General features: G+C 51.1%; 43 protein-coding genes and 1 tRNA gene (1 of these 44 running past the window's edge). 11 read left to right on the forward strand and 33 right to left on the reverse strand.

Features of this window, described 5'->3' with window-relative positions; all coding sequences use genetic code 11:
- Nucleotides 1-60: 60 nt before the first annotated feature.
- From ACYVBJ_RS18780 to ACYVBJ_RS18850, 15 genes are all read right to left on the reverse strand, one after another.
- The gene (locus ACYVBJ_RS18780; RefSeq protein WP_460983842.1) at nt 61-498 is read right to left on the reverse strand and encodes a hypothetical protein; all 438 of its coding nucleotides are present in this window, start codon (nt 496-498) and stop codon (nt 61-63) included.
- 165 nt (nt 499-663) lie between these two features.
- A complete protein-coding gene (locus ACYVBJ_RS18785) occupies nt 664-1767 on the reverse strand; it encodes a type I restriction endonuclease (RefSeq protein ID WP_460983843.1) in 1104 nt (367 codons plus the stop codon).
- A 31-nt stretch (nt 1768-1798) separates the two neighbouring features.
- Nucleotides 1799-2737, reverse strand: coding sequence for a hypothetical protein (locus ACYVBJ_RS18790; protein ID WP_460983844.1), 939 nt, complete (start codon nt 2735-2737; stop codon nt 1799-1801).
- Between the two features lie 13 nt (nt 2738-2750).
- A complete protein-coding gene (locus ACYVBJ_RS18795; RefSeq protein ID WP_460983845.1) occupies nt 2751-3611 on the reverse strand; it encodes a hypothetical protein in 861 nt (286 codons plus the stop codon).
- Between the two features lie 31 nt (nt 3612-3642).
- The gene (locus ACYVBJ_RS18800) at nt 3643-7806 is read right to left on the reverse strand and encodes an Ig-like domain-containing protein (RefSeq protein ID WP_460983846.1); all 4164 of its coding nucleotides are present in this window, start codon (nt 7804-7806) and stop codon (nt 3643-3645) included.
- Between the two features lie 103 nt (nt 7807-7909).
- Nucleotides 7910-9151 (reverse strand): hypothetical protein, encoded by a 1242-nt coding sequence (locus tag ACYVBJ_RS18805; protein WP_460983847.1) that lies wholly within the window; start codon nt 9149-9151, stop codon nt 7910-7912.
- A complete protein-coding gene (locus tag ACYVBJ_RS18810; RefSeq protein WP_460983848.1) occupies nt 9148-10080 on the reverse strand; it encodes a hypothetical protein in 933 nt (310 codons plus the stop codon). Before ACYVBJ_RS18810 ends, ACYVBJ_RS18805 begins: the two co-directional genes overlap by 4 nt.
- Complete coding sequence (locus ACYVBJ_RS18815; RefSeq protein ID WP_460983849.1) at nt 10077-11420, reverse strand: OmpA family protein; 1344 nt, start codon at nt 11418-11420, stop codon at nt 10077-10079. The genes ACYVBJ_RS18810 and ACYVBJ_RS18815 overlap by 4 nt, the downstream gene beginning before the upstream one ends.
- 5 nt (nt 11421-11425) lie before the next feature.
- Nucleotides 11426-12613: a hypothetical protein gene (locus tag ACYVBJ_RS18820; RefSeq protein WP_460983850.1), complete on the reverse strand. Its 1188-nt coding sequence runs from the start codon at nt 12611-12613 to the stop codon at nt 11426-11428.
- An 18-nt stretch (nt 12614-12631) separates the two neighbouring features.
- The gene (locus tag ACYVBJ_RS18825; RefSeq protein ID WP_460983851.1) at nt 12632-13447 is read right to left on the reverse strand and encodes a hypothetical protein; all 816 of its coding nucleotides are present in this window, start codon (nt 13445-13447) and stop codon (nt 12632-12634) included.
- A 579-nt stretch (nt 13448-14026) separates the two neighbouring features.
- On the reverse strand, nt 14027-14524 hold the full coding sequence (locus ACYVBJ_RS18830) for a hypothetical protein (protein WP_460983852.1): 498 nt from the start codon (nt 14522-14524) through the stop codon (nt 14027-14029).
- 160 nt (nt 14525-14684) lie between these two features.
- Nucleotides 14685-16085 (reverse strand): FGGY-family carbohydrate kinase, encoded by a 1401-nt coding sequence (locus ACYVBJ_RS18835; RefSeq protein WP_460983853.1) that lies wholly within the window; start codon nt 16083-16085, stop codon nt 14685-14687.
- Nucleotides 16082-17371, reverse strand: a complete 1290-nt coding sequence (locus ACYVBJ_RS18840; protein ID WP_460983854.1) for a sugar isomerase — start codon at nt 17369-17371, stop codon at nt 16082-16084. The genes ACYVBJ_RS18835 and ACYVBJ_RS18840 overlap by 4 nt, the downstream gene beginning before the upstream one ends.
- Before the next feature lie 11 nt (nt 17372-17382).
- A complete protein-coding gene (rhaM, locus tag ACYVBJ_RS18845) occupies nt 17383-17697 on the reverse strand; it encodes an L-rhamnose mutarotase (RefSeq protein ID WP_460983855.1) in 315 nt (104 codons plus the stop codon).
- A 2-nt stretch (nt 17698-17699) separates the two neighbouring features.
- Entirely contained in the window at nt 17700-19832 is a 2133-nt protein-coding gene (locus ACYVBJ_RS18850; RefSeq protein WP_460983856.1) for a bifunctional aldolase/short-chain dehydrogenase, read from the reverse strand.
- A 136-nt stretch (nt 19833-19968) separates the two neighbouring features.
- Here ACYVBJ_RS18850 and ACYVBJ_RS18855 point away from each other — a divergent pair, with 136 nt between their 5' ends.
- Nucleotides 19969-21027 (forward strand): GntR family transcriptional regulator, encoded by a 1059-nt coding sequence (locus tag ACYVBJ_RS18855; RefSeq protein ID WP_460983857.1) that lies wholly within the window; start codon nt 19969-19971, stop codon nt 21025-21027.
- A 50-nt stretch (nt 21028-21077) separates the two neighbouring features.
- Here ACYVBJ_RS18855 and ACYVBJ_RS18860 read toward each other — a convergent pair whose 3' ends face one another.
- On the reverse strand, nt 21078-22085 hold the full coding sequence (locus ACYVBJ_RS18860) for a YpdA family putative bacillithiol disulfide reductase (RefSeq protein WP_460983891.1): 1008 nt from the start codon (nt 22083-22085) through the stop codon (nt 21078-21080).
- Nucleotides 22086-22569: 484 nt separating this feature from the next.
- Between ACYVBJ_RS18860 and ACYVBJ_RS18865 the strand changes: the two genes are divergently transcribed.
- A complete protein-coding gene (locus ACYVBJ_RS18865) occupies nt 22570-23424 on the forward strand; it encodes a M12 family metallopeptidase (protein ID WP_460983858.1) in 855 nt (284 codons plus the stop codon).
- A gap of 93 nt (nt 23425-23517) precedes the next feature.
- On the opposite strand, the gene ACYVBJ_RS18870 is transcribed toward ACYVBJ_RS18865, so the two are convergent.
- A complete protein-coding gene (locus ACYVBJ_RS18870) occupies nt 23518-25356 on the reverse strand; it encodes a hypothetical protein (protein ID WP_460983859.1) in 1839 nt (612 codons plus the stop codon).
- A gap of 209 nt (nt 25357-25565) precedes the next feature.
- On the opposite strand from ACYVBJ_RS18870, the gene priA reads away from it, so the two are divergent.
- Nucleotides 25566-28094, forward strand: a complete 2529-nt coding sequence (priA, locus tag ACYVBJ_RS18875; protein WP_460983860.1) for a replication restart helicase PriA — start codon at nt 25566-25568, stop codon at nt 28092-28094.
- A gap of 95 nt (nt 28095-28189) precedes the next feature.
- Entirely contained in the window at nt 28190-29626 is a 1437-nt protein-coding gene (gene pyk, locus ACYVBJ_RS18880) for a pyruvate kinase (protein ID WP_460983861.1), read from the forward strand.
- A 121-nt stretch (nt 29627-29747) separates the two neighbouring features.
- Here pyk and ACYVBJ_RS18885 read toward each other — a convergent pair whose 3' ends face one another.
- The gene (locus ACYVBJ_RS18885) at nt 29748-30257 is read right to left on the reverse strand and encodes a DUF5606 family protein (RefSeq protein WP_460983862.1); all 510 of its coding nucleotides are present in this window, start codon (nt 30255-30257) and stop codon (nt 29748-29750) included.
- Nucleotides 30258-30354: 97 nt separating this feature from the next.
- On the reverse strand, nt 30355-30969 hold the full coding sequence (yihA, locus tag ACYVBJ_RS18890) for a ribosome biogenesis GTP-binding protein YihA/YsxC (RefSeq protein ID WP_460983863.1): 615 nt from the start codon (nt 30967-30969) through the stop codon (nt 30355-30357).
- A 190-nt stretch (nt 30970-31159) separates the two neighbouring features.
- On the opposite strand from yihA, the gene ACYVBJ_RS18895 reads away from it, so the two are divergent.
- On the forward strand, nt 31160-31636 hold the full coding sequence (locus ACYVBJ_RS18895; protein WP_460977460.1) for a thioredoxin family protein: 477 nt from the start codon (nt 31160-31162) through the stop codon (nt 31634-31636).
- A 53-nt stretch (nt 31637-31689) separates the two neighbouring features.
- Here the strand turns inward: ACYVBJ_RS18895 and ACYVBJ_RS18900 are convergent, their stop codons facing one another.
- From ACYVBJ_RS18900 to tgt, 14 genes are all read right to left on the reverse strand, one after another.
- Nucleotides 31690-32910 (reverse strand): glycosyltransferase family 4 protein, encoded by a 1221-nt coding sequence (locus tag ACYVBJ_RS18900; protein ID WP_460983864.1) that lies wholly within the window; start codon nt 32908-32910, stop codon nt 31690-31692.
- Nucleotides 32907-34499, reverse strand: coding sequence for a heparinase II/III domain-containing protein (locus ACYVBJ_RS18905; protein WP_460983865.1), 1593 nt, complete (start codon nt 34497-34499; stop codon nt 32907-32909). Before ACYVBJ_RS18905 ends, ACYVBJ_RS18900 begins: the two co-directional genes overlap by 4 nt.
- Entirely contained in the window at nt 34496-36688 is a 2193-nt protein-coding gene (locus tag ACYVBJ_RS18910; protein ID WP_460983866.1) for a bi-domain-containing oxidoreductase, read from the reverse strand. The genes ACYVBJ_RS18905 and ACYVBJ_RS18910 overlap by 4 nt, the downstream gene beginning before the upstream one ends.
- A gap of 52 nt (nt 36689-36740) precedes the next feature.
- Nucleotides 36741-37835: a non-hydrolyzing UDP-N-acetylglucosamine 2-epimerase gene (wecB, locus tag ACYVBJ_RS18915; RefSeq protein ID WP_460983867.1), complete on the reverse strand. Its 1095-nt coding sequence runs from the start codon at nt 37833-37835 to the stop codon at nt 36741-36743.
- A gap of 79 nt (nt 37836-37914) precedes the next feature.
- Nucleotides 37915-38592, reverse strand: a complete 678-nt coding sequence (locus ACYVBJ_RS18920; protein WP_460983868.1) for a class I SAM-dependent methyltransferase — start codon at nt 38590-38592, stop codon at nt 37915-37917.
- A complete protein-coding gene (locus ACYVBJ_RS18925) occupies nt 38589-39761 on the reverse strand; it encodes a glycosyltransferase (RefSeq protein ID WP_460983869.1) in 1173 nt (390 codons plus the stop codon). The genes ACYVBJ_RS18920 and ACYVBJ_RS18925 overlap by 4 nt, the downstream gene beginning before the upstream one ends.
- Nucleotides 39745-41100 carry an O-antigen polymerase gene (locus ACYVBJ_RS18930; protein ID WP_460983870.1) on the reverse strand — a complete coding sequence of 452 codons (1356 nt, stop codon included), beginning with the start codon at nt 41098-41100 and terminating at the stop codon, nt 39745-39747. Before ACYVBJ_RS18930 ends, ACYVBJ_RS18925 begins: the two co-directional genes overlap by 17 nt.
- Nucleotides 41097-42209 carry a glycosyltransferase family 4 protein gene (locus ACYVBJ_RS18935; RefSeq protein WP_460983871.1) on the reverse strand — a complete coding sequence of 371 codons (1113 nt, stop codon included), beginning with the start codon at nt 42207-42209 and terminating at the stop codon, nt 41097-41099. The genes ACYVBJ_RS18930 and ACYVBJ_RS18935 overlap by 4 nt, the downstream gene beginning before the upstream one ends.
- Nucleotides 42206-43447 (reverse strand): glycosyltransferase family 4 protein, encoded by a 1242-nt coding sequence (locus ACYVBJ_RS18940; RefSeq protein WP_460983872.1) that lies wholly within the window; start codon nt 43445-43447, stop codon nt 42206-42208. Before ACYVBJ_RS18940 ends, ACYVBJ_RS18935 begins: the two co-directional genes overlap by 4 nt.
- On the reverse strand, nt 43444-44832 hold the full coding sequence (locus ACYVBJ_RS18945) for a lipopolysaccharide biosynthesis protein (RefSeq protein WP_460983873.1): 1389 nt from the start codon (nt 44830-44832) through the stop codon (nt 43444-43446). Before ACYVBJ_RS18945 ends, ACYVBJ_RS18940 begins: the two co-directional genes overlap by 4 nt.
- 18 nt (nt 44833-44850) lie before the next feature.
- A complete protein-coding gene (locus ACYVBJ_RS18950) occupies nt 44851-46143 on the reverse strand; it encodes a nucleotide sugar dehydrogenase (protein WP_460983874.1) in 1293 nt (430 codons plus the stop codon).
- A gap of 56 nt (nt 46144-46199) precedes the next feature.
- Nucleotides 46200-47288 (reverse strand): lipopolysaccharide biosynthesis protein, encoded by a 1089-nt coding sequence (locus ACYVBJ_RS18955; protein WP_460983875.1) that lies wholly within the window; start codon nt 47286-47288, stop codon nt 46200-46202.
- Between the two features lie 16 nt (nt 47289-47304).
- On the reverse strand, nt 47305-49623 hold the full coding sequence (locus ACYVBJ_RS18960; protein WP_460983876.1) for an SLBB domain-containing protein: 2319 nt from the start codon (nt 49621-49623) through the stop codon (nt 47305-47307).
- 213 nt (nt 49624-49836) lie between these two features.
- On the reverse strand, nt 49837-50967 hold the full coding sequence (tgt, locus tag ACYVBJ_RS18965; protein WP_460983877.1) for a tRNA guanosine(34) transglycosylase Tgt: 1131 nt from the start codon (nt 50965-50967) through the stop codon (nt 49837-49839).
- Nucleotides 50968-51126: 159 nt separating this feature from the next.
- Here tgt and ACYVBJ_RS18970 point away from each other — a divergent pair, with 159 nt between their 5' ends.
- From ACYVBJ_RS18970 to ACYVBJ_RS18995, 6 genes are all read left to right on the forward strand, one after another.
- Nucleotides 51127-52296, forward strand: coding sequence for a glycosyltransferase (locus tag ACYVBJ_RS18970; protein ID WP_460983878.1), 1170 nt, complete (start codon nt 51127-51129; stop codon nt 52294-52296).
- A gap of 103 nt (nt 52297-52399) precedes the next feature.
- Nucleotides 52400-53029, forward strand: coding sequence for a 16S rRNA (guanine(527)-N(7))-methyltransferase RsmG (gene rsmG, locus ACYVBJ_RS18975; RefSeq protein WP_460983879.1), 630 nt, complete (start codon nt 52400-52402; stop codon nt 53027-53029).
- A 101-nt stretch (nt 53030-53130) separates the two neighbouring features.
- Entirely contained in the window at nt 53131-53463 is a 333-nt protein-coding gene (locus ACYVBJ_RS18980; protein WP_460983880.1) for a hypothetical protein, read from the forward strand.
- An 82-nt stretch (nt 53464-53545) separates the two neighbouring features.
- Nucleotides 53546-53619 (forward strand) — tRNA-Asn (locus ACYVBJ_RS18985).
- A 190-nt stretch (nt 53620-53809) separates the two neighbouring features.
- Entirely contained in the window at nt 53810-55156 is a 1347-nt protein-coding gene (locus ACYVBJ_RS18990; protein WP_460983881.1) for a Gfo/Idh/MocA family protein, read from the forward strand.
- Nucleotides 55157-55593: 437 nt separating this feature from the next.
- Nucleotides 55594-57671: the beginning of an ATP-binding protein gene (locus tag ACYVBJ_RS18995; RefSeq protein ID WP_460983882.1), read on the forward strand. It continues 2107 nt past the right edge of the window; only the first 2078 of its 4185 coding nucleotides appear in the window; the start codon lies at nt 55594-55596; its stop codon lies beyond the right edge, outside the window.

Genomic DNA, 57671 nt, shown 5'->3' on the forward strand with positions numbered 1-57671 from the left:
TTGGAAGCCCTGACAGAAGCTGTTTTAGAGCAAATCGACACTTTGGGAAAAGATCGGAGATTAGTACAAGCCTTCTTCTACAAAAAGGAGATTGGCTTCTTTACAGGTTAATTCACGCATCAATAAGTAGCCTATATGCCCAATGACCTCAGCCTGGTAGTAATATTCGTTATACTTTATCACCTTGACAATTGTCCCTTTCGGAATAGCATACTTCGAGTTTGCCATATAATTAGGCGCCACTCTTAACGCTGCATTAGGTTCGACCTCTGCATAAAGCTTACTCAAATTTGTACCAGTTTGACTAGATGTAGAAGCAGTGCTTTTGCGGTCTTTTTCCGTTACAGAACCAGTATTGGAGTATGTATCAATGTTGGTCGAGTACTCATTATATTGAATTGGTGTCGAAACAGGTGGATTATTATACACTGACCCACCTGTTGTACGCCCTGTATTTGGGTTATAATTGCCGGGATAACTATAATTATCGGTTACCATGTGGTTTGGCCGAGTACGTTCATGCGGCCGAACATAAGTACCGTCCCTCCGATAGTAGCCTCTCACATGAACTTGAGCAAACGAGTGCAATCCCGAAAAGCATAGCAACAAGAAAAGTAAAAGCCGAATCATCATTGAGCAATTTTAAAGGTTGAATAGACTGAATCAAACAACAGGTTTCTCGTAGGCCGACAAGGATTTTATCAATGCGTCACCGTAGAGAAATATGTCATTGATACTGCTTATTTCGTGTCGCTGTTCAGTACGATTTTCGTCAAAAACGGTAATAGATTTTTTACCTCCATTTAGGTGCAAACGGCAGATAGGTTTTCGATTATTGTTGTCCAACAGAATAGCGAAATAAGATTGAGCATCACGGTGTACGATGCGATTAGCGTCAATCGTGTTACGGAGGATAGCTCTGACGATATAAAAGCCTTCTAGCTCTTCCTGAGTAGTGATGATGTTTGGCTCTTTCTTTTCATCATTCATTGGAGTTGTTGGTAGATCAGTTGGAGTTTGCTGAGGGGCGACTATTTCCTCCTGACCCAGAGCCGTCTTCAACCGATCAGTAATCTGATCAGAGAAAGTATGCTGAAACGACTTACGTACCAGGGCTGTAAAATACTCCATCATCTTTGCCGTAAGCGTACCTCCATACACTTGACGAGCAAAATGACGTACGAGAGCGTCTGACGGATTTGCCATTTCCTGCTGAATGAGCGCCTTTAGTTCACCGGTGTATTTCAGTTCGCTGGCGGTTGAAATAATGGTTTCAACGTCGAAATACGACTTATGGAATTTCTTCAGTTCCTCAACCTGATTATCACGCAGGTCAAGCATGTTGATTTCCAGAAATGGCTTTTCATCCATTTTGTTAGGTTCCTGCAAATCTGTGTAAAACCGGTAAATAACGCCGTTCGTTAATACGCCAAAACGGGCTTTGGTTACGTGGAAATAGCGTAGAAGTTGATTATCGTGTAACGTAAGTGCCTGGTTCCAATGTTTGCACTCAATGAGCATGCAAGGCTCGGCAGGACCACCGTTAGGGTCTTCCTTCAAAACGGCGTAGTCGACCTTCTCGCCTTTCTTCGTACCAATGTCACTGATAAACTCAGGGACAACTTCAAACGGGTTGAACACGTCGTAACCGAGCATTTGCAGAAATGGCAAGATCAACGCTGTCTTAGTCGCTTCCTCGGTTTGAATAGAATCTTTCAAGCGAGCAACCCGATCGCCAAGTTGCTTAATTTGATCTTTGAAATCCATATTGGTAAAGGTTTAGGAATAATTTATGGTATTAATTAACGAGTTCGAGACGTGGGGTTCCATCGCAGTTCATCAAATACGTCCGCCCCCGCATTTCGATCGTTTTATTGCATGGGCAACACTCAGTAGAATTTCGCTGAGTTACCTGCCGAACGCGACCAAGATTATCTGTAGCACTGTAATATCGAGTACAAATATCACAGCCTTCACTGCCTTTAACGATTATGAGATCGCCTGTATCTAATTTAGGTTGTGTTTTCCTACCGGAATTAATAGTTTTCTCAACATTAGCTGTAGCTTTACCAGTTTTAATTTCAGTAAGCGAATTAAGGTATTCTGTTGAATTGTTTTGAATTGGAGGGTTATATAATAAAGTGAAGTTAGTTTTCGCATTAACGCATAATATATTTTTTATTTCATCCCTAAGCCCTTCAACATCCGAGAATACTTTATACGTTTTTTTATTTAAGATATAGTCATTTAATGAATTGTCTTCGCTGAAGATTAAAATAGAGTCCTTACTAGCTTTCTTTTTCGTGAAATTATCTATTAGCAACTTACTGTTTGTATTAACCTTTTGTCCAGTTGTGAATATTTTAGGTACATCTATTTCACCGAGGTTATTTTTGATTAACCGACCAATTACTTTTGGGTTGTGTATATCTTTAGAGCCACCCTTTTCTATTTCTGTAACAAGCGATAATTCTTTATCAATATCAAGTCGGATGATTGAGGGATTTAGTATATATGTACGATTACAATCCTTACTATCAGATATTAGTACAGCACATAAATCCTGAATAGTTTCCGGAAGTAGTCTAGTTTCCTCATCGTATTTGACATTTACAGAATCGAGCATGACAATTTTTAGTGTACTAGTTTCTGGCTTTCCTTCTTCATGCTTACAAGAAAACGTAAAGAAGATTATTGAAGCAAAGAATATTTTATAAAGCAAATTAAGATTTGTCATATTTGATTTACAGTTAAGAATTAAGAATGTCAAGTTGTCTTTCTAATCCCTTACGAGCAATAGGGCCGCGTAAGTTAGGAGGTTGATTTACTATAAGAGGTGTTAGCTCTTTGTCAGTTAAAATCCCGAAGGTTTCTAAGTAAAACTTTTGATCATCAGATTTGAAAATTTTGTGATCGCCAGATGTACGTTCAACCGCAGATGAATTTAAAGCATCATCAAGTAAAGGATGTACGATTGGACCGATCGTATTAACAAAAGAGCCCCTCCTCGTTGATACATATTTACTATATTCCGTTTGAATCTTATAGTTAAATCGCGAAGTGTAAAGAAAATATCCTGTATAGGCAATATGCAATATAGACCCGAGTAAATAACATACTAGAACGGCTCCAGCAATTGCATCAGGAGTCATATAAGCATCGTAAAAGAAATAAAATTTCAGTATGCCAGAAGCTGTTATAAGTACATAGAAGAAGTATGTATAAATAGTGTAGCTTTTTATTTTTCTTTTCAGGTCTTCCTTTTCCACCTCATCATCAGCATTGACCAACTCATTTTTGTGACGACATATTCTATCATGCCATAAATGAGAAACAATAGCTAGAAATATATCAATGAAAATAGCTGCAGCGATGGCCTGCCATAAAACTCCTTCTTCTATTCCGTAGATAGTAGGAATAATCTCTAGTACTAAAATTGCAAAGAAAGCAATCATTTGTGTTGGATAGCCGACTGTTTCAAATAGCCCAGGCAGCGCAACACCTCCAAAAGTACGCCTAGTTTTTTTCGTGTATAACCAGAAATTTCTTGTCTCTTTTGAAGGCATGAAATCTTGTCCTGATGGAAAGTCAAATAGCTTGAAACTCAACATGGTGAAAGAATATTTAGGTTATATGAAAAAGTTACTGTTTAATAATTGGCTTAGCATTTACTCCATTTGTGTCGGTTTGCACTTTTAAGAAGTACATACCAGCCGGTTGCGTCCCTAACTGAAAATGCTCAGTCTGGGGCGTTGAGGACGATTGGTGTCTTACCTGCCGGACGACTATACCTGCCGCATTAATGATCTGGAACGTAACGCTTTGTTTGGTCGATGAACTCCAGTCAACTGATACATCCCCATTTGTTGGGTTTGGATATACGTTAATCGATACGGGTTCAACTGGGGCTAGGGTCGCTAGAGGAGATAGAACGCTTAACAAATAAGGTGTACCGGAATCACCAGGTCCGCAGGTGCTTTGTAGATTTGTAATCGCATAGGAGCGGGTCTGTGCCGGTCGTACCCAGATTACGTATAGAGAGTCAGACGCTGTAATTGACCGGTTGTTCCAGTCGATAAACGTCCAGGGACCATCTCCCGAAAGTCTGATGCGGATAGCAGTGCTGTCGCCAGGGTATACCGAGCCGTCCCCAGAAAGGGTAGCAATTGCTCTGTTCGACACTCGCACTTCAACAGAGCTATTGGGGCTCTGGCAGTTGTTAGCGTCTTTTTGCGTTACGTAATAGACGGTTATACCTGCCTGCTGCGTGTTAGGAATTATTTGCTCAAACGACTGCCCACTGTGATCGGTGTTTGTATACCAGGTTAAGTTAGTGCCAGTTGCAGAGAGTGGAGTACTTGCGGCACCAACGCAGTACAGTGCCGTTGAGGTAACGTTAGGAGCCAGTGGTGTTGGTACAACCCGCACGGTGATCTGTGCCTTTGGGCTTATGCAGCTACCCGCTTTCTGAGCAACCAGATACGTAAAGGTCCCCGGTTGCGACGTAACAGGAACAGGCGCATTCGCGCTACTCGAAATGCCTGGTCCTTCCCAGATTAACCCGACCCTGGGGGTAGCGGTCAAGGTGTCGGCCTGTGCCAACTGACAAAATATCTGATTGGCTTTTACGCTTGGTGCCGATGGCGGAGCAACAACAGATACTGATACCGGCTGACGGAGACTCTCACAGGTATTGACATCAGTCTGCGTGACGTAAAAGGTATACGTACGAGAGTCTATCGTGAAAAAGCCAGGGGAATTGGGCGAAGCCGTTCCCCCAGTTTGTTCTGTGTACCACTTCACATTCAATCCGGTAACTGACAAAGGTTGGGCGACCTCCCCCACACAATACCGTACTGAATTTGCTATTGGTAACTTAGGAGCTGGACGAATTGCTACAGTTATGGCGGCACGCATACTTTCACACCCATTTACTGTTTGACTGACTGAGTAAGACTGTGTATCTGTTGTTAGCGTAGCGGGTGTAGGGGCAGCACCTAGTTTACTTCCTGATGAGTTGTACCACGTTAGCGACGCACCGCTGGCAGTCAGCGCCGTGGCAACAGCATATTGGCATATTGAGACGGAAGCTGGTACAGTTGGCGCAACGGGAATAGAATTAACAACCGCTTTTACCGCTGTTCGTGAACTTTCGCAACCATTAACCGTCTGAGATACATACACGATCTGTTCACCAGCGGTCTGACTGTTGAGCGCAGGCGGTTGGGAAGAACCGGTACCGCCAGTAGCGGAAGAGTACCAGAGCGCGTTAGGGATAGATACCGAAAATTGACCCTGGCCGCCCTGGCAAAGTGCAACACTCGTAGCAGTTGGTGCAGAAGGAGCTGCAGCGACGGATACCGACACAGGCTGCCGTAAACTTTCGCAACCGTTAGCATCGGTTTGCGTTACGTAGAACGTGTACGTAGTAGCACCACTGGTCGAAAAGGTTGGTGAACCAGTTAAGGCAGTACCATCAGCCGCGTACCACCGCAGGTTTGTCCCTATGGCTGTCAATGAGCTGGGTGTCTGGTTGACACAGAAGCGAGCGGAGCCAGCTACGGGAGCAGGTGGAGCGGGTGAAATAAATACACTGACGGTAGACTGCATACTTTCGCAGCCGTTGACCGTCTGACTGACCGAGTAATATTGGATGCCTGTGGTCGACGTATTAGGTACGGGCGCAACACTTAGCTTACTTCCTGATTGATTATACCACGTGAGCGATGATCCCGCAGCGGTTAGCGGAGCCGCCATTGAATTCTGACAAATAGTCGTCGGAGTGGGTACAGTTGGTATGACCGGAATTGGATAAACAACTGCTTTTACGGCTGTTCGTGGACTCTCACAGCCATTGATGGTTTGCGATACGTAGAGGAACTGCTCACCAGCGGCCTGACTGTTGACTGCAGGTGGTTGCGGAGAGCCCGTTCCGCCAATAGCGGAGGAGTACCAAAGCGCATTCGGAATACCCGTTGGCAGCTGGCTTTGCCCGCCCTGGCAGAGCGAAACGCTGTTAACCACTGGCGCAGTTGGTATGGACGTTGGTGTTACATTGATGGTCGCACGCAGGCTTTCGCAACCGTTAACAGTCTGGGTAACGTAATACGTACTGGCTTGGCTAGCTGGTGGTGTGGGAGCGCTGGCAAGCACCTGTCCGTTGGCATTGTACCACTTCAAATTCATCCCCGTAGCACTCAAAGGGCTCGTAACGGTAGTCGGGCAAAACGAGACGTCAGCAACTGTAGGAGCGCCCGGGCGAGTAATGTCGAGTGGCGTTGAAACCGAACTAGCCAGCACGCTGTAATCAGTTGATCCGGGTGAAGTTGGCCTTTGAATAACGACCTGGACACGGTAGCCTGATCGGGCAGTAAGCGATGTAGGTAGCGTTGCCGTAACGGGGCTTGTGGTGCCACTGCCAATCACCTGTGCGTTAACAAAACTACCCGCAGCATCTGACAGTTGCACCTCATAAACAATGATCGAAGGAAGCGAACTGCTTGCTGTAAACGAAATAGGAAGTGTCGTGCCTGGGCAGTAGGTACTGGATAATACACTAGTTGTAAGTATGACCTGGCTTTGTCTTATTGAAATCTGAGCCGACCCGCCGATGTTGTCACTGGTGCCACAGCCGCTGTCTCTGAAGCTTTTGATGAATGAGTTATCAAAGACTGTTGCGGTTGAAAAGGTGGGTGTAATCGTTGTTGGGCTAACAGATGCGGTAGCCGAACGAATTATATTATTATCGACATAGGTGAATGACCAGGGAGGTGTCCCCGTAAATGATAACTGAACTAGGGCGGTAGAGCCCGCCGTCGTTGTCGCACTCCCCGAAATTGTCAGGGTAGGTAAGGCGGCTATACTGATAGTACCCGTATTGCTTTGGACACTTGCCGCTGTGGCCACTATCCGGAAACGATACGTTCCTGTGGCGAGCGAGGCTGGTAATGTAGCATTAATGGGTGTTGAGAGACTTGTACCCGACAATTCCTGTAATAAGCTTTCATCCGTGTTGATCAACTGCACCTTAAAACCATTTCCAGCCGGGAAGGAGCCTGTTGCAGAAAAAGGAAATGATACGACCGAACCAGCGCAGTAACTACCAGATAAACTACTGGTACTAATTGCTGGTCCATCAACTGTGTTGCTTCTAACCACAAAGGCTGGACTGGCACTTCCTATAACGTTTTCGATCAGTCCCTGCGTAACGACGCGAACTCGATACGTTCCAGGAGAGGTATTACCAGGAATGGTGGCTTTGATTGATCGGATACCGCCGAAACTAGAGCCTTTCTGCTCCCGACCGCTATATTGATCTGCCGAGTTTAACAAATCGCCTACTACAGTAGAGCCATCAGCACTTAAAAGCTGAACTTTAAAACTGTTAATAGCTAAGTCTACTGGGAACGTACCAGCACCTGTGCGGTAAGTAGCCGTAATTTCTGTTCCTGGTAAAATGTCTGTTGAACTAGTGTTGATGGTGGTAATACTGAGTGGCTTAACTGTAATAACCACAGAGCCACTGACGGTTCCGGAAAAGTTCTTGATTTTCGATTGATCAATCACCATACTGGTGATTGGCCGTATGATCACAAAACCATCACCGTTAACCTTTTTTGTATTGTTTTCACCGGGTGAGTCAATCTCAAAATATCGTGTACCAGAACCACCAAATTTAACGTAGAAGGGAGCGTCTCCCACTTGATTGCCAACCTGAAAAACGTTGCCATCGAAAGCGGCATCGGGACTCGCGGTAGGGTCACCATAATAAATAGTCAACGTTGTCTGAGCATTTACTGGAGTCAAACGGGCCAGTGCAAATAGTATAATTAGCCAGTACTGGTTTGTAGAAATGTTAATCATGTAAATACTTTATCGTGTGGTTATCAGCTGTATTTGAGCGTGCGCTTTATTGCCGACCAGCTTTTAGTAATTGTCGGATACCATTGATGATTAAGCCACTACCCATAATCCCTCCGCCATAGACAGCGTAAATACCGGGCTGGGCGTAACTGCCGAAAGACATGGGCGTGGCTGGCGAGTTACCTGGTTGCTGAGAAAGTGTTTGCCAGACTGTGTATTCTGCATTAAGTGAGGCAAGTCGCCCCGTGTAATCGTTGTAGATTCGTTGTAAAGAACTATAACCAACATAACTGACACCTAATGCAGCCGTTCCAGTAATGATTTGAAGCCAGGCAGCTAGGCGTGGCGCTCGAACAACTTTGTTAAATGTAAGAATAGCCCCATTAGGTTGCCTGAAAGCCAAGTTCTGATCCTTATTTATCAGGGTTATACTGATAAACGCCTGACTAGTGTTATCAATTTTTCGATACTGATAGAACCCCACTGGTACCAAATCCGTCGTCGAACGAACCACATTCAGCCAACTGTTATCTCGTTTGACTATCAGCGAGTCCTTACCCTTATTGGCGCTCTTGTATAGAGCCGGTATACTATTGATAGGCTTGGCTGGTCCAGTAGCTGGTATAACAATAGGCTTTGTTTCGCTTGTGAGCCCTTCGCCAGGCTGAGGAAAACCGAGACGCACAATAAAGGTGCGCCATTTACCACCGGCTTTTTCTACCCGCAACTCAGCGACGCGCTGCAACGTCTGGTAGCGCGTATTGGCTTGTTTATTTTGTGGATCGATATATTCTCCGCTAAACGTTGACGTAAAAAACGCTTTGATATACGGATACGATTTACTTTCAATAAGTGGCGTAGTGAGCGCTGTTGTGAACTTGATTGTTGATGTGTCGGACTTTGAATAGTAAATAGCCAGGTTCTTCAAGTACCGGTCTACAGGAAGGTCCGCGGAGTTTTTCGACGATGTATGGTTTGGGTCGATGTCATCTTCTACAACCACTGCATCATTATAGAAAATCTGAGCTGAGTTAGGCAAGTAACTGTCCTTGATAGCTTTATCTAGTTGATTTTCCGCTGGAATTGTAGATGTTACTAACCCTAGCAACTCTTCCAGGTTCTTGATGGTGTTCTTAGCTTGAAAATTGATCTCGTCCCGATCCCGTTTAGTGATAGTTGTATCACTATTACTAACCCGGGCAACATAGATCTTTTTAGCACTCTTCTGTGCTAATACCGGCGTTACAGCTGCCATTAAGGCTAGTAAGAATGTAAATATGTTTCTCATAAGCAGTTGGCGTAAACAATATTTTGCCGGGCTCCATCACTTCTGGCGTAGCCTAGCGTGTAACCTGCTTTCGTGTAGGTACGTCTGTATTCGAACTTCTGATTCTGAACGGAACGGCCATTTTGCGTTTGTTCAATCGTATTGCCTATTAAATTGTGAACGAAGGTATGACCACCCAAATCGGGTGATGGAATGCCGCGGAATAAAAGTTGCGTTTTATTCCAGTAAGGATAATTATCATAGGTATAAGTATGCTTTGTCTGACCGTTAGCCGATACAGCAGATTCGCTTATAAGCTGTCCCTGATTATCAAATCCATAATCGATTGTAGTCCCATTGTTCAGTACGCGCTTTGTGATCTTCCCGTTTGTGACCATCGCTATTGTTGTGCCCACTTCGGTTACCTGATTTAGCTTACCAGTATCGTCGAAGGTATAGCTCCGAATAGGTTGCTGTTGTGCGTTAGCTTCGACGTACGTCTTAATCTTACCACTTTCGTAGACGTACCGGTTGTAGCCAAGCATTTGCCCTGACAGAGCGTTTTGAATGGCAACTTGCTGTATAAGCCCATCCTGATACGTATAGACATACCCTTTGTTATTGCGGGTTTGGCTCCCCGTTGTATAAACCGTTGTCTGATCGACTTGAGAGAACAGAAAATGGTCAGCTGAGTACGTAAAATTCTGACGCCCGTTGGTCGTTAGGATACCATTTGTCCACTGCCGATATGCAATTTCCTCTACCTGCCCAAAGGCATTGTAGGTGTAAATCGTTGTATCCCGAATTCCTTCGTTGATAGTGGCAATCCGGTAAATCTGGCAGGTTCCAGGGATGGCAGACTTTGGTATAACCGGCTCCTGGTGGCAGCCGATAACTCCAACCAGCAGAATAAAGCAGGTAAGGAATCTGATCGAATAACGTTTTCTCATCGAACTGTCACTAATTTTAAGGAAACCCGTCTGTTAAGCGCTCTATTAACTTCGCTATCGTTAGGTGCTATGGGCTGGCGACTACCAATGCCATCTTTGTTGAGTATGTCATCTGCGACGCCTAACTTGGTCAAGAACTTTGCCGTGACCAGCGCTCTATATACAGATAGGGTCTGATTGATTTGGAAATTACCCACGTTATCAGTGTGTCCTGTAATCAAAAGTTTACAAGCTGGGTGCTCCCTCATATACTGAGCGACCCGTCGTAAAACATCCTGTGAATCGGCACGCAGTTGGTAACTACCCTGTTCAAAATAGATCATAGGTATTGAGTCAGGCAATATCAACGTCGGCTTTGTTGTTACACCAACCGCTTCAGTTCTTGTCCCTTTGTCAGAAGCTATCACGGAATTCGTACGGGGTTGATTAACCGACACAAAATTTAATCCTGTCTTCAAACGAATCGGTTGTCGAGTCACCTCATTGCCATATCTCACGGCCAATTCATACAAGCCCGGGACTAAGTCATAGGCCGCGTACTGGTGCGCATAGCCTGATACGGCGGATAAAGGCATCGGTTTTGTCTTTACACGTAATTCGCAGTACGTCGCTCCGGGCGCGTTGACAGATAGCAATGTTAATTCACGCTGGAGTTGTATTCCATGCTGTAGGGATTGGCCAGTTAACTGCTCGACAATCAAGTTACCGTCGTAAGATTGGTAGCCAGTAGAGCGAACCTCCAAGGCGACAATATCTTTCTGATCAAAATCCCGCTTAAGTAGCCCCTCTGCATTAGTGCCAAGGCATCGTTTCTCACCGGTTTGGGTATACAGAAAGCAGACCGTGGCCGACAGAGGCTTGCCCCGAATCGCATCAGTAATCAAAAACGTATTATGCTGAACATGCCTGCTATCACGGGCGGATTGATTTACGGTACTATCGTTCAATACATAACTTGTTTGTTCCGTCTGCTGATAAGGCGTGTTCAGTGTCTGTTTATCGGTTGGGATAAGCGGAATAACAACGGTAATAGGTAGGCTATCCCAATTAGCAGCAAGCTGTACCGGGATCGTTTGAGGACGGTAACCGGTCCTTTCGATACGTATTGCCGTCGCACCGAAAGGCAGCTTAGCCGAAAAGGCCCCAGTAGAATCACTAGTTCCTATTTTTTGGCGGCTGCTAGCTGCTCTCACAAAAAGTCGGGCGGAGTTCAGAGGTTGACGGGTACGGTAGTCGATAAGCTGACCTTGCAGATATATACCTGTAGAATCCAGTTGCTGGCCTTGTGCCAACAGCGAAGCTCCGCATAGCCAAATAATTATGAGCCAGCCCAAGTTCATCCTATTCACTGAGCCGATACACCTATGGAACCTAGTAACAGATTCCAGCGTACATCATCCTGACCATTATTAACTACGTGGTAACGCTCCAGCTTAACCCGTACATTCTTTTGAGTTACATCGCTGTACTGCGTATTGCGACCATATCCGATGAAGGTTTGCTGACCAGTTATGACTCCATAATAATTACCGTCTACCGCCTGAGAAAGCTCTTTAAGATACTGAATTTCGGTCCATTCAATATCAACCGATGTATAGTTTAAGCGCTTCAGGTTAGTCAGATACGTACGGATTGGATATCGGCGGGCACCAGGCTGATTCTTGGATGTAACTTCCATCGTTGAGCCTGGCATAAACAGCCTTGAAGCCTGATCTATCGCCTGGCCTCTTTCGTAGTCTGAATAGGATTTATTAGCAATAATTTTCAGGTAGGAAGCAAATTCTTCTACTCTGTTTATTGCTTTCTGACGGTAGTACTGGTACTCTTCTTCGGAAAGAATCAGCTTACTTATCGGCTGAGCTGGAGTTGGCGAAGACGTAGCTAGATTGGCGTTTGTAGGGGGTGCACCAGAGTCAGCTTCTGGCTTCTGAACTGGAGAAGGCTCCTGAACACGTGATGCCGTTGGCGTTTTGTTGGTTGCCTGTGCGGAAACGACCTGTACGTTGGCATTGATAGGCTTTTGCACAATAGCTAACAGAGGGGCTACCTCAGTAGCTTCTCGTAAAAGGCTATGTCGTCCATCGTTGTATAAGATAGCAATGAGTTCTCCTTTCGAGATTGAGGCCGATTTGCCATCATTCGTCAGATAGTTGACAATAGTCTCATTTTCAAGAGAAATTTTTGCCGGTATTACCTCAAAAGGAACGGCACGTAGTAGAAAGTCTTTATCCTGCCAGGCAGTTGTCGTCAGAAACGTCTGCAACTCTTGTTTAGCTTGTGCTAAATCAGGGCTTAATTTACTGATGACCAAGAAATTACCTTTCCGAAAAGCCGCCAGTACGTTTTGACGTTGCAGACTGTACGTGCTAGGCGAATCACCTTTCTGTACTGAAAATATGATTCGCTCGTCAGTAATATCTGTAACCCGTGCTTTAGCAAGACGGTTACCGTTGGCCGTATAAATAACGTCCTGAGCATGTAGCGTTAATTGTAGACTAACAAGGAAAAATAAGCAGAGTAGCTGTTTTTTCATAAAAGAATGGGTTAGCGCCTATCGCATGGAGCCGACAAGCTGATGGGTAGCATTCGTGATAAACGCTTCTAGCTCATCCTGATCAAGTTTCTGGTAAGCCCGGTTACGCAATTTACGCTCACCCGGCTTTAGCCAATCGCTGCTGGTGAATACACCTGTCGCCCCAGCCTTTTTGTAGAGGCCTCGACATCCTTCTAAACAAGGTGTATAATGAATCTTATACGAACCAACAATCTCATTGCTCTTAACATGTACCAGCTTGAACTCAACCGATGCCCCCCGCATGTCGCGGTACTCGTTAATCAGACGTTGCTGCTCATCCGGCTCTGTGAAACAGATATTAGTCGTGTAGCCGACAAGATTGTCTAACCGAACAAGCTCTAGAATCAGATCAGTATCTGTCAGTGAACTAATTTTGGAGTAAGCAACGCTTTCATTGGCGTCCAGAACCTGATTAAACAGACCTCGATCGCGAACGGAGAAACCTTCTTTGAAAAGTTGTTTCTCAATGGCGTTGTATAGAGCCGTCTCATCATATTGGGATTCAATGAATTGCACAGTAGCCGCAGAACGGCTGCTACGTGCCTGACTGACTTTGACCGGGTTTACGGCCCCAAACTGAGGATTGGTTGTTCCCTGCGTGTTGGTAACCCCCTTACGGGTATTAGGGACACGAAGTACAATTCGAGGAGACTTGTTAACAAGCATGATTTCTGTTAACACGTCAGCAGAGGTGAGCTCAGGTTGTTTCTGAGCAAAGTGTACAATAGCCTTCTGGCTACAACTAGTTAACAATAATGCAAAGAGGAAACAGAGAACGTAATTGTTTCTCATTCATTCAGGAATTATGATGTGGATAAATAAGTAACTAGATCGAAGCTGAGTAAGGCTAGCCTTAACGTGATAGAAGTAAGCGATATCAGTAGGCCGTAACTACAAATAAACAGATTACTTTATTAACGTTGGCTCATATCGACTAACATTTACAGTTTCATTCCTCTAGATTTATTATTCGGTAGTCTGAGCCGAATTAGATTATTGCCCTGAATAAAGTTGGTTGATCAACCAATCAGTAACGAGAGTTGAAACCGACCGTATTTATAGCTTATAAGCAGACAATCCATCGTTCTCTTTCATAGGTCAAAGATGATCATATTGCTTTAAATGAAGCTTTCAAATTTGAGACATTTTATGTCTGATTTGGGACGACAGCTCTAATAGATAGACTTATTGATGAATAAATCTATGCTTGACTAAACCGATATGTAAAAAGTGACATTCATCATGCTTCAAACCAGGCGGACTTCGCGTGTTGGTACATACGTAGCACAACTCAGCTATCTGCTCAATGGGATAGCCTTTAAAAACGAAAAGGCCCGATGAAGGGCCTGATCTGTGTGTATTTGTTTAAGGTTATTGGCTGACCGAACGTAACCTGCTCTCGAAATCAATCGTGTTTTTGCGGGTCCGCTTAGCCCGACTTCTTTGCGAAATTTGTTCCCAGTTTGTGCGATCATCTTCGGCTAGTTTACGAAGTCCATTCAATAGCCGCTCCAGCTCCGGATACTGCCACAACCGGTAATCCTTCTTACGTGACGCGACCTGAGCGGTAGTTAATTTTGTGAGCAAACGAACTTGTTGAAACTGGCCTGGGCTCAGCTCGTCCAGATAGGTTGAAATGGTATTCAGGTGGTCGGCGAACCGATTGGGCAAACCGAGTACGTCTGCTAACTGCCCTAACTCGTGCGGCTTCCAGAGCGCAGGATTCTGCTGACGCCCCCGAAGCATACTAATGGTTAAATTTGTAGTTTCTGCGATGTGAGGACAGGATAAAGATGAATTGGCTAACGTGCGCAGCACAACCAACCGAGCGTTTGTATAGGACTGAAGTGATTGTAGTAGTAATTCCATAAGCAGGTAAGTACAAAGAGCCAGTGTCACTAACTCCTCGTACTTACGAGCGGATTTCAGAATTAGATTTACTTTTAGTGGTTATTCTACACAATAAGTTATCCTATAGATTATTCTTACTGCCTGGTTAGCTCTTCAATCTGACTATCTCCTTAGGCAACTATGTACTGGCGTCAGCTACCTGCGCTACGTAGGGGATCAGGTTGATACAAGATGCGTCGAAGGGCGTTGAATTCCAGTGCTCATGAATCACTAAAGCCGCTCCCAGCGCCGATGCCTGCGCCACGCGGGAGGCCTGAACTTTACGATCCGGATAAGCCTCGGCCAGTAAGTTCATAAACACGTCGTTTCGGGAGAATCCACCGTCAACAAAGAGTGCTTTTATGGGTGTCTGGCCGATTGCCAACGCCAGCGACGCGACCTGCTGGGCGACCAGATCGAGCATAAACTGATGATATGCTTCTTCATACGTAGCGTATTCGTTCAGGTTACGCTCAACAAAGGGGCTTTCCCGGAGTCGGGTCAGATGCGTCTGCGCGGGTGCAAGCTGCTGGAAACGAGCCCGTAAAGCCTGCACTAGTGCCGCGTCGAAGCGAACTTGCCGGTAATAATTTATATCAGTCTGAAAATAGTCAGCCAGATGCTTGATCTGCCGCTCGTGTTCATTCCCGGCGAATAAGCGCGACGATTTAACTTGTCGCCCCTCGTAGCTTAGGTAGCACAGGCAGTCCTGACCGAGCTCATCGGGCGTGAGGGGTTCGTCGTTAAAGGGGTTCATACTGACCGACCACGTACCGGTCGACAGCAGGACGAACGGCAATAAGTCGGCAGATCCGGCAAAGGCTTTTAAGTAAGGAACGAGGGCCGCCGATGAATCATGCATGCCGATACCAGCCTGCACTTCATCGCTGATTGAGAACGTAGCATCGGGCTGTAAGGGCGTTTGCCGGATGCTGTACAGTTCTTCGCTGAGTGTCCAGGGATGGTAGTCCTGGCGCGTAAAATCCCACAAAGCCGTATGGCAACCGACACTGGTAATCTCCGAAACCGGCTGACCCGTTAGTACGTAGCTAACGTATTGAGGCAGGTGCAGCGAGTGACGAATCGACGCCAACAGGTCGGGTTTGCTGTATTTCAACCAGTACAGTTGCAGGCCGGAATTCAACAGACCCAGATCGGGGGAAGCCGTTTGAACGCAAAACTTACTGGCGGGGCCATATTGTGCAAAGAACTGAGCATGCAAATCGCGGGGCAGGTCACGCAGGTAATTGTACAAAGGCGTAACCGGCTGACCGTCGTCGCCCAGATGCACCAGGCTGGCCCCATAGCCCGATACGTTCACTGCCCGAATTGCAGAGCCGTACTGAGCGGTCAGTTGCTGATACGAATCAAGCACCCAGCGCGTTAAGCGGGGCAGGTCGTCGCAGCGAAAGCCATCGTCATCCGTAATTTCGTCAAACGGCGTCTGGTCTTCGTGCAATACCCGGTAGTGCTGATCGAAGACCAGTACCTTCTTGTTGGTCTTGCCAACGTCGAAGACGACACACAAAGGCCCGGTCATAATCCTGTCGCAACGGTTTTAGCCCCGCGCTCATCAATGAGTGTACGCCGAACGGCTGTCTGTCGGAACAGAGCCAGGGGATCGAGCGCCCCACCGGCCCGCAGCCGCGCTTCGGCCACTAAGGGTCGCACATCGGTTCGGAACGCATCCTGTAGTATTTCCTGCGCCTGCACGACATCGTTTTTCGACCGGGCCTCTTCGAGGGCGGTCCGATCGACCAGTAACGCCTGGGCGTAGGCAATCTGAATGGCTTCTACACTTTGCAGCAGATCTTCGAGCGGATCTTTTACGTTATGACTTGCGTCGATCATCCAGCCTAGATCACTCGCGTGGTTCATCTGCCGGGCGTCCATCCCATCGACCAGTTCGTTAAAGATCAGAAAAAGCTGATAGGGCTTGATGCTGCCCGCCGTCAGATCGTCGTCGCCATACTTGGAGTCGTTGAAATGAAATCCGCCGAGCTTTTCTTCCATCAACAGCAGAGCCACAATCTGTTCGATGTTGGCATTGGGCAGGTGATGACCCAAATCAACCAGCGTGTAGGCTTGTGGCCCGAGTTTACTGGCGTACAGGAAACTACTGCCCCAGTCGCCAACGGTCATCGAATAAAAATTAGGCTCAAACGCTTTATATTCAACGAACATCTTCCACGGGGCGGTCCCGCCGTCGTTGGGCAGGGCGGCATAAATCTCCTGTAAACTCTCGAGCGTTCTCTGGAATGCGTGGCGGAAATTCAGCTGGCCGGGAAAACACGACCCGTCGGACAACCAGACCGTAATCGCCTTTGAGCCAAGCGCTTCTCCGTGCCGAATGACCTCGATGTTGTGCTCAATTGCCTGCCGACGCACGGCCGGATCGACGTGTTGCAGCGAGCCGAATTTATAGGTTAATGCCTGATCCGGCTGATCCTGGAACGTATTGGAATTTACGGCATCAAAGGCGAGCCCGTAGCTGGCTGCCCGTTCCCGTATGGCCGCAGCGTCCGTCGGAATGTCCCACGGAATATGGAGCGAGATGGCCCCACTGGCCCGGTTCAGCGTGTGCAGTAAACCCACATCATCAATTTTCTCTTCCAGACTGCGCGGTTCGCCCCCCCCCGGAAACCGGCCAAAGCGCGTGCCGCCGGTGCCCAGCGCCCAACTGGGAATGGCAATCTGAAACGCAATTAATTTATCGATGATCGCTTCGGCATTGGCTACGTCGCCAGTCCAGGGTGCTAACCGGTTGCGGTGACGCTCCAGCCGCTGCTGGTTATGCTGATCGAGGAGGAAAGGGTCAAGAATCATAACTCAATAGATTAGGGCAGATAAAACACTTCCCGCAAAGGTTTGCTCACCGGCGAGTTGTCGGGATTGGTAGCCATGATGTCCTGCATATAGGCCCACCAGCGCTGCATCACAGGTTCCTGAGGCAACCTATCCAAAGCCGCCAGGTCAACAGCCTCCATTACGCCGAAGAGCGTATGGGTCGATTCGTCCAGAAAGATCGAATACGCACTGATGCCCGTGCGTTTAAGCAGGTCCTGAAGTTCGGGCCATAGCTCGTCGTGCCGCCGTTGATACTCAGCGGCCTGCCCTTCGAACAACTGCATAACGAATGCTCGTCTGGCCATCTTTACCGCACGAAAGCCATTGCTACGCCCCCGTCCACGTTCAGTACGTTGCCCGTCGACTTGTTCAGCAGACCACCAACGAGCGCAAAGCAGGCGTTTGCAATGTCATCGGGTAGAATCACTTCGCCGAGCAGGGTACGTTTCGCGTAGTAGCCAGGCAATTCTTCGACCGATACGCCGTATGCTTTCGCCCGGCCTTCGGCCCAGGCACCCGCCCAGATCTTGGAATCGGCGATAACCGCATCGGGATTAACGACATTAACCCGAATGTGATCTTTTCCCAGTTCAGCGGCATTCAAGCGGCTTAAGTGGAGCTGAGCGGCTTTGGCGGAGCCGTAACCTGCGTTGTTCGGGCCTGATACCAAGGCATTTTTGCTGACGATGTTGATCACATCGCCCCCGAAGCCTTGCTTGCGCATTACGTCTACGCCAGCCTGGGTGACCATGAACTGACCTTTCACGAGGATGTCGTAGAGCAGATCCCAGTCTTTTTCGGTATGTTCTTCCAGTGGTTTCGATATGCTGATGCCCGCACAGTTCACCACCAAATCTACCCCGCCAAAGGCCAGACAAGCCGCCTTATAAGCCGCCCGGATGCTATCGCCTTCGGTAACATCTACCAGCACATCGGTATGCGTGTCTTTGCCGTACTGACTGCGAAAATCATCGTTTGCGCCGGCGAGTCGGCCCTCATCGTTATCGGTAACGATTATGCAGGCTCCCTCATCGGCAAAGCGTTTTGCAATGGCTTTACCAATCCCTCCCGCACTACCGGTTATGAGCGCAATCCGGCCCGAAAGTGGTTTAGGCTTCGGCATACGCTGGAGTTTGGCTTCTTCCAGCAACCAGTATTCAATATCGAACGCTTCCTGGCGGGGCAGCGAGGTGTATTCCGAAATAGCCTCCGCCCCTTTCATTACGTTGATGGCGTTGATATAAAATTCGGCCGCTACCCGCGCGGTCTGTTTGTCTTTCGCGAAGGTGAACATGCCCACACCCGGGTACAGCAACACCACCGGGTTACGATCGCGAATGGCTGGGCTGTTGGGGTGTTTGCACGTATCGTAATACGCTTGGTACATAGCCCGGTAGCTTTCAAAAGCAGGGGTTAGCTTTTCCTTCAGCGCGCCGGCATCCGATAAATCTTCGTCGGGAGTAAGCGTCAGCACCAGCGGACTAATTTTGGTACGCAGGAAGTGATCCGGGCAGCTGGTTCCCATCGGAGCCAGGCGGCTCAGGTCACTGGAATTGATGTACTCAAGTACGCGCTCATCCTCCGTAAAGTGGCCGATCATCTGGGTTTGGGACGAACAAAGGCCCCGCAGTACGGGTGCCAGCAGAGCCGCCTGACTGCGCCGGGCCGCTGGTTCCAGCGATTGCAGCACTGAACCGCCGAACGGCGCCTTGCCCTCTTTACCGTAGTTACTTTCGAGATACTCCGCGCACTTCTCAATAACCTCTAACGTATTGATATAGCTATCGTAGGCCGTATCGCCCCAGGTAAACAAGCCGTGCGAACCCAGCATAATACCCCGGATACCCGGATTCTCGCGGACGCACTGCTCTAATTTCAAGCCCAGGTCGAAACCAGGCCGCTGCCAGTCTACCCAGCCAATCTGCCCGTTGAAAAGCTCCTGCGTAATGGCCTGACCGTCCTTGGCAGCCGCAATGGCAATAGCGGCATCAGGATGGAGGTGGTCAATGTGTTTATACGGCAAAAAGGCGTGCAGGGGCGTATCGATAGAGGGGGCCTTAGATGCCAGATCGTAAATGCAGTAGTTGAACAACCCGACCATTTCGTCTTCAAACGCTAACCCCCGATAGATTTTCTTGAGATTATTCAGACGATCCATGTACAAAGCGGCCAAACCACTACGTTTCATGGTACCCAGGTCGCCACCCGAGCCTTTAACCCACATTACTTCGGTTGGCTGGCCCGTCAGCGGATCAGGAGACGTAACTTTGCAGGACGTATTGCCGCCCCCGTAGTTCGTTAATCGAAGATCGGCTCCTAACAGATTAGAACGATAGACCAGCAGAGCGACTTCATCCCCGGCGAGCTCGGCCGCTTTGGCTTCGTCCCACAAGTAGCTGACATGCTTGAAGGTAGTTGGGTTTGGCGCTGAAAGTTGCATTTGTTTAATGTTATTTTGACGGAAAACAAGTTTTATAACAAAAGTAGATACTGATTGCCGGTAACCTTCCTATGGTAACCCATAGCCAGGGCTGTTACTCTATATTCATTGCCTTATTCATTACCTTAGGCTGCCAATGAACGCATCTACCCCGCTCGACGCTGACACTACTACGGTACGACTAAGCCAGATTCGAATAAATAGTCGCTCGGAAACTCCGAAATACTGGCAGATCTATAACTCAATCATCGACGGCATTGAGAACCAGACTATTTCGCCCGGCCATAAGCTGCCCTCTATTTATGAGGTGAGTGGCGAGTTTGACATCTCGCACGGCACGGTCGAAAAAGCGTATCGGTTGCTTAAAACGAACGGGATTATCGAATCGGTAAACGGTAAAGGCTTCTACGTTTGCCACACCCCCATTGGTCATAAGCTCAAAGTTTTTTTACTGTTCAATAAGCTCAGCACACATAAAAAGATCATTTACGATGCGCTGATCGAAAGCCTCGGGCCAGACGTATCCATTGACTTTCATGTGTATAACAATGACTTTCAGCGCTTCAGCAACCTGATTCATCAGGATAACGCCGGGCATACGCATTACGTCATTATTCCTCACTTTTTTGATCAGGAAGACAAAGCCCGCGCGATTATCAACGCCTTACCCAAAAACAAGCTGGTAATCTTAGACAAGTTTGTCGAGGGGATTACGGGGACGTATGCCGCGGTGTATCAGAACTTTCAGGCCGACATTGAATTTGCCCTGACCGAAGCCTTGCCGCTGCTACGTAAATACCATACGCTGAACATCCTTTTCCCGGCACAAACTTACCATCCAAAAGCTATTCTGAATGGCTTCTACTCATTTTGCCACGCGCACGACTTCAAAGCCCGGACCATCTACAACCCGGACGAAGAGCCGATCGAAGCCGGAAACGCCTACATTAATCTAATGGAAGATGATTTGGTAACGCTGGTGAAGAAAATCAAGCAAACGTCGCTGAAGCTGGGGCAGGACGTGGGCATTCTGTCCTACAATGACACGCCCGTGAAGGAGGTTATTCTGGATGGCATTACCGTCATGTCGACTGATTTTGCCGAGATGGGCCGCACGGCCGCTCGCCTGATTCGGGACAACTGCCCGCTTCATGTCGAAAACCCGTTTCGGCTCATTGTGCGACATTCGTTGTAAGCGTAAATCGAACCGGGCAAGGACAGTGATCGTTGCCCGGTTCGATTTTGTTAAATCCGCTGGATCAGGTCAGCGACTTTATGCACCTCCCGGCCCATGATGTGGTCGATGATCGACTGCGCGTGTTCGCGCCCGTTTTCAATAAAGACTTTTTCGGTGTAGATGCCGGCCAGTACCGTGCCGCACACGTACAAGCCCGGGATGTTCGTCTCAAAGGTCTCTCTATTGTAAACCGGTACCTGCGTAGTTGGATCAAGGTCGATGCCGCAGCGACGCAACAGGTCGGCATCGGGTATGTAGCCGGTTAAGACAAATACGAAATCGGCCGGAATCTGCGATTCTTCGCCTGTTTTCAGGTTGTTTACCGTTACGTTCTGTTCGTCGATCTGGGTGACGACTGAGTCAAACACGGTTTTGATTTTACCTTCTTTAACGCGGTTCTTCACGTCGGGCACCAGCCAGTATTTTACCGTACTTCTGAAGTCTTCGCCCCGGTGAACAACTGTAATCGTTACGTCGTGCCGGTACAGTTCCAAAGCCGCTTCAACGGCCGAGTTAGACGCGCCGATGATCACAACATTCGTGAAGGAATACTTAAACGGTTCGTCGTAGTAATGCGATACGTGCGGCAGGTCTTCGCCCGGAATGCCGAGCCACCGTGGTCGGGTAAAATAGCCGGTAGCCATAATCACCTTCCGCGCCTGATACCGGTCGCCGGTTTTGGTCAGAACGGTAAACAGGCCATCCGCTTCTGTTTTAACCTCCCAAACCTCCTGAAATAACTTGAAATTGAGTTTGTAATAAGCGGCTGCTTTCCGGTAATACTGCAGCGCTTCATCGCGCCCCGCTTTTACGCCTGAGATCGGGAACGGCAACCCGCCAATTTCGATGTTCTCGGCCGTGGAAAAGAACCGCATCCGGCGTGGATACTGACGAATCGATTCGGTCAGACTACCCATTTCCAGGATCAAATGGCTCAACCCAGATTTGACCGCTTCAATACCGGCAGCTAAGCCACAGGGCCCCCCACCTACTATGAGTACATCAACTACCTGCATACTGCCTAAATCATTCATAAGGGCTTATTCACCTTACCAAACCAAACTCATTCAAAAAGGAATACCTGCTACGTTAAGAACGATGGGACCGTCGCAAAGATTCACAGGCTGATGCCATACCGTTTTGAATTCTGCCTCGCTGCTGCACCCTATCTAATCCTCGTTAAGTATAAATATTAGCTTTTTTAATAACTTATTTTATAATATTTATAAACTATAAAGTAAGTGTACATATAACCATTTAATAAATATTACCAAAGCAAATATTTCGAGAACATCCAGACGAAATTTGTGCACGTATACACCCTCCGTATAGCGTAGGCCCCTACATGGGCCGACTTGACGGCCCACTATACTACTCGATTAATTAAGTAAACAGCTCACCCTGAACTACCTATGTCTTAAACAACTTGCTATCTGCTGCGTTTTCCCGCATAATCTGTTTACTCAACTCACATTCACCTAATTAACAACCAACTCAACTATGAAAATTACAGGTTTTACCGCACTCGTCTGTCTCTCTACGGTTAGCTTGTTAAGCTGCTCGCCCGACCAGTCTGAATCCGGAACGGCTGGTATAGCCCCGGTTGTTCAGGGCAGTCAGGCCGAAGAAGCGTTTCCCGATCAGCACGGTTCGCTGCAAACGGCCTATCTGAACAAGCAGAAGATTAAGTATCGCCTGATTAATGGGCAGGCTGTTTTCGAACGCGATATATTGCTTACGCCCGACGATTTGGAAGATCGAATCGATGTCAGTACAGAAGGTACGGGACGCTCGAAATCAACCGCTCGCTGGCCGGGAAAAGTCGTGTATTATAGCATCGACCCCGCCCTGCCCAATCAGGCCCGTGTGCTGAATGCCATTGCTCATTGGGAAGCGAATACGCCCATCCGGTTCGTTCAGCGCACTACGCAGCGGGGTTACGTGCTGTTCAAGAAAGGCAACGGCTGCTCATCCAACGTTGGTTACTCGGGTGGACTTCAATACGTTACGTTAGGCGACGGGTGCACAACGGGGAACACCATCCATGAGATTGGTCACACCATCGGGCTGTGGCACGAACACACCCGGGCCGATCGGGACACCTACGTAACGGTGAATATGGCGAACGTCCGGCCCGGCTATGAAAGTGACTTCGATACGTACTCCACCCGCGGTTTCGATGGATTTGACTCTCCCGGCGGACTCGATTTTGGGTCGATTATGCTCTACGGTTCCTACGATTTCTCGGTAAACGGCCTCCCGACCATCACCCGGAAAAATGGAACAACCTTTACAATCCAACGTAACGCCTTATCAGTTACGGATATTAACACCGTATTGGCCATGTACCCATAAGCACCTGGAAGCGCTGTTGATCCGATGGAACGATACGTAAAAAACGCTTCCGTCGGGACAACAGCGCTTCCGGATGTGTCGGCTAACTGGCGGCTAGAACCTCCGAGCTGTCTTCGTTTGTTTTACAAAGATTGGTACACAGTGGATTCTCGAATCGGCGCAAGGGTCCTGATCGGCGGGTAACACCTCTACCGTCTGGCTAATCTCACACCCGTTGGTTCCAGTGACGGTTACAGTGTACTCGCCGGGCAGCGTTACAATCGGCTCCACTTCGGTGCTGGTGAAATTACCGGGTCCGTTCCAGAATAAAGTCGCACCCGGAGCCTCCGCGTATACGGTACTCGTACAACCCGCACCCCGGCAGGGCAAAGCTCCTCCATAGGCGATGAGTTCAGGACGGGCGGTGTCGGCCGTAACAACGGCGCGGGCAGTAGCGGGCGTATCGGGGCAGTCGACCCGACTAATCGTTAAGCTATACGAGCCCGCTGCCGACACCACCGGGTTTTGTTCCGCACTGGTGAACCCGTCGGGACCGCGCCAGTTATACATAATATTGCTGGTCAGCACGGCCCCATCGGGGTTGCGGGCCTCAGCGTGTAAACTGACCTGAGCGACGGCGCAGCTTACCTGACCTCCCACGGCCAAAGCGGTAATGGGCAAGCAAGGCTCCTGATCGACTGGCAGTAACTCAACGGCCAGGTCTACTTGACAACCGTTCGCCCCCGTGGCCGTCACCGTATAGGTACCGGGAATGCTCACTTCCGGTTCGGCAACGGTACTGGTGAAACCACCCGGCCCGGTCCAACGTAACGTTGCCTCCGGCGCTTCGGCAAACAAGCTGCTGGCACAGTTTACACACGGCAACCCACTCCCCAAAGCAATCAGGCTGGGCCGGACCGTATCGGCGGCAACTACGGCCAGCGCCGAACTTTGCTGACCCAGACACGACAGCGTCGTCACCGTTAAGGTATAGGTGCCTGCTACCGAAACCACTGGGTTTTGCTCAGCGGTCGAGAAGCCGTCGGGTCCACGCCAACTGTAAATGACATGGCTGGTCACTGTATCTCCGGCGGCATTGTGAGCAGTTCCCGGCAAGCTTACCTGGGCGACTGCGCAGGTAAGCAGACCACCTGTTGCCGAAGCAGATACCGGCGGCTTGATCAGCAACACGGTTTCGTAGGCGGGTCGGCAGTCGGGGCTTTGAGGAGTCGGGTAAATAATCGCGTAGATGTACCGCGTAGCTACGGATGAACTATTGTTCGTTGTGTTCACGCTGGGATTAAGCAATTCGGCCCGATTGTTGGCGTTGGGCTTTACTGTACCAATCACTACTCCTCCAAGACCGTACATGGCCGTGCCGGACTGCGGACTGGTAAAGACGACGAACCGCACGGATTCCTCCGGATTGACATGAAGCCCCCTAACCCCCAGTGGAAAAATTTTCTGGCCTGAGCAGGCCAAAATCGTGTCTTCGTCGCTGATTAGCTCAGGGCAGGAATAAACGCCCAGATCATAGCCGACCGGGTCTTTTACGCCGACGCTGACATTGAACGCGGGTGTTTTTACGAACTGAACACTGGTACTGCTGTTGCCACCATAGGGTCTAGCATAGTACCCTGTGGGCAGATTCGTGAACTTAATGGAAAGGAGATTCCCGGCGGGTGCGTCGCCATTGAGCGATGAGTAATTTTCATCTGTATCAGCTTTAGTCGATCCTAAGATTTTGCCAGGATCGACAAAGGTTAATACTGTAGTTTCTGCTGCACTTGGTTCGGTCGGCGATGTGTCTGAGCGAAGACTATTTGAGTCGTAATCGTGGAACGCAGCGCTATTTAGCTGGGCGTAAGCGCGGATAGGGTTGGCCCAGGCAAATAGCAGGGCCATGAACTGGGCCGTGAGGAGACCAGTCCTTAACCAGTAAATTTTTTTCATAAACGAGGCTGTTCGTTTGAGGATTTTATTTATCCGGTTTATGAAGCCGGATAACACGATTGCTCGGCCAAGCTTTTAGTTCTAGAAAATAGGTAGATTTACTTATTATCTGATTCAGTAGACTTAAACGAGCATCAGCATCGCAGACAAAATTCTTGCCAGTCTGGGGCTGAAATAGCTGTATATTTACTGGCTGGCTTGTGGACTCCGTGGAAAACCTATACAATACGTTATTTTCGTCAATTGACGCTGAGGAAATAACCTTCTTTGCCGATTTGATTCTGCCCATCCCGGTCCCTAAGTTTTTTACGTATCGGGTGCCACGCGGAATGGCCGATACGCTCAAAATTGGTGCCAGGGTTATTGTCCCCTTTGGCAAGAATAACGGCCGCGTGATGACGGCCGTGGTTGCCCGGCTCCACAACTCCCCGCCCAGCGCCTACCAGGCTCGTTATATTTCCGAAGTGCTGGATGAATACCCACTCGTAAACAGTTACCAGCTCGAGTTATTCCGCTGGATGGCTGAATATTATATGTGCTGCATCGGCGACGTCATGAACGTAGCGCTACCGTCGGGTCTTAAAATTTCCAGCCAGTCGAAGGTTCAGTTTAACCCTGATTTCGATTACCCCGAGCTGCTCACTTCGTTCGAGGAAACCTTGCTCAACGAGTTAAAAAAGCACCCGGCTTTATCGTACGAAGAACTGGGTCGGCTGGCGGGCGAAGGCAGCAACGTACCCGCGCTCATCAAATCGCTGGTCGGCAAGAAAGCGGTCATTGTTTTTGAAGAAGTTAAAGAAAAGTACATTCCCAAAATGGTGCGCAAAGTTCGGCTGCACCCGAATTACGAAGAGAAAGAACAGCTTCTGGTACTGCTGAAGCGGCTCGAAAAGCTGCCCAAACAGCAGGAAGTCGTCATGCGCTACCTGCGCCACGTACCGGTTCAGATCAATTCAGCCCTCAACCAGAAAGGCCTCGACAAAACGATCCTGAATCAGGACGACGAAATTTCGCAGTCCTCGCTGACAACCTTAATCAAGAACCAGGTTTTCGAGACGTTCGAGGTGATCCAGCCCCGGTTTTCCGACACGAATCCGGGGACACAGGTCGAGATTAAACTAACAGATGCGCAGCGAGCAGCGTCGCAGCAGATCATGGCGCATTTCGAACGCCAGAACATCGTCCTGCTGCATGGAATCACGGGCAGCGGCAAAACCGAAGTCTATATCGACCTGATTCAGCAGGCGCTGGCGGGTGGTTCGCAGGTGCTGTATCTCTTGCCCGAAATTGCGCTCACGACGCAGATCGTTGTCCGCCTACAACGGGTATTCGGCGACAAGATGGGCATTTACCATTCAAAGTTTTCGGACAACGAGCGGGTTGAAGTCTGGAAGGGCGTCGTGTCGGGGCAGTACCAGTTTGTGATCGGCGTGCGTTCATCGGTGTTTCTTCCCTTCGATAACTTAGGGCTGGTCATCGTCGACGAAGAGCACGAAACGTCTTATAAACAGCACGATCCGGCTCCCCGCTACCACGCCCGCGACGTAGCGATGATGCTGGCACACTGGCAGCAAGCCAAAGTAGTATTAGGTTCGGCCACCCCTTCGCTGGAAACGTATTACCAGGCCCAGCAGGGTCGTTACGGTTTAGTTGAGCTTTTCCAGCGCTTTGGCGAAGCCACCCTACCTCGTATTCTGTTAGTTGATACCAAGCAGGAAAAAAAGCAGAAAACCATGCGGAGTGAGTTTTCGTCGGCGCTGCTCAACGCCCTGGAGATGAACCTGGAGCGCAAAGAGCAGAGTATCCTGTTCCAGAACCGGCGGGGTTATTCACCCTATATGCAGTGCGAAGACTGCGACTGGACGGCCGAGTGCGCCAACTGTGCGGTTAGTTTAACGTATCACCAGCGCGACGCTGAACTTCGCTGCCACTACTGCGGTCACAAAGAGGCCGTACCACGGGTGTGTCCTACCTGCGGCTCCACGAAGGTACGTACCATCGGCTTTGGCACCGAAAAGCTGGAAGACCAGCTTCAGATTTTCTTTCCCCAGTCGCGGGTGCTGCGCATGGATCTGGACACGACGCGCGCCAAAAACGCGTATCAGCAAATCATTCAGGAGTTTGAAGGTGGTCAGGTCGATATGCTGGTTGGCACGCAGATGATCACCAAAGGCCTGGACTTCGACAATGTCAGCTTAGTGGGCATTTTTGATGCCGATCGCCTGATTCATTTCCCGGATTTTCGGGCCACCGAACGATCGTTTCAAATGCTGACCCAGGTAAGCGGCCGGGCGGGTCGACGGGCGGGTCGACAAGGCACCGTCTTGATTCAAACCAACAACCCGCAGCAAACTATCCTGCAAAAAATTATTGAGAACGATTACAAAGGCTTATACGAGGAAGAAATTCAGGAGCGCCAGAATTTTAACTACCCTCCATTCTGCCGATTGATCAAACTAACCGTTCGCCACCCCGACAAAGCCATTAGCCACCAGGCTGCTGAGCGCCTTACGGCCGAATTGACCGATGCCCTCGGCAGCAGCCGCGTTCTCGGCCCCGAGGAACCCTTGGTTGAACGGATTCGGAACCAGTTTCTGTTCGATATTCTCGTGAAAATCGAACGCGACAAGGTAAATGTTAAAGCCGTTAAAGCGTATATCCAGGAACGCATCAACGACATCCTGACCGACAAAGGCCTCCGGCAGGTTAGCATCGTGGCCGATGTAGATTGTTTGTAAAGCCTGTAAAATTTCGGCGAACACCACCGTATATTATCACAGCCGGTTATTTTTGCACCGGCTTTCGGCCATTTTGCCCAATTTTCCCGTCCCTCATGTCCAAGAAAACCAAGATTGTGGCCACCATTGGCCCAGCTTCCGAAACGAAAGAACAATTGCTGGCATTAGCCAAAGCTGGGGTAAATGTTTTCCGGCTCAACTTTTCCCACGGCACGCACGAAGATCATCTGATGCGGCTGACCCGTATTCGCGAAATTAACGCGGAACACAACCTGAACCTTTGCGTATTACAAGATTTACAAGGTCCTAAAATTCGGATCGGCAACGTCGAAAACAAAGATGGCGTGATGCTGCTGCCCGGCAATAAATTAGTCTTCACTAACGACGATATTGTCGGAACCGCCGAGCGCGTCAGTACGCCCTACAAAGACATGTACAAAGACGTACATCCTGGCGAACGCATTCTGATGGATGATGGCAAGCTGGAAGTGCGCGTAATCGGGAAAGAAGGCACCGACGTAATCACGGAAGTGGTATATGGCGGCCCTATGAAATCGAAAAAAGGCGTAAATCTGCCCAACACAAAGGTTTCGATGCCCGCAGTTACCGAAAAAGACTGGGCAGACCTGGAGTTTGGTCTGGAAAACAACGCCGAGTGGATTGCACTGTCGTTCGTTCGGGAAGCTTCCGAGATCATCGAGATCAAAGACTATATCCGATCGAAAGGCAAGACCAGCCGGGTAATCGCCAAAATCGAAAAACCCGAAGCGATTCAGAACATCGACGAGATCATTGCTGCCACGGATGGCCTGATGGTCGCGCGGGGTGACCTGGGTGTGGAACTGCCCGCCGAAGAGGTTCCCATGATTCAGAAGATGCTCGTTGAAAAATGCAATCGGGCCGCGAAGCCCGTCATTGTGGCGACGCAAATGCTGGAAAGCATGATCGACGCTCCTCGCCCAACCCGCGCCGAAATTAATGACATTGCCAACTCGGTAATGGATGGCGCCGATGCGGTGATGCTCAGCGCCGAAACGGCCTCGGGTAAGTACCCGATCCTGGCGGTTGAAAGCATGGCCAATACAATTCGGCAGGTTGAAGTGACCACCGACAAAATTTACTATCGCTACCACGCGCAGGTCAACGAGCAGCCCAGCGAAAACGCAATCAACGACAACGTCGTGATGAGCGCCTGCCGCCTGGCCCGCGACACCAAAGCCAAGGCTATTATCGGCATTACCAATTCGGGCTATACGGCCGTTCGAATTTCGCACCATCGCCCCAAGGCTGATCTGTTCGTATTCTCGAACGATGCGCAGCTCCGGAATACCCTCGGTCTATATTGGGGTGTTCAGGTACTGCCGTATGAGCCGGATGCCAATCTGACCATCGATCAGACGGTTGAAGGCATTAAGCAGACGCTCATCAGCCGGGGTAAGCTCCAGTCGGGCGATATTTTTATCAATACGTTAAGTATGCCGCTGACGCAGGCGCGCCGAACCAATACGGTGAAGCTGAGCACGGTCGATTAATACCGAACCGAGTAAGCACTAAAAAGCCGCGAAACCAAGGGTCATCGCGGCTTTTCTGTTCTCACTGAAAATGGAGACGTTGGTTGGTCGTACGAACTACGCAGTCAGTACGATCAACGTATTATTCGGTTGGCGTTTCCGCCTTTGGTTCATCTGCTGCTTCAGCGGTAGCGACTTCTGACGTATCGGACGCGGTTTCTGGGGCCGCATTCGTTTCTTCAGGCGCTGCTGTTTCAAACGACTCGGGTACGTACTGGCGCAGAATGCCATACCACGAAACCAGTTTTTTAATGTCGGTTGGCCGAACCCGTTCGCGATCGTAATCGGGCAGCACTGTAGTCATAAAATCCGACAGCTCATCGTTCGACGCTTTCGAATCAATGGGCAGTGCATCACCGTACTTTTCACGAACCGCCAGCAGCACCGCACTGAGCGGGACCGACTGCTCCTCACCGCCTTCGACGTAAATAGAAATGTCGTTCAGCACCGAGACACGGGCGGTTGGGCCCATCATAGTCTTGGCTTTTTTGTCATCCAGCGACTCTACGATTACGCCTGCCCGACCAGGTTTTAAAATACGATACAGACCACTGTAGCCGGCAACGTTGGCAATTGTTTTTAATGCTTCCATAGATACTTTGTAAACTGGTAACGCCTGTTTTGGTTGGCGTATTGCTTTTTTATTGTAATAATTGGTTGAATGGGTACTCAGTAATCGACCACGATGGTCAGTGGCGTGGGTTATTTTTATATTGCTGGTTCAGGGGTTGGATGAACGAAAGAATATCTTCCCGCCCGGCCGACGTAACCGCCGATGTGATGAACATTTCGGGAGCCTCCTCCCAGGTTTCAAGCAGTTTGTTTCGATAAGCCTCGATTGTTGCCTTCAATTTGGTGACGCCCAGTTTCTCTGTTTTTGTAAACACGATCACGAACGGCAGCCCCCGTTCGCCTAAATTGCTCATAAAATCGAGGTCAATTTTCTGGGGTTCGATGCGCGAATCGACCAGGACAAAAATGCACAGCAGGTTCGGACGACTGGTGAGGTAGCCATCAATCAAAGCCGCAAACTTCTCTCGCTCAACCTTACTAACCTGCGCGTAGCCATAGCCCGGCAAGTCGACCAGGTACCACTCGTTGTCGATAACGAAGTGGTTAATCAACTGAGTCTTACCGGGTTTACCCGATATTTTCGCCAGGGACGCGCGCCCCGTCAGCATGTTAATCAGCGACGACTTACCCACATTTGAGCGACCAATAAACGCGTACTCCGGCCGGTCGGGCTTGGGGCACTTGGCTGGATCAGAATTGCTAACGAAGAATTCGGCTTGTTTGACAGGCATGGCGTTACTGGCTAAAACGGCCGCAAAGTTCGCAAAGAATACCGACAATGGCACATGATTTGTGATTTGTGATTATTACAGATCTCACTTAATTTGCCATATAAATCAATTTAGCAGCAGGAAACGAAAGCGGCTAATTGTTACGTTATTAACGAGCAAACTACAAGACCACCGGTGCGCCGGTTTAATTATGAAGAACGTTTTTTGGGTACTGACCATCCTGTTCGCAGGGCTCGGTTCCGGGTCGACCAACGCGGCCCTGTCAACAACCGGTCTGCACTACGTGGGCGATAAAAAGCCGGGGCTGACAACAGACGGTGCTGAAGGTATTCAGTTCACCGACGCATCCTGGCGGGAAATCCTGAAAAAGGCGAAGGCCGAGAAAAAGGTGATCTTCCTGGACGCATACGCAAGCTGGTGCCAGCCCTGCAAAATGCTCCAGAAGAACGTATTCACGAAGAAGAACGTAGGCGATTTTTACAACAGTAAATTCATCAATGTGAAAATGGATATGGAAAAAGGCGAAGGCCCGGCCCTTTCGCAGGTCTATCCGCTGGAAGCTTACCCGACGCTGTTGTTTATCGACGGCAATGGCCGCGTTTTGAAGAAAGTGTTAGGCTACCAATCGCCGGAGAGTCTGATTGCGATTGGCAAAAGCGTTAAATAAAGCTTATAACATTTGGCAACTAAAAAGCCGACTCGATGCATCGAGTCGGCTTTTTAGTTGCCAACGAGTTGGAGAACGTATTGAGCCAGTTTTCTTGTAATGGTTTTACGCTGAAATCGCTGCGTAAACTCGGGGCGCAGTTGCGTCTTATACGGCGTTTGACGTAACTGCTGCACCAGACTCGTTACGTCACCGGGCTCAAGCAGTATGTGATTGCTAACGTGTTCGCGGACAAACTGGGCTGCGTACCCCGCTACACCCGCTACAATGGGTTTGTCGGTGGCTCCGCATTCGAAGAGTTTCGACGGAAGCACCCGCTTGAAGGCTTCAAAGTCGTTCAGATGCACGAATAAGTAATCGGCGGTCTGGTATTCGGCCAGCAGTTCGGTCCGGTTGACCGGATTCCGGAGTTCGACGTTTGTGACGCCTTTAGTCTGGATCGCTTGTTTCAGTTTCGTCTTTGCGCCACCATCGCCTATCACCACAAAGCGGTAGGCGTCACCGAGTTGTTGAGCCGCTCTCGGAATGATCTTGTGTAGCCCCTGCCCCTCACCAATATTACCCGCGTACAGAACCGTTCTCGGGTATCGGTGCGAACCCGGTTCACTGGCTGGTACGGTCAGGAATTCCTCATCTATACCATTGGTACAGTAGCTATAAGTAGCCTGGGTAAAGGACTGAAAGTAGGATCGAAACCCTTCGGACACCAGATTGATGTGTTTGGCGGACCGAAACGTATATTGTTCGACCGCCCACAGAACCGGCGTTAAGGCCATCCGAACTGGCTGGACATATACCGAGCGGTGCCTGAGCATTTCGAGAATATTCTGGCGGAACAAATCGCGGATGTCCAGAAACAACGGAATACGCGGATTGCCTGATGGCTTTCGCCGGGCTAAACGTGCGCCCAGAAAAGCCGTAAATAACCGCGACGATGAGGCCACGACCAACTGATAAGGCTCCCGGTCTTTGGTCAGGCGACAGACGGCCCGGTAATACGTAATGAAGCAACGCACCTGATCTAACAGGCCACTGGCGTGCGCAGCGACAGGAATACGGTTGATCGTTATCCGGCACCCGTGGGCTGTGCTCCGTTCTTCACAATCAGCAGCGGTTTGCTGGTAAGACCGGTAGCGATTGGGCTGAGCCGCAAACACATGAATTTCGTCGTGGCGACCGAGCTGCGCAGCCAGTTCATTGACCAGGGCGGTGTTTCGGAACGAGCCAGCGCTAAGGTCAGGCTCAAAGTAGTAGGTTAAGTACAGAATCTTCATATCGGTCTGGTTATAAGGGTACGTAGTGAATGCAGAAAGGATACGTCCAGACACTGGCCGGTCCGCAGCCGATTGAAGCCAGCCGCCATGTTGTAGTTCGTTAAGCGCAAGGCGAAGGGCCCCTCAGCCCGAAACGACAACTGCACGGGTCCTGCCAGTACCGTATCATCCAGTATCCTCACGACTATGTCGGGGTGAAAATGAAAACGTGCTACACCCGGCGGGCTGCCTACTCCCAGGAGTCGGTCGGTAAGCTGAACTGTTGCGGGGCCAACAAACCAGGTTCGTTCGTGCGTGACGCCTAGTTGCGTATAGCCATCATGCCGGGCTGTCAGCATCGTCGGGGTCTCGCCTATGACCGTTACCCGCGCCCGCCAACCCACCCGAAAACCAGCCCACACCTCCGACGAGTTCTGGCCATTTACCTCAACAGTATTGTGTGCCGCTGTACTTCGCTCCCACTTCCGCCGAAGCCCTAATTCATACGTTGACGTACCGCTATCCACAATCAGGGGCCGGTTATCCACATACAGCACAAACGAAAGCGTATCGGCGTGGGCATGACCGGGCTGATGATCCGGCCCAATCGCCCCCACATCGGCGAAAACCTCGTACCGGCCCGCCCGCAGCATCCGGTAACCGCTTTCGACCAACTGACTTTTCTCGATATGTATGCCAATATGCTGCGCTTTTTCGACCAGATGCCCAGTTGTCGGGGCAATGTCCCACGCGGCATCGTTCACCATCGGCAAATCACCGTTGGTGAACGTCACCGCTCGCAGCCAGTTGAGCATCTGCTTCGCTTTCTGGCTTAAAAAATTAACGAAAGCGGAGTCGTTCTGCCATTGGTCGTTCCTGAGCGCCAGTAATACGTCAAGTAACCGGTCAAGCAGAACCTGATGGTACATGGGGCTGCGTTCGTCATGGCCACCATCCGCCAGAACCTGTATCGTTAACTCCGCCCGAACAAGTTCAGCCGCCCTTCGCCACCAGCCTTTATGCCGGAAATAGAGAGCCGCCGTCAAGAGAGAAAACCCATTTTCGAGCAAGTGATTACCCGTCAGGTGATACTCCAGACGTCGGTTCAGCAGGTCGGCCTGGGCAAACAGATGCCGGTTGATTGCGCTGTCCCGAATCTGATTCCGACTCAGGAACTGCGCCCAGTTTATAATCCGCAATGAGGTGGGATACGGCTCCAGCCCATCGGTTATGCCGGACGTCTGACGGATGAAGTCTAGCATAAAGTCCAGCCCCTGATGAGTGGGCAAATCAGGTTGATTCAGGAAATCGAAGTAGTTCAGGTTGTACGTCCACAGCTTGCCGTTCGCGGCATAATTCCAGTTCAATCCCTTCCGGACCGCTGAATTCGTCAGACAAGCGAGATTCACTGACTGATTTAGCAACGTGAATGTTCCATCGCGCCAGGACACGGATTTAGCCGCTTCCGGTACGTGCAGAAACTGGTTTTCAGGTACGGTTTCGGGCAGGCGTAACACGGCGCGGCTGCGCAGTCGATTCACGACCTGATACGTTACCTGCCTGCCCTTCAGATGCCGGACCGTTCGCCATAGGCGGCCTATCAATTTCATAGCTGTTCAATGAGGCTCTTCTCTTCAGTCTCCTCAGGCTGGCAAATCTGCCGGCTCGATACGTCGACCCAGCGTTTTTCGCGCAGGCTAATCATCGCGGCCAGGGCAGTTTGCGTGGTGTTTACAATGTCTGCAAACGGAATCAACGCGTCTCCGGAACCGCTACCCTGTATCTGCTGGATCAGGCGCTTCATCTGCTCGGCATGCCCTTTGTCCTGCCGCCCCGACAGGCTCGAAAAGCCCCGAAAGCCGTAGCCGGTTAACTTCCGAAAATTGTCCAGCACTAGTGTCCGATCCTGCGCATACACCTCAACCCGCTCTTTGGCGTAAGCTTTACTGCCGTTGCTGAAATAGTTAACAACGCCCGTTGAGCCGTTTTCGTAACGGAGCAACAGAGAGGCCGAATCAGTCGTTTCGGCGGGCTGCGCTCCCATCGCATTCAGGCATACGCTGGCCACCTGACTACCCGTCAGGAACGTAATGAGATCAATCAGGTGACAGGCTTCACCGACAATACGACCTCCGCCCACTTGCCGATCATGCACCCAGGAGGTAGCGGCAACAAAGCCCGCGTTCATCGTAGCGACAACGTTCATCGGCACCTGACTTGACCGGGGTCCACCGAGCAGCGCCTTCATTTTCTGAACATACGGCGAAAACCGGCGATTAAAGCCAACCAGTACCACCCGATTCGAAGTCTGATACGTATCGATAATCTGGGTCAGTTCATGCTCGTACAGGGCCAGTGGTTTTTCAACGAATACATGTTTGTCGGCTTTCAATGCCTCTATGGTTAGCTGAGCGTGACTGTTGTGCCGCGTCGTGATAATGCACAGGTCGACCTCCGGATCATCCAGTACGTGCCGGTAATCCGTCGTGCTTTGGGCGATGGCAAACTTCTGGGCGAGCAGCGCAGCATTGAGTCCGCCCGCACTGGCAATGATTTTGATCTGAGCCCCGGCGGCCTTCAGAGCGGGCAGTAACGTAGCACCCGTGAAGTTACCCGCCCCGATAATGCCGACCGTAGCGGTTCCCGATTGATAGCGCGCTTCCCGCATAACGAGCGTTGGAGCCAAATCAACCTGTTCGGGGTACCGGAGGAGCGAAGCAATCCGGCCAGGCCGGTCAATTTCGCCGTAAATCTCGTTGAAGCTCGTGAACGCCACAATCTCCGTAATGAAGGGCGTAACGACCAGTCGCTTATCGCTCAGCAGTTGCAGGATGGTTTGAAAATTTCGGTTCTCTGTCCAGCGGACGAAGGGCAGCGGATAGTCGTGCCCCTGTTGTTCATACGCAGCATCGTACCGACCGGGGCCGTAGGAACAGGATACCTGAAGGGTTAACTCTTTTTCATAAAATTCAGCCCGGCTCAGATTTAGTCCTACTACGCCTACCAGTACAAGACGGCCTCGTTTGCGGCTCATCCGGGCAGCCTGCGAGATCAGTTCATCTGTTTTGGCCGACGCAGTGATGATCACGCCATCCGCACCAACCTGATTCGTTAAGGCTAGTACGGTCTTAACGCAATCGAACCCATCGGCAGGAGATGCGGTGAGAATGCCCCGTTGCTGCGCCAGATCGAGCTTCGCGGCATCAACGTCTATCCCGATCACGTGGCAGCCGTTCAGCCGGAGCAGTTCGGCCGTTAGCAAACCGATCAATCCCAGGCCCAGCACAACGATGGTTTCCCCTAGCGTCGGCTGCACCAACCGAATTCCCTGTAAACCAATGGCACTTATCACGGTAAAAGCCGCTTCGTCGTCACTGACGTTGTCCGGTATGAGAGCGACCAGGTTACGCGGCACGCACACCACCTCAGCGTGAGGGCCATTGGAAACCACCCGATCGCCCAGGCGCAGATCAGTAACCCCCGCCCCTACGGCCAGCACCGTTCCCACATTACAGTACCCCAGCGGCAACGGCTGATCGAGCTTGCGAAAAACGGCTTCGAGGGTGGGCAGGAGACCATCGGACTGAATTTTTTCGAGGACCTGCCTGACCTTGTCGGGCTGCTGACGCGCTTTCGCGATAAGATTAGCCTTCCCGAACTCGACCAGCATCCGCTCGGTACCCAGCGAGACCAGCGACCGGCGCGTTTGAATCAGCACCTGGCCGGGCTGTACCTGCGGAACCGGTACATCGGCTAACAGGGTTTCGCCCGTTTTGAGATTCTGTATAAGTTGTTTCATGCAAGATCTGATTTAGGAAAAGGGAAAACGCTACGTCAGAAGTCGCTGACGGCTAAGCGGTGACCGACAGAATAGCAGCAATTCGCTCAGCCGCTTTACCATCCCAGCGGGGTGGAATCTGCCCCCGTTTAATGTCGCCCGCCAAGATCTTTGCGACCCGCTGCTGCACCGTTTCCGGGCTAAGGTCACTCAGGAGCTGGTTGGTCCCCAACGTAGTGGTAACCGGGCGCTCGGTGGTACTCCGAAACGTCAGACAGGGTACCTGCAAATACGTCGTTTCTTCCTGGATGCCGCCTGAATCGGTAATGGTAATGGCCGCGTGTTCCATCAGGTTGAGGCACTCCAGGTAGCCCTGCGGTTGCAGTAATCGGACGTTCGGAATAGCCCGTAGCTGATCGAGTAAGGCGAATCGAATCAGGTTAGCCTCGGTGCGCGGATGCAGGGGAAACACGACGGTTTTATGCGCAGCAGTATTGGCTATAATCTGAAGGATTCGTTGCAACGTACCAGCAGAATCCACATTGGCCGCGCGGTGCATCGTCATGAATACGTACTCGCCGGGCGTAAGCTGTAGCCTATGGACAACGTTCAGTTCAGCGGCCATTGGCCGGTATTTAACCAGCGAATCAATCATGACGTTGCCCACAAAGTGGATGCGCTGGGGATCGACGCCCTCCCGCAACAGATTCTTGTGGCCCGCCTGCTCGGTCACGAAGAGCAGCTGAGCAACCGAGTCGGTCAGGATACGGTTGATTTCTTCCGGCATGCCTCGATCACCCGAGCGCAGACCGGCCTCTACGTGGGCCACCCGAATATGCATTTTGGCCGCAGCTAAGGCGCACGCCAGCGTACTCGTTACGTCCCCAACGACCACGACCCAGTCGGGTTGTTCGATTGTAATGACCTCCTCAAACCGGAGCATGATGTCGGCAGTCTGCTGAGTGGGCGTGCCGCTGCCAACGCCAAGGTGATAGTCAGGCTGGGGTAAGTCAAGCTGTCCAAAAAAGACGTCGCTCATCTGAGCATCGTGATGCTGGCCCGTGTGAACAAGTTTGGATTCTACAGCCGGATAAGCCGCAAAAGCCTGGTGCAAGGGGGCCACTTTTATAAAGTTTGGCCTTGCCCCAACAACAGTAATCAATTTCATAGAACGGTGGGATACGGATTAAGTAAAGTGGCGGCTTGTGGTAGTCGCTACATTTCGGTTACGGTAGACTCATCGCCATTCATGATTTTCGGTAGACGCTGACAAACAGGTTATTGACATATTCTTTAGGTAATAAGCGCTTCAATAGCGTCGACAACGGATCAGTGCCGGAGAAATAGGCGACATCCAGCACCTCGAAGCCGAGTTCGGTCAGTTGTTGGTTGAGCAGGGCTGCCGTTGATACGTTACGCAGGTGAGCGAAGTAGCGTGGGTAACCGGTCAACTGAAACAGCAGCCGCTCCATCCGGCGGTACAGACTCTGCCGGTTCGGCATAGAGACCAGCAGCAACCCGCCCGGCTTCAACATCTGGTCTATCTGCTGTAAAACGATCGCCATCTCATCGATATATTCAAGCAGACTCGACGCGATAATAACATCCTGGCCCGCGTACGCCCCCGCATTCTCGAGCGGAATTGTCTGTACGTAGTACTGCAACATGGGCGATGTTTTCGTTCGCCTGCAGAGGCTGATCATTGGTTCGGATCCATCAATGCCTGTCACCAGACAGCCTTTCCCGGCGAGGTAGCGGCTGAATACACCCGAACCGCAGCCCAGATCGAGGACATGGTTACCGGATACGATATATTGCTCGAAGAACGCCGTCCAGACACGATACCGCTCCTGAAACGCAGCCGATGACTCATACCGGCTGGCAAATTCATGGGCAATGGCGCTATGATAGTCTACAGCGTTCATACAAACGTATCGGTACGGGTTTGCCGAGGCATCATTGACTCATTATGCAATTTCTCCATGGTACGTAAACCGAGTTGGGTCACGGTTGTCCAGGTTGGTAGTTTCATAGAACGCCGACGCCCGCTGGCTATGTGTTTCTCCAACTGAGCCGGGTTATTGAACGCTCTGTGAAGGGTAGAAAGAATATCCTCGGCCGAAAGCGGGTCGAAATAATACGCACAGTTGCCACAGACTTCTTCCGAGAAATCCCGGCGCGAGGTAAAGATGGGCACCCCAAAGTGCATAGCATCCACGTAGGTACTTGTGAACGACTCCAGCAGGGTTGGCAGCAGCAGTCCCTCAACCTGTTCATACAGCGACGCCACACACTCAGTCGGAACGTTGCCGATATTAATCAACACCTTACGTCCAGCTTGTCGCCCAATCCGATCAATCAGTTGGCGGGCCTTCCGGTGCTGCTCCGGCTCAACCGTTATCAACAGCCGGTACGGCAGATTACGCTGGCTAATCAGGTCGGCCACCTCGACCAGTATCTCCAGATTCTTGTGCGCATAATACCGCGACAGGCACAGCATATATCGAACATTGTCTTCTTTTTTGAAAGGTAGCCGGAACTCAGTCTTACCGGTCAGCTGCGTATAGGCGTTCGGGAAAAGTCGGATGGCTGGTACCTTCGGATAACGTGTTCGGATGCGCTTCTGAATCGTTTCCGTTTGCACCAGCAGCACATCAACGTACCGCAGTCGCTGGCTAAACACGTAATTACGCACCCGAACGTTAAGGGTTCCCAACCAACCTAAACGTCTCCAGACTTCCTGATCATCGGGATAAGCCGGATGCGGGTAATGGAGCAGCAGCACCTGCCGGACCGGCGTGGGCGTAGCAAAATTGCCCATCGTAAAGACTACATCCGGTTCAAGCTGCTGGATTAAAGCCGGTACCCAAACGTAATCGGTATACAGCCGCGTGATCCAATAGTTTGCCCCGTCCGGTACCCAGAGCAACCGCAAATACACGGATTCCAGCGACTCATACCCACAGTGACGAGGAGCCGCTACGTATACCATCAGGTCGTCGGGCCGGCAGGCTTGCAGTTCCTTCAGAAAATTCAAGGTAACCGTCAGTCCACCAGCCGACGACAGGTTGATGGCGTTAATAAACAGCTTCATGGACCGATGGATTAAGGAGGGAACTGACTCGACCTGTCTGCCGCAAACGACCGCCAATTAGCCACAGCGGAATAAACAGATACACCAAATGGTCGATGAACTGCGGAAAGTAGCCCCGCGTAATGAGCTGAAACAGGCCCAGCGAAAATATGATTTGCGTCAGGAAACCGATTGAGGTATCTGCGGGATTCCGGTAAACCACGTAGTTAATCCACAGCCCCAGTAGAAACGGCAGAATCAGGAAACCCAACCAGCCGAAACCAGCGTAAAAAGCACCGTAGTGCAAATTGGCCTCGCCGATACGTACCCACGTTCGCGGCAGTTCCAGCGACCGGTCCAGTACGTCCAGATACGGCGAGGGATACGGCTTTTCGCCCGACGGAAAGAACTGTTTAGGAATGATTCGAATAAAGACGTACCCAAACATCGACAGGCCATAATCATGCGGTGTCTCCGGGTTTTCGGCGTAATAGCGTAGGAGGTTAAAGTCGGCCAGCGACCCGCGCGTCTGGTCCAGAAACAGACTGTAATCGTACTCGGTGGGGTTAACCGTGATGCGGTCGTAAGCTCCCGTGATAAAAAACCAGCGGTTGTAGGTAATCGTCAGAACGACGTACAGAAGCGCCAACCCCAGTCCGCCCCAGCGCCACACGGTACCGGGCACCCGCTGGTTCATCCCGAAAACGAGCACCAGACCCAGCAGGGTCAAAATGATCCGGTACCGGAACCCCAGTAGGGCAAACAAGATGAAGGCCGGGACAAGCAGCGCCAGTAGCCGCAGGGGTTTGGCGTTCAGGTACGCATACACCACCAGCGTCGTGATGATTGAATCGGCAAACGCCCGGAAGTAATACGTGTTTGTCACACTTTTAGACGTCATCAGACTATCCGTCGATTGCCCGAGCAGCACATCCAGTACGTTGATGCCGCTTACGGCTATGTCACCGAGCACAATCATCATGAACAGCGCGTATAAACCGACCGTCACCCTACGTATTGAAGCCAGTGAGGCCGCATCCAGGCCCGGCTCCTTCTCAACCAGGGGCAGCTTTTTACAGGTAAAGCCGGTCACAAAGCAGAAATTAGCCAGCAGATACGCCAGCATCCCCGGTTCGTAATACGCCCGAATGCTTTTACCGACAAACTGAAACGCCCCCGAATCGCCCGTTACGGTTTCACGGTCAGACACGTAAAAAGCCATGGGCGTTATCAGGCAGTAGATCAACAGCAGCGCCAGGCAAACCACGAACGGAATCACCTGCCGCAGACCCACTTGCCGGGCGTACCGAAAACCCCATCCTAACGTCAGGGCATTCAGTAAGGCATATACCCAGATCACGACTGCAAATCCGTTAAAACGGTCTGATACACAATCCGGGCGTAGTGGGCGGAACTGGTTTGCTGGCTAAAGTGCTGGTTGAACTCGGCCTGCTGCTGGCGAAGTTGCGGCTCATCAACAACCCGGCGAATGGCATCGCTGAACGCCTGAACATCGTTGGGTGGGCAGATAAACCCATTGACGCCGTGCTGAACCCACTCGCGGGCCGCACCAACCGTTTCACTACTAATTACTGGTAAGCCAGCCGCAATGGCCTCATTGATCACCACCCCCCAACCATCGTAGCGCGAGGCCAGCACAAATGCGTCGGCCTTGCGAAAGCAATCGGCTAACGCATCCCCATCACTGAACCCCGTCAATGCAATTCGGTCATCCTTGTCGATCAACCGCTGTAGCGCAATCCGTTCGGGCCCTTCGCCAACAATCTGCAGACGAAGGTGCGCGTAAGCTTCACCCTGCAAGGCTTTAACGGCCCGAATGACTGTGTCCATTCCTTTGCGCTGAATCAGCGAACCCGACGACAGTAAAGTGAACGTATCGGCAAACTGACGATTTCCGCTAAAGCGCTCTGTATTAACGGTATAAGGAACAACCGTTATCGGTGCCGTAATGCCAAACTGCCTGTAGGAGCTAGCCGCGTCGTGGCCAATCGCGAAGATGCGGGTGCATAACAAACGTAACGGGATGAGCAGCATTCGCTTCAAACCGGCCTTCCAACCCGGCGTTGTTCTGGATAAGCACTCGCCGAAAAAGGCCACTTTCTTACCCCGACACCGGGCAGCCAGCATCGCAATGATCGTATTCGGTACCCAGTACGCTCCACTTACGATCAGGTAATCGGCTTCGTCCCGAAAGGCCGTTTGCAAAATCGATACGCTGGAGTGGTAATCTTTCTGCCAGCGCTGTAGCCAGCGCGTCAGCCGCCCCTCGGCTAGCCAAACACTAGTGTAAGGCTTCGAAGACGTTACGCACTGCCAGCGACGATCTTGCTCCGTGTATGCATAGTAGACGACCGTTAGCCTGAAATGGGCCGATAAAGCGGTAAAGAAATCATCCTGGTAAGGTGTTGGGATGTTGGTGTAGACACTGAGTTTCGGTTTAATCATCATTGAACGGTGGGTGACGTAGTGGTGGCTTCCTGATAGGCCTCGGCAATAGCAGTGCGAAACCGACTCCAGGAAAATTGGCGGGCTTGCCGGGCGGCTTGCTGGCCCATCTGGAACCAGTCATCCGGCCGACGAATAGCGGCTTCGAGTTGTTCACAAATGCGGTAAGGATCACGAATCGGCACAATGGCCCCGTGTCGATGGTGTTGCAGGATGTCAGGCGCTCCCGTATTAGCAGTTGTGATCACGGGCAGTCCAGCCGCCATGGCTTCCAGAATTACGTGGCCAAACCCTTCGGCCAGGGACGGCAATACAAACACGTGACTTTGGTGCAGCTCCCGCAACAGCTGATCCGCTGACAAGTCGAGCAGGACGCGAACGGGCAGCTCCCGGTATTCCCGCAAAATGGCGTGATCGACATAACCCCGGCCACAGAGTACAACCTCGAGCGGCTTATGACGTAGTAACCGAACCGCTTCTAACAAATCGGCCAGCCCCTTGCGCTGGTTCATCCGCCCGACAAAAATGATCCGGAACACGGCCGAACCAGGCGGTCTGACGCGTACCGGAAACTTATCGGCATCGACCCCGTAGGGCACCACCTGGATACGGGCGGCCAGTATGCCATTTTCTTCCAGCGTCGCTTTCGTAAACTGACTGGCGGTGATACAATGGCTTGCCAAGGACGCTTCGAGTGCGAGCGACTCCAGGGCGCTGGGCGGCAGTTGAAACTCGGCTTCGTCGCGAATGGATTGGGCCGCAAAGGGCACCCGTTCCATCTCGTCTTCCAGCAGCTGCCGAACGCTGTAGGGGTGCGGGTGCAGTTGAAACAGCAGTCGCTGCCCTGGATAGTTATCCAGAAGCGCCTGCTGAAACGCCCAGTGCGCGTAGTAACTGTACAAAAACAGATTCGCCTGTGTCTCGACTGCTTCCTGATACGCCCGTTGGCTGATAACCTGATCGATTCGATGGGTGTAATTCTGCGACGTAAGCCGGGCGAAGGCCGTTAAACCCAGCGCTTCCGCGGAAAGGGATACCACCGATGACGGCAACCCGGAGCAATACCGCCTGCGCGCTTGTCGGGGTGCTGCGTGCCGCAGCCAGTTGGGCGCGTAGGCTTCGGTAACCAACTGCGCCAGCAGACCAGCTTCGTGCAGAGCCAGACTGAGTTGGTAGTGATCCCGAGCGCCAACGTGCGCCGTTACACAACGGGTTAGGGTCGATGGTCTGTCCGCGATCATGCCTTCATGTTTAGTAACGGGGACTCCATCTGTCGGATCTTACCCAGGCGCCTTAGCCACCCAAAATCGGTAAACACATGCCAGAGCAGAGTACGTAGCCGCTCCGATTCGAGCAGTTGAAGACTCTTGCGCAGCACAAAACCCAGCACGATTACGTCTGCTCCAATGAGGCTGACAACCAGCCCTGTCAATGACCAATCCGGAATTAAACCTGTCGCCACGACAAAAGCCCCCATACTGGTCAGTAAATACGCAAGCGCAACGGATTTGTGGCGATTCACGGAGATCAGGGTCAGGGCACTCGTATTCCAGAGCGCATGGGTAAGCGATGAAACAAGCAGCAACGAAAACAAGGGGGTTTGCGGCTGAACAGCGCCCTTTGTCCAGATCTGAAGCAACGGTTTCTGGAATATAATCAAAACTACACTTGCTGTAAACGTTAGCCAGAACGCCGTCTGCAGGGCAACCCGATGCAGGAATATGGCCGTTTGCATGCGTTGTTGCGATAGAGCGAGGGTAAACTCAGGCCAAATCGAAAAATTAACCAGACCAACGAATTGCCGAACGGCATTCGACAGGGTCCGCAGGGTGGTATACAGGACGACATGCACGGGTGTCAGCAGCGCGCCAATTAATAATACGCTTCCTTGCAGAACAAGGGCGTTGGTCACGGCAAATACCAGAAACGACGCCGACGGCATCAGCAAATGACGTAGTGTCGCTGGCTCAACTAAGCGCCCGGAAACCTGCCGCACCCAGCTAAACCGCCGTTGGCAGTCAACCCACATGCCCCCTACCATGACCAGTCGGATAAGGCTAAACCCAAGAGCGACCTGCGGGCCCCGACCCTGCATAGACACGATGCTAATCATTACAACGAACTCGACCAGCCGGGTGGTGGTAATCCAGATGCGCCCGCTGGCGTACTGGCCTTCAGCGCGGTACACACTACTCAGCAACTCCTGTTGAACAGAAGCAATAACGTACAGACACAAGGCCATCAGCGTTATTGGAGCCTCTGCGGTTGTCGTCGTGGTCAGGCCCAGCCAGTGCGGGTAGGGAGTGAGCCATAGAATCCCCAGCAGCATAGTGCCACATACTAGACTCAGTCCGGTAACGGCCGCCAGGCCGTTACTCAATTGCCGGGCGGCTTTTTCCCGTTCCTGCTGATCGATGCTGATCGCCAGGTCATTGCCCAGCGCAGCCACCACTCCCCCATCACTCAAACTCAGGTAGGCCGGGATCGTAGCCAGCAAAAGCCACTCTCCGTAATAGACCGCTCCCCACTGCCTAAGGAGCAACGGTACGCTGATCAGTTGAATGAGCAGCGTAGCCCCCTGTCCAAACAGGTTAGCCGCTAAAGCCCGGACGATTCGATGAACCAACGTAGTAAAGTTTAGCGGTTATAATCGCCAGTAGGCTAGTCCGTCGTCTTCGCTCACCTGGTACAATCCCTTTATGTCCAGCAGAATCGGTGCGCCGTTCATAAGCGATTTGAAATACGATACGTCCAGAGCCTTGTATTCATCGTGTCCGACCGCCACAATAACCGCGTCATATTTGCTGGAGGGCGTATCCATCAGGGTCATGCGGTATTCGTGGGCGACTTCGTTGGGCGACGCGTGCGGATCGACCAGATGCACGTTGATGGCGTATTTCATCAGTTCTCGGACCATATCGGCAACTTTAGAATTACGGATGTCCGATACGTTCTCTTTAAAGGTCAGTCCCATCACCAGCACCTTTGTCTGCCGTGGATTTTTGTCTTTTTGCAACAGCATCTGCACCAGTCGGGTCGCGATATAAGCGGGCATGCCATCGTTGATACGTCGGCCCGAGTTGATGACCTGAGGGTCATACCCCAATTGACGGGATTTGTAAAGCAGGTAATAGGGGTCAATCCCAATGCAGTGCCCACCGACCAGACCGGGTGTGAAAGGCAGAAAATTCCACTTCGTGGCCGCGGCCTTCAGCACCTCCTGAGTATCGATACCCATCTTATCGAAGATGATCGCCAGTTCGTTCATCAGCGAGATGTTCAGGTCACGCTGAATGTTTTCGATGACCTTGGCCGCTTCGGCTACTTTAATCGTCGGCGCTACGTAAACGCCCGCCGTAATGATACTTTGGTATACCGCCGTGATCACCTGCGTAGCTTCCGCATCACTGCCCGACACCACTTTAAGGATTGTCGGCAGCGTTCGGACTTTATCGCCCGGATTGATTCGTTCGGGGGAGTAGCCAAGTTTGAAATCCTGGCCGAGCTTCAGGTTCGCGTGTTGTTCCAGCAGGGGCAGGCAGTCGTCTTCGGTACAACCGGGGTATACAGTTGATTCATAGATTACATAATCGCCGGGCTTTAAGGCGCGGCCTATGGTTTCCGAAGCCCGCAGCAGCGGTTTGAGGTCGGGCACTTTATACTCGTCGATGGGCGTTGGCACCGTTACAACGAAAAAGTGGGACTGTCGCAAGGCCTCCGGATCAGCGGTAAACGTAATATCAGTATTTTGAAATGCCGCCTGCGGCATCTCCTGAGAGGGGTCTTCGGCCCGCTTCAGCATAGCCACGCGCTCCTCGTTGATATCAAAGCCGATTACGCGGAATTTTTTGGCAAATGCCAGCGCAATCGGCAGCCCCACATAGCCCAATCCGATAACGGCAATTTGTTTCTCTTTACTTAGTAAGGCGTCGAACAAGTGTAGACTAGGTTAAGTGGTTGTGGAATAGATACTAGTTTTCGGTTTTAGTCTTCCTAAGATCGTATGAGAGCGACTAGCTGAGCCTTCAGATCAGCCTGCTGACCAAGTAAAGCCGCCGTACCGAGCAAAAAGCCGCCAAGCGCAACTAATAAAACCGTTACGGTTCGTTTGGGAGATACCCGTTTCAAAGGTACCTGCGGGGGTTCGAGCACCTTAAATACTGGAGTTCGCTCCTGCACTTTTAGCTTTGCCTGCTCATACTGCCTCGATAACTCCGTGTACACCGTTTGGGCGATACTCAGTTCGGCATCCATGCGCTGTTTATCCATAGTAGCGGCCTGCACTACCACGTACTTGTGCTGGTCGTTGTACTGAAATACGTTGAACTGAGCCGCCTGGTACCGACCACGGGCCTCTGCAAGCCGCTGGCGATAGAAGTTTAAATCCTGACGGGCCTTTTCGGTGCGGTAACTCGTTACGTAGCGCGTCAGGTACTCCATCGCCAACTGCGCCACCTGGGCGGCCACGTGCGCGTCCGGCATTTTGGCAGCTATCCCGATAATGCCCGATCGCGTATCGAGCCTGGCACTTACCCGCCGGCTAATATCGTCCGCCAGATCTTTCTGCCGGGCCGTCAATTCGACCGGAACCCCTGCTTTTCCGGCCTTACGCGCTGATCGATTCTCATCATCTGACGAAACCAATCTTGGTAACGACCAGCCTTGTTGGGTGGACAATAACTCTCCTACCGTAGTCGACAGCCCTTGCTTTGTTACCACTCGTTGATTCATCAGGTAAAGAATAAATGGCGTACTCTGCAATACGTTCGGGTACAGGTCCGGGCGAACCGCATCTACGCTCTCTGTTTCCGAAAAGTCAACTCCCGCAAAACCTGCCACCGACGCCAGCCGCTTGAATACGTCCCCCGATCCACTGCTCATTTCGGGCATGATCTTAGCCTCCGACACGAACTCAGGCTGCATCCAGACCGCAACCAGTATGCCAAGTCCGGCGAAAATGGCCGTAATGACCAACAGCCGGACCCGCCCGCGCCACATCGTTTGCAACGTAACGTCTAGCGAAAGGATAAACCAGGGGGCTCTGGCTAGTCTTACGTCTGATGTTGGCGACTGTGCTGCCATGTAGAGTGGTATCCTATTAATTGGTGAATAAACGTAACGCCGTTAATACGACGGCCGCGCCGGAGGCAATTACACTTAGTAGAGCCGCTCGTTCGGTCGTTGAGGCACGGGGTTTGTCGTTCTGTGGCCTGGCCGGAATTATGATCTCCATCCCCGGCTCAGGCGTTGGATAACGCTTTATGCTCAGAAAAGAATGCGTTGGCTTTATTTTTCCATTAGGCGCAACGGCGTACGTCTTCCGTTTTAATGCGTTGCGGGTGAAACCACCAGCCTCGTCGACGTAGCTCCGGAACGACTTGGCCGCATCAAACTCGACCGTTGCCGGATTCAGGACTTCGCCCCGTATCCGGATCAGTTCGCTCCGGCGCGGAATAGCTAAGGCATCTCCGTCTTCGAGAAAGAGGTTACCGGCTGTCTCCGGGCTATCTAGGATAGTGTTGAGATCCAGCGCAACGGCTTCACCTTTTCTGACAAAGCGGGCTGACGCCAAATAAGCGCCCAGCTTCAGGCCGCCTGCCCGGCCAATCAGATCCGTAATTCGATCGTTTTTTGTTCGGATGGCGTAAGCGCCCGGGTAGTAAACTTCTCCGGTTATCGTAGCGCCCTTCTGGGCTTCGTAACGGGGGGATTCGCGCACAAACACCTGATCAAACGGGTGCAGCACCAGTTGCGCGTCGGCCGGACTAAGCCGTAAGTTATGATCGACAGCAAACGAAATCAACCGAACATTCTGACCGTCGGACAGTCCTGTAGTGTCGTTTTTAACCCGCCGGGCAATCTCCATCCGAGAAGCAATCGCAGCTTCCGAAAAGCCCCCCGCCAGGACAACCAGATTGGCAACGGTCATGCTATCGGCAAAGTCGAACGTACCCGCCTGATTAACCGCTCCCTGAATAGATACCGTTCGCTTCTGCCGTAATTCGCTCACGGCATTGATCTGTACGACATCGTTACGTTGTAAAACAACATCGGGCAGTTCGTTACGTAACAGCTTTCTCAAATCAATCGAAAGTAATTCGGGATCAAGGTTATCCCGCAGTCGGCGAATGATAGCCCGGTTCAGGAACGCATCTTCCCGTAAACCCTCAGCACTTTTCAGCAACTGCTTTACGGTCGGGTTCTTCGATAATGCATACTCACCAGGGCGGAACACCGCCCCCCGAATGCTTACCTGATTATCAACTCGATTTAAAATAGTCCCAACCACATAGCGATCGCCGGATTGTGGTAAAAATTGACTAAATTCTGTAGGATTAATAGTAATTAATTGCTGTTCAATAGCGGTGTTCCGGTATAAATTAACCGAAGCCGTATAAGCCTGATCAGCAAAGCCACCAGCGTAGTTGACAAGTTGATGCAAAGTTTCATGGGGTCGGACCTCATACAGACCGGGCTGCTTTATTTCACCGGCCAGTTCAATTCGCGTTTCGTAATGGTTAATGAACACAATGTCCTGATCTTGCAGGCGAATGTTATCTTTTTGATCGGCACGTAGCAGAAAATCATAAATATCAAGTGTGCGAATAAGCCGGTTCGCCCGGTACACACGAATATCACGAAACGAACCTCGATTGGGCGAAGGACCTCCGGCCGCGTAAAGTGCATTGAAGACAGTCGCCAGCGAAGAAAGCGTATACGTACCGGGGCGGACCACCTGCCCGAGCAGCGTAACTTTTATACTTCGCACGCTGCCCAGCGTAAGCTGCGCCTGAATACCACTTCCCGCAGCATTTAAACCCTGATACAGCGTACGCAGCCGCCCCACGATCCGTTGTTCAGCCTGGTCAATCGTCAGGCCATTCACATAAACAGGGCTTAAGTTTTCGATTCGAATGCTCCCCTCCGGGCTAACCCTCGGCCGATAGGTCTGCTGCGCATTGCCGTAGATGTCAATAATGAGTTCATCTTCCGGCCCTACTACGTAGTTGCGCGGGGTTGGAATGCGCAGATTGGGTTCGAACGACAAACTGGCGTTGGCAAAGAGAGAGGCTCCAAAGACAACCGATTCGGACGCAGTTGCGGCACTTCGGGTTGTCGTGAGTCCGGTTGAAACAGAAGGCGGTGTAGGCGTAGTTGGCTGTTCTCGGACTACGTTCATTGCCGCCCCGGTGCGCTCGGGCGGTTTTGGCGAAACGGATTGCAGTTGAGCAATCTGCTGCCGCATACTGGCAATATCCGACGGGCTAAAGTTGCGCGTACGGGCTAGTTCTTCAAGCTGCACATCGGTCATACCGCTTGCCTGCGCCTGCTGAATAAACTGACGTATTTGCTCGTGGGCAGGTGTGTTTACTGATTGCGCAGCTCCTTCCCCGAAGAAAATGACAACAAGCAACACAAGTTTGCCAACTCGTATGAGTTGGCAAACTTTAGAAACAGCACTCAATGGCTATGTATGTTAAACAGTACGGTGGGTTCGCTTAAGTTAAAAGCGAGTTACAAAAGTATAAACGAATACGATTTAACCTAATTATAACACTCATAAAAAAGTAAAAACTCTTAAAATTTTTCTGAGCATTTATACTTAGTCACCCTTAAACCAATATTTAACCTATAATCGCTGCATCAGTCGATCAAGTATACCAGTTTTCCACGCTATAAAGTCACCGGCTTCAATGTGCTCCCTCGCCTGCCTCACCAGCCATAAGTAGAAGGTAAGGTTATGCAGACTGGCAATCTGAGCAGCCAGTAATTCCTCGGCTTTAAACAGATGACGCAGATAAGCCTTCGAGTAAAACGTACTGGCATACCCACCTAACTCCGCATCAATCGGGCTGAAGTCACGGCTCCACTTTTCGTTTTTCATATTCAGAATACCCTGCGTCGTGAACAACAGCCCATGCCGGGCATTGCGGGTAGGCATCACGCAATCGAACATATCTACGCCCCGCGCAATCCCTTCCAGAATATTGGCCGGAGTACCCACGCCCATCAGGTAACGTGGTTTGTCGAGGGGTAAGATTTCGTTCACCAACTCAATCGTGGCATACATTTCCTCGGCTGGTTCGCCCACTGCCAGGCCACCGATCGCGTTGCCTTCCCGCTCTTTCGAGGCCACAAACTCGGCCGACTGACGGCGAAGGTCGGCGTACGTACTGCCCTGCACAATCGGAAACAAAGTTTGCTTATAGCCGTAATGTCCTTCGGTGCTGTCGAAGCGGGTAATGCAGCGATCGAGCCACCGGTGGGTCATCTCCATCGACTGCCGGGCGTACGTATACTCACAGGGATAAGGCGTGCATTCGTCGAACGCCATAATAATATCGGCTCCGATTGTTCGCTGAATGTCCATCACCCCTTCGGGCGTAAAAACGTGTTTCGAGCCGTCGATGTGCGACTTAAACGTTACACCTTCTTCTTTAATCTTACGCGTGTTGGAGAGCGAATACACCTGGTACCCTCCGGAGTCGGTCAGGATCGGCCGATTCCAGCCGTTGAAGGCGTGCAGTCCACCCGCCTGGCGGAGCACATCGAGACCGGGACGCAGGTATAAGTGATACGTATTCCCCAGAATTATTTCCGCATTGATATCGGCTTCAAGCTCGCGCTGGTGTACGGCCTTTACGGTGCCGGCCGTACCCACGGGCATAAAAATTGGCGTTTGTATGGGCCCATGGTCCGTTGTGAGCAGGCCGGTTCTGGCCTTCGACTGGGGGTCCTGGGCAGTAATTGAAAATGTCATATCACAAAGATAACACGCCTTGAGGGAGCAGACCGCACCGCACAAGGTCTCAGGTATTATTTTCCATGCTATTGTTCTTCCTCTTCCCCTCACTCAGATTTCCTATCTTTGCCACGTATTTACCAATCAAGTCTTAACGGCCAAACGTCTCCTCTCTTTGTGATTACCGCTTTCCTGATAACCTGGCTGGTTATAGTCAGTGTTCAGCTGATTTACATCCTCTTTATTTTCTCCCGAACGGCCTTTTACCGACAACCCGATTCTAGCGAACTTCCACCCGCCAGCGGTGGGGTTACGATTGTGGTCTGCGCCCGCAACGAACTCGATAACCTGATCGAACTGCTGCCACTGCTGGATGACCAGAATTACCCCGATTTCGAGGTGCTGGTAATGGACGACCGCTCCACCGACGGCACCGATACGTATCTGGAACATGAGATTGGCGAACTCAGCCACGTTCGCTTCATTCGGATCGATAAAGAGCACGAGCACGTAACGCCCAAAAAATACGCCCTGACCATTGCGCTCAAAAAAGCGCAATACCCAACCGTACTGCTGACCGATGCCGACTGCCGCCCCGCTTCAACTGACTGGCTGAGGACGATGGTGGCCCCTCTGACAAATCCGGAAAAAGCTATTGTACTCGGTTTTTCGCCTTATGAGCGACAACCCGGTTTGCTAAACCTGCTCATTCGCTCCGAAACCTTATTTACGGCCGTGCAGTATTTTTCGCTGGCGCTGGCTGGTCGACCCTACATGGGTGTGGGTCGTAACCTGGCGTACCGCACTCAGCTTTTCTTCGACAACCGGGGGTTTTACACGCACATGAACGTACTGGGTGGCGACGATGACCTGTTTATCAACGAAGTGGCGACGAAACAGAATACCGCCATTTGCCTTGATCCGGCTAGCTTTACCTGGTCGAAGCCGAAAGAAACCTGGGCCGACTGGCGCATTCAGAAACGGCGGCATCTGCACGTAGGTAAACAGTATAAACCGGGGAACAAGATCCGGCTGGGGCTGCTAACGGGTTCGCACGTTCTGACCTGGCTGACAGGACTGGGTGCGGGCCTGCTTGTTTTAAGCAAGCAACTCCAGCACGATACGTTTAGCCCGGGCGAATGGTTACTTTTGCTCATCGCCACCAGCATATTCCTGTTTCGGCTCCTTCTGTTCTGGGGTATTGTCGGACGTATCAGCTACCGGTTAGCGCACACGGTGCATTGGGCGCTGATGCCATTCCTAGACCTGATGCTGGCGATCTATTACGGACTGGCGGGCCTGCGGATGCTATTCACCCGGAAGCAGAAACGGTATTACTGGCGGTAAACTCTGGCACCAGCAACTACTCGCCTTAAATCTTAACTTGTCATAGCTTATTCGCATGAATACATGACAAAGTTAGCGTCAACGAAAACGCTGAATAAAGTTTATGAATATTGACCTCATCACGAACTATTTTCCTGATCTGAGCAGCGAGCAGAAAGAACGCTTCGCTGCGCTGGATGGACTCTACCGCGACTGGAACGCCAAGATCAACGTAATCTCGCGGCAGGACATCGATTCGCTGTATGAGAAACACGTATTACATTCGCTGGGAATTGCGAAAGTGGTGCAGTTCAAACCGGGCACCGAAATCCTGGATGTAGGCACGGGGGGCGGCTTTCCGGGTATTCCGCTGGCGATTCTGTTTCCGCTGGTCGATTTTCACCTGGTCGACAGCATCGGCAAAAAAATCAAGGTTGTGCAGGAAGTCGCCGATGCCCTGGGTCTGACCAACGTAAAAGCTGAACAGGCCCGCGTTGAGCAGTTGAATACGACGTATGACTTTGTGGTTAGCCGGGCCGTAACGCGGTTGAACCCCTTTTTGGGCTGGGTGCGCTACAAGATCCACAAAAACGGCAACAACGACCTACGCAACGGTGTTCTGTATCTCAAAGGCGGTGATCTGGCGGAGGAACTGGCCGAAGTACCCGACCGGTACCGAATCTACGACCTTTCCGATTATTTTAACGAACCGTTTTTCGAAACCAAGAAAGTGATCTATATACCCAAGAAATAGTGAGAAGATAGTACCGAGAAGCGAGAACGCATGCTGTAGTTGATATGCGCCAGTCATTCCCGCTCTCCCTCCTATCTTCCAACTCCTCACAAACACCTACTATGGCAAACGAGCGTTTTTCTTCCAGCAGTTTTAAAGATCCCATCCGGCAGGACGTAATCGAATTCAACGACAAAGGCGTGACCTTCCGCGAGAAGAAGCTGATCGGCGGCACCGATAACTTCGTGTTCTACTCCGACATCTCAGGCGTTGAGATCGACAATGGCTTGTTCTTCTCCACGATACGTATCATTCCGCGGGCCCGGCCGGAGATTGTACTCAAAAATTTCACGAAAGGCGACGCCCGGCGGGTGAAGGAGCTGATTCTGCACAACGTACCGAACAACCGGCCCGATGCCTTTGGCGGCCCAACGGGCGGTTACTCAGGCCGTTAGTCGCGTAACGCATTTTTTGCGCATATTTTTTTGCGCATACGCTTGCGCAATTAGGCCTGGGGTGCTACTTTTGCACCATGATTCCCGAATAGCTCAGTCGGTTAGAGCATCTGACTGTTAATCAGAGGGTCGCTGGTTCGAGCCCAGCTTCGGGAGCAAAAAGCCTCAAATCTTACGATTTGGGGCTTTTTTGTTTACTACGTTATGATATAGCTGTGTCTATTTATTGAAGCTTATATTTCAAGAACTACACCATTTGCACAGTATTACTCTTCAGTGCGTTGGTTAGTTGCAGGGGCTGGTCTGCTTTGTACGTATAGACAATTCTATAGACCCCTGATAACCAATGAAAACTTCGCGCAGACATTTTTTGCGGAATTCGGCACTGACCGTTACCGGAGCCGGACTCATCAGCCTTCCCAGCCTGGAAGCCATTGCCAGTCAACGAAAAAAGGTAGCTCCCAGCGATAAGCTCCGACTCGGATTGATTGGCTGTAATGGCATGGGCTGGTCGGATCTTCGTTCTCATCTGCTCATGAGCGATGTCGAATGCGTAGCGCTGGCGGATGTCGACCAGAGTGTGCTGGACAAGCGAGCCGCCGATGTTCAGGCGATGCAGAAGAACCGCCCCCAGCTTTTTAAAGACTACCGTAAACTACTGGAAAACAAAGACATTGATGCAGTCATCATCGGTACGCCCGATCACTGGCACTGCATGGCCATGATCGACGCGGTGTCGGCGGGTAAGCATGTCTATGTCGAGAAACCGTTAGCGAACAGCATTGAGGAGTGTAACCTGATGCTGGCGGCCGCCAAGAAATACAACAAGATTGTGCAGGTAGGCCAATGGCAGCGGAGCGGATCACATTACGAGAAAGCCATTGAGTACATTCGGTCGGGTAAGCTAGGCAACATTCGCCTGGTAAAAGTCTGGGCGTATCAGGGCTGGATGAATCCGGTTCCGGTACGTCCCGATAGTGCGCCCCCGGCTGGTGTTGATTATGATATGTGGCTCGGTCCAGCGCCCAAGCGTCCGTTCAATCCAAACCGATTTCATTTCAACTTCCGCTGGTTCTGGGATTATGCCGGTGGCCTAATGACCGACTGGGGTGTTCACGAAATCGACATTGCGCTCTACGCCATGAACGCCAAAGCTCCCAAATCCGTAATGGCCTCGGGTGGTAAGCTAGCCTATCCTGACGATGCGTCCGAAACGCCCGATACGTTGCAGGCGGTGTATGAGTACGACGGCTTCAACATGCTCTGGGAACATGCCACCGGCATTGATGGCGGTAACTATGGCCGCACCGAGGGCATCGCCTTTATTGGAAACAATGCTACCTTGGTTCTGAACCGGGATGGCTGGTCACTGCTTCCCGAGACGCAGACCAAGAACAACATCAAGGTTTACAAAGTAGACGATTTGCCCGACCAAACACGTAACGGCGACTACCTGAACGAACACACGAAGAACTTTGTGCAGGCGATTAAGGCCAACAATCCGGGTATACTCAAATGCGGTATCGAAACGGGTAGTATTGCCGCTATCAACGCGCACATGGGTAATATTGCGTATAAGACTGGGCGCAAGGTGTATTGGGATGCTGCGGCCAAAGGCTTTAAAAACGATGCACAGGCGAATGCTCTGCTAGCGGCTCATTACCACAATGGTTGGAAACTTCCGGTTGTGTAAGAATAAGGTGAATAAAATGCTGGCGTGCGTCCGTAAAACTATGCCCCAGTAACTTCTGATCATTTGTTAACGAAGCGGTATAGAGCCTGATATAGAATATGTCTTTGTCTCTTTCTTTACATTCTAACAACAGCTTGCAATATAATCCCTAAGCCTCAACAGGTTTAGGGATTTTTCATTGAGCAGCGCCGTAACGTTAAGTATAGTTTCTTATGTTTTGCTGATATGCCAGTGCCCCAGGCCAGCTATCTACCTGTGGTTCAGCTTAGCCATCACCTATCCGGAATTAGGAAACCAATGCCGTATAATCAGTAATCAGGTACCAGTAGTCCCATAAACCAATACGTGTGGTCCAGTCAATGACCATCCTGTTTGCAAACAAAAAATACATAGTACTTTTACCAAAAAGTTAGTACCCTATTTCCTTTGCTTTACTCATGCCGCAACCGTTTACGACCACAACCGATTTCTTAGCCGGAGGAGGTGAAATGGCTACCTTAATCCGTACGTTCGACTGGTCGCAAACACCCTTAGGCCCGATTGAGCAGTGGCCGCAAAGCCTGAAAACCGCCACAAACCTGATGCTGAACGCCCGACAGCCGATGTGGATCGGCTGGGGACCAGCGGTTACGTTTCTGTACAACGACGCTTATATTCCGGTACTCAGTCTGGCCAAGCACCCCGGAGCGCTCGGCAAACCCGCGGCTGTAGTCTGGGAGGAAATCTGGCACATCTGCGGGCCGCTCGCCGATAAAGTGTTCCAGTTGGGCGAAGCGTCGTTCGCCGATGACGTCCGGCTGTTTATGAGTCGGGGCGACTACCTCGAAGAAACGTTTTATTCCTTTTCATACAGTCCGATCCGCGACGAAACCGGGCAGGTGGCGGGTCTGTTTTGCCCCAACACCGAAGTAACGGCGCAAAATCTGAATACCCGCCGGTTAGCCACATTATCGGCCTTAGCCCTAAATGCTCTGGTCGAAAAAACGACCCGATCGGCCTGCGCGTCGGTGGCCCGTACGCTACGTCAAAACAGCGACGATATTCCCTTTGCCTTACTCTATCTGACGGATGCGGGCGGAACCCATCTAAAGCTGGAAGAAGCCATCGGACTGGCTGCGGGAGATGCCCGCCTTAGCCCCTGGCAGATTCCGACAGACGGCTCAGGTTCCGGCCCGCTCGATATGCCCGTAGCGCAGGCCATTCGGCAGGCGAAGCTGACCGAAGGCCGCTGGACCAACAGCGCTGGATTACCGACAGGCCCCGCCGATCAACTCGTCACGCAGGCCGTGATTCTTCCCCTGGTAGCCTCAGGTCAGGAGCAGCCCATTGGCGTACTGATTGCGGGGATAAATCCGACGCGTCGGCTTGATGCCGACTACCGTACGTTCTACGAGCTGACCGCTAACCAGGTGGCGACGGCTATTCAGAATGCGATCACTGCCGAAGAAGAACGGCAGCGTCTCGACCAGCTGGCCGAGCTAAACCGAGCCAAAACGCTGTTTTTCAGCAATGTAAGCCACGAATTTCGGACGCCACTCACCTTAATGCTGGGTCCACTCGATGAACTCCTCCGGGGCAGCGACGGCACGTTGAATCAGACCCAGCGTTCTCATGCTCAGGCGGCTCACCGAAATGCCGAACGGCTGCTACGACTGGTCAATACGTTGCTGGATTTCAGCCGGCTAGAAAGCGGACGCTTACAACCCACGTTTACGCTCACCGACTTACCAACGCTTACTAAAGATTTAGCCAGTAGTTTTCGCTCGGTGATCGAGAAGGCGGGTATGGAACTGGTGGTAGAGACCGGTTCCTTCACGAAGCTGGTCGCTATCGACCGAACGATGTGGGAGAAGATCGTGCTCAATCTGCTCTCGAACGCGTTCAAGTTCACCTTTGCCGGAACCATCACGGTTCAGCTGGTCCAGGCTGGTGATGACGTAACGTTTAGCGTTCAGGATACGGGCGTGGGCATTCCAGAGGCTGATCTGCCCCGTTTGTTTGAACGGTTTCATCGGGTTGAAGGCTCGCCGGGCCGATCTATTGAAGGAACGGGCATTGGGCTGGCGCTGGTTCAGGAACTCGTTCAGCTACACAACGGCAGCATCCAGGTCAGTAGTGAGCTAGGAAAAGGCAGTACCTTTACGGTTCAGGTGCCCGTTCATCAGGCCCAGGTCGCACCCGCGGTTGATTTAACCACGCCCAATACCAATCTGTACCTGGCAGATGCCGACCTGCTGGTACGTCCAATGCCCACCGATGGGGCACAAGCTCAGCCAACAGAAGCAACCCAGGCTACGGCAGCCCGCCATCGTATCTTACTGGCGGACGATAATGCCGATATGCGGGCGTATATCCACCGCCTGCTCAGCCCTCATTACGCAGTAGAGGTGGTTGCCGACGGCCAGGAAGCCCTGAACGCCATTCAGCTCGCCCCGCCCGATCTGATCGTTTCGGATATTATGATGCCCCGACTCGACGGAGCTGGTTTACTAAAGGCCTTACGGTCAGCACCACA

The organism is Spirosoma fluminis, from assembly GCF_054778895.1.

Bases quoted from the DNA above. Each gene is read 5' to 3' on its own strand.
- ACYVBJ_RS18780 (WP_460983842.1), bottom strand. From the start codon at position 498: ATGGTAACCGATAATTATAGTTATCCCGGCAATTATAACCCAAATACA.
- ACYVBJ_RS18785 (WP_460983843.1), bottom strand. From the start codon at position 1,767: ATGGATTTCAAAGATCAAATTAAGCAACTTGGCGATCGGGTTGCTCGC.
- ACYVBJ_RS18790 (WP_460983844.1), bottom strand. From the start codon at position 2,737: ATGACAAATCTTAATTTGCTTTATAAAATATTCTTTGCTTCAATAATC.
- ACYVBJ_RS18795 (WP_460983845.1), bottom strand. From the start codon at position 3,611: ATGTTGAGTTTCAAGCTATTTGACTTTCCATCAGGACAAGATTTCATG.
- ACYVBJ_RS18805 (WP_460983847.1), bottom strand. From the start codon at position 9,151: ATGAGAAACATATTTACATTCTTACTAGCCTTAATGGCAGCTGTAACG.
- ACYVBJ_RS18810 (WP_460983848.1), bottom strand. From the start codon at position 10,080: ATGAGAAAACGTTATTCGATCAGATTCCTTACCTGCTTTATTCTGCTG.
- ACYVBJ_RS18815 (WP_460983849.1), bottom strand. From the start codon at position 11,420: ATGAACTTGGGCTGGCTCATAATTATTTGGCTATGCGGAGCTTCGCTG.
- ACYVBJ_RS18820 (WP_460983850.1), bottom strand. From the start codon at position 12,613: ATGAAAAAACAGCTACTCTGCTTATTTTTCCTTGTTAGTCTACAATTA.
- ACYVBJ_RS18825 (WP_460983851.1), bottom strand. From the start codon at position 13,447: ATGAGAAACAATTACGTTCTCTGTTTCCTCTTTGCATTATTGTTAACT.
- ACYVBJ_RS18830 (WP_460983852.1), bottom strand. From the start codon at position 14,524: ATGGAATTACTACTACAATCACTTCAGTCCTATACAAACGCTCGGTTG.
- ACYVBJ_RS18835 (WP_460983853.1), bottom strand. From the start codon at position 16,085: ATGACCGGGCCTTTGTGTGTCGTCTTCGACGTTGGCAAGACCAACAAG.
- ACYVBJ_RS18840 (WP_460983854.1), bottom strand. From the start codon at position 17,371: ATGATTCTTGACCCTTTCCTCCTCGATCAGCATAACCAGCAGCGGCTG.
- rhaM (WP_460983855.1), bottom strand. From the start codon at position 17,697: ATGGCCAGACGAGCATTCGTTATGCAGTTGTTCGAAGGGCAGGCCGCT.
- ACYVBJ_RS18850 (WP_460983856.1), bottom strand. From the start codon at position 19,832: ATGCAACTTTCAGCGCCAAACCCAACTACCTTCAAGCATGTCAGCTAC.
- ACYVBJ_RS18855 (WP_460983857.1), top strand. From the start codon at position 19,969: ATGAACGCATCTACCCCGCTCGACGCTGACACTACTACGGTACGACTA.
- ACYVBJ_RS18860 (WP_460983891.1), bottom strand. From the start codon at position 22,085: ATGCAGGTAGTTGATGTACTCATAGTAGGTGGGGGGCCCTGTGGCTTA.
- ACYVBJ_RS18865 (WP_460983858.1), top strand. From the start codon at position 22,570: ATGAAAATTACAGGTTTTACCGCACTCGTCTGTCTCTCTACGGTTAGC.
- ACYVBJ_RS18870 (WP_460983859.1), bottom strand. From the start codon at position 25,356: ATGAAAAAAATTTACTGGTTAAGGACTGGTCTCCTCACGGCCCAGTTC.
- pyk (WP_460983861.1), top strand. From the start codon at position 28,190: ATGTCCAAGAAAACCAAGATTGTGGCCACCATTGGCCCAGCTTCCGAA.
- ACYVBJ_RS18885 (WP_460983862.1), bottom strand. From the start codon at position 30,257: ATGGAAGCATTAAAAACAATTGCCAACGTTGCCGGCTACAGTGGTCTG.
- yihA (WP_460983863.1), bottom strand. From the start codon at position 30,969: ATGCCTGTCAAACAAGCCGAATTCTTCGTTAGCAATTCTGATCCAGCC.
- ACYVBJ_RS18895 (WP_460977460.1), top strand. From the start codon at position 31,160: ATGAAGAACGTTTTTTGGGTACTGACCATCCTGTTCGCAGGGCTCGGT.
- ACYVBJ_RS18900 (WP_460983864.1), bottom strand. From the start codon at position 32,910: ATGAAGATTCTGTACTTAACCTACTACTTTGAGCCTGACCTTAGCGCT.
- ACYVBJ_RS18905 (WP_460983865.1), bottom strand. From the start codon at position 34,499: ATGAAATTGATAGGCCGCCTATGGCGAACGGTCCGGCATCTGAAGGGC.
- ACYVBJ_RS18910 (WP_460983866.1), bottom strand. From the start codon at position 36,688: ATGAAACAACTTATACAGAATCTCAAAACGGGCGAAACCCTGTTAGCC.
- wecB (WP_460983867.1), bottom strand. From the start codon at position 37,835: ATGAAATTGATTACTGTTGTTGGGGCAAGGCCAAACTTTATAAAAGTG.
- ACYVBJ_RS18920 (WP_460983868.1), bottom strand. From the start codon at position 38,592: ATGAACGCTGTAGACTATCATAGCGCCATTGCCCATGAATTTGCCAGC.
- ACYVBJ_RS18925 (WP_460983869.1), bottom strand. From the start codon at position 39,761: ATGAAGCTGTTTATTAACGCCATCAACCTGTCGTCGGCTGGTGGACTG.
- ACYVBJ_RS18935 (WP_460983871.1), bottom strand. From the start codon at position 42,209: ATGATGATTAAACCGAAACTCAGTGTCTACACCAACATCCCAACACCT.
- ACYVBJ_RS18940 (WP_460983872.1), bottom strand. From the start codon at position 43,447: ATGATCGCGGACAGACCATCGACCCTAACCCGTTGTGTAACGGCGCAC.
- ACYVBJ_RS18955 (WP_460983875.1), bottom strand. From the start codon at position 47,288: ATGGCAGCACAGTCGCCAACATCAGACGTAAGACTAGCCAGAGCCCCC.
- tgt (WP_460983877.1), bottom strand. From the start codon at position 50,967: ATGACATTTTCAATTACTGCCCAGGACCCCCAGTCGAAGGCCAGAACC.
- rsmG (WP_460983879.1), top strand. From the start codon at position 52,400: ATGAATATTGACCTCATCACGAACTATTTTCCTGATCTGAGCAGCGAG.
- ACYVBJ_RS18980 (WP_460983880.1), top strand. From the start codon at position 53,131: ATGGCAAACGAGCGTTTTTCTTCCAGCAGTTTTAAAGATCCCATCCGG.
- ACYVBJ_RS18990 (WP_460983881.1), top strand. From the start codon at position 53,810: ATGAAAACTTCGCGCAGACATTTTTTGCGGAATTCGGCACTGACCGTT.